Annotated in this window: 45 protein-coding genes, 1 tRNA gene and 1 pseudogene (2 of these 47 cut by a window edge); 23 read left to right on the top strand and 24 right to left on the bottom strand. The window is 43.7% G+C overall.

All coding sequences use genetic code 11. From position 1 onward, the window contains the following. The 4 genes from apaG to EXT47_RS02495 all read left to right on the top strand — a co-directional run. A protein-coding gene (gene apaG, locus EXT47_RS02515) for a Co2+/Mg2+ efflux protein ApaG (protein ID WP_010374721.1) crosses the window boundary here: on the top strand, positions 1 to 335 show its 3' portion. Its footprint begins 55 nt before the window's first position; the window shows 335 of its 390 coding nt (coding positions 56–390); its start codon lies beyond the left edge, outside the window; the stop codon is at positions 333 to 335. Between the two features lie 99 nt (positions 336 to 434). Beyond that, complete coding sequence (locus tag EXT47_RS02510) at positions 435 to 1,232, top strand: symmetrical bis(5'-nucleosyl)-tetraphosphatase (protein ID WP_039493898.1); 798 nt, start codon at positions 435 to 437, stop codon at positions 1,230 to 1,232. 173 nt (positions 1,233 to 1,405) lie between these two features. After that, positions 1,406 to 1,621 (top strand): hypothetical protein, encoded by a 216-nt coding sequence (locus tag EXT47_RS24035; protein ID WP_039493901.1) that lies wholly within the window; start codon positions 1,406 to 1,408, stop codon positions 1,619 to 1,621. A 110-nt stretch (positions 1,622 to 1,731) separates the two neighbouring features. After that, entirely contained in the window at positions 1,732 to 3,747 is a 2,016-nt protein-coding gene (locus tag EXT47_RS02495) for a methyl-accepting chemotaxis protein (RefSeq protein WP_039493904.1), read from the top strand. A 115-nt stretch (positions 3,748 to 3,862) separates the two neighbouring features. On the opposite strand, the gene tkt is transcribed toward EXT47_RS02495, so the two are convergent. After that, a complete protein-coding gene (tkt, locus tag EXT47_RS02490) occupies positions 3,863 to 5,857 on the bottom strand; it encodes a transketolase (RefSeq protein WP_039493906.1) in 1,995 nt (664 codons plus the stop codon). Between the two features lie 260 nt (positions 5,858 to 6,117). Here tkt and metK point away from each other — a divergent pair, with 260 nt between their 5' ends. After that, the gene (gene metK / locus EXT47_RS02485; RefSeq protein ID WP_039493909.1) at positions 6,118 to 7,269 is read left to right on the top strand and encodes a methionine adenosyltransferase; all 1,152 of its coding nucleotides are present in this window, start codon (positions 6,118 to 6,120) and stop codon (positions 7,267 to 7,269) included. Between the two features lie 61 nt (positions 7,270 to 7,330). Here metK and EXT47_RS02480 read toward each other — a convergent pair whose 3' ends face one another. Both EXT47_RS02480 and EXT47_RS02475 read right to left on the bottom strand, forming a co-directional pair. Further along, positions 7,331 to 8,176: an HDOD domain-containing protein gene (locus tag EXT47_RS02480; RefSeq protein WP_039493910.1), complete on the bottom strand. Its 846-nt coding sequence runs from the start codon at positions 8,174 to 8,176 to the stop codon at positions 7,331 to 7,333. 110 nt (positions 8,177 to 8,286) lie between these two features. Then, complete coding sequence (locus EXT47_RS02475; protein ID WP_010605999.1) at positions 8,287 to 9,807, bottom strand: CYTH domain-containing protein; 1,521 nt, start codon at positions 9,805 to 9,807, stop codon at positions 8,287 to 8,289. Between the two features lie 298 nt (positions 9,808 to 10,105). Here EXT47_RS02475 and EXT47_RS02470 point away from each other — a divergent pair, with 298 nt between their 5' ends. Then, on the top strand, positions 10,106 to 10,717 hold the full coding sequence (locus EXT47_RS02470) for a TIGR04211 family SH3 domain-containing protein (RefSeq protein WP_223193672.1): 612 nt from the start codon (positions 10,106 to 10,108) through the stop codon (positions 10,715 to 10,717). 122 nt (positions 10,718 to 10,839) lie between these two features. Here EXT47_RS02470 and EXT47_RS02465 read toward each other — a convergent pair whose 3' ends face one another. Beyond that, positions 10,840 to 12,270, bottom strand: a complete 1,431-nt coding sequence (locus EXT47_RS02465; protein ID WP_039493912.1) for a sodium:alanine symporter family protein — start codon at positions 12,268 to 12,270, stop codon at positions 10,840 to 10,842. Positions 12,271 to 12,352: 82 nt separating this feature from the next. Next, positions 12,353 to 13,264 carry a citrulline utilization hydrolase CtlX gene (ctlX, locus tag EXT47_RS02460; protein WP_130125819.1) on the bottom strand — a complete coding sequence of 304 codons (912 nt, stop codon included), beginning with the start codon at positions 13,262 to 13,264 and terminating at the stop codon, positions 12,353 to 12,355. A 164-nt stretch (positions 13,265 to 13,428) separates the two neighbouring features. On the opposite strand from ctlX, the gene EXT47_RS02455 reads away from it, so the two are divergent. After that, positions 13,429 to 13,860, top strand: a complete 432-nt coding sequence (locus tag EXT47_RS02455; RefSeq protein WP_039493915.1) for an Lrp/AsnC family transcriptional regulator — start codon at positions 13,429 to 13,431, stop codon at positions 13,858 to 13,860. 78 nt (positions 13,861 to 13,938) lie between these two features. Here the strand turns inward: EXT47_RS02455 and EXT47_RS02450 are convergent, their stop codons facing one another. After that, positions 13,939 to 15,054 carry a mechanosensitive ion channel family protein gene (locus EXT47_RS02450; protein WP_130125818.1) on the bottom strand — a complete coding sequence of 372 codons (1,116 nt, stop codon included), beginning with the start codon at positions 15,052 to 15,054 and terminating at the stop codon, positions 13,939 to 13,941. Between the two features lie 134 nt (positions 15,055 to 15,188). Here EXT47_RS02450 and EXT47_RS02445 point away from each other — a divergent pair, with 134 nt between their 5' ends. Next, on the top strand, positions 15,189 to 16,154 hold the full coding sequence (locus tag EXT47_RS02445) for a YihY/virulence factor BrkB family protein (RefSeq protein ID WP_039493919.1): 966 nt from the start codon (positions 15,189 to 15,191) through the stop codon (positions 16,152 to 16,154). Between the two features lie 68 nt (positions 16,155 to 16,222). Here EXT47_RS02445 and EXT47_RS02440 read toward each other — a convergent pair whose 3' ends face one another. From EXT47_RS02440 to dinB, 3 genes are all read right to left on the bottom strand, one after another. Then, complete coding sequence (locus EXT47_RS02440; RefSeq protein WP_039493921.1) at positions 16,223 to 17,755, bottom strand: leucyl aminopeptidase family protein; 1,533 nt, start codon at positions 17,753 to 17,755, stop codon at positions 16,223 to 16,225. 69 nt (positions 17,756 to 17,824) lie between these two features. Further along, on the bottom strand, positions 17,825 to 19,510 hold the full coding sequence (locus EXT47_RS02435; protein WP_010374688.1) for a carbon starvation protein A: 1,686 nt from the start codon (positions 19,508 to 19,510) through the stop codon (positions 17,825 to 17,827). Positions 19,511 to 19,635: 125 nt separating this feature from the next. Then, complete coding sequence (gene dinB / locus EXT47_RS02430; protein ID WP_130125817.1) at positions 19,636 to 20,760, bottom strand: DNA polymerase IV; 1,125 nt, start codon at positions 20,758 to 20,760, stop codon at positions 19,636 to 19,638. A 152-nt stretch (positions 20,761 to 20,912) separates the two neighbouring features. Here dinB and EXT47_RS02425 point away from each other — a divergent pair, with 152 nt between their 5' ends. The 4 genes from EXT47_RS02425 to EXT47_RS02410 all read left to right on the top strand — a co-directional run bounded on the left by EXT47_RS02425 (position 20,913) and on the right by EXT47_RS02410 (position 23,834). Then, entirely contained in the window at positions 20,913 to 21,965 is a 1,053-nt protein-coding gene (locus EXT47_RS02425) for an aldo/keto reductase (RefSeq protein ID WP_039493925.1), read from the top strand. Positions 21,966 to 22,050: 85 nt separating this feature from the next. Further along, positions 22,051 to 22,563: an NUDIX hydrolase gene (locus tag EXT47_RS02420; protein ID WP_039493927.1), complete on the top strand. Its 513-nt coding sequence runs from the start codon at positions 22,051 to 22,053 to the stop codon at positions 22,561 to 22,563. A gap of 73 nt (positions 22,564 to 22,636) precedes the next feature. Beyond that, positions 22,637 to 23,326 carry a hypothetical protein gene (locus tag EXT47_RS02415; RefSeq protein ID WP_039493929.1) on the top strand — a complete coding sequence of 230 codons (690 nt, stop codon included), beginning with the start codon at positions 22,637 to 22,639 and terminating at the stop codon, positions 23,324 to 23,326. A 40-nt stretch (positions 23,327 to 23,366) separates the two neighbouring features. Beyond that, positions 23,367 to 23,834 (top strand): NYN domain-containing protein, encoded by a 468-nt coding sequence (locus EXT47_RS02410; RefSeq protein WP_130125816.1) that lies wholly within the window; start codon positions 23,367 to 23,369, stop codon positions 23,832 to 23,834. A 98-nt stretch (positions 23,835 to 23,932) separates the two neighbouring features. On the opposite strand, the gene EXT47_RS02405 is transcribed toward EXT47_RS02410, so the two are convergent. Continuing rightward, positions 23,933 to 24,643 carry an SIMPL domain-containing protein gene (locus tag EXT47_RS02405; RefSeq protein WP_039493930.1) on the bottom strand — a complete coding sequence of 237 codons (711 nt, stop codon included), beginning with the start codon at positions 24,641 to 24,643 and terminating at the stop codon, positions 23,933 to 23,935. 145 nt (positions 24,644 to 24,788) lie between these two features. On the opposite strand from EXT47_RS02405, the gene EXT47_RS02400 reads away from it, so the two are divergent. Together EXT47_RS02400 and EXT47_RS02395 are read left to right on the top strand one after the other, a co-directional pair. Further along, entirely contained in the window at positions 24,789 to 27,458 is a 2,670-nt protein-coding gene (locus EXT47_RS02400; protein ID WP_130125815.1) for a bifunctional acetate--CoA ligase family protein/GNAT family N-acetyltransferase, read from the top strand. Between the two features lie 32 nt (positions 27,459 to 27,490). After that, entirely contained in the window at positions 27,491 to 28,438 is a 948-nt protein-coding gene (locus EXT47_RS02395; protein WP_039493932.1) for an ion transporter, read from the top strand. 9 nt (positions 28,439 to 28,447) lie between these two features. Here the strand turns inward: EXT47_RS02395 and EXT47_RS02390 are convergent, their stop codons facing one another. From EXT47_RS02390 to EXT47_RS02380, 3 genes are read right to left on the bottom strand one after another with little or no spacing between them, the layout of a single operon-like run. Further along, positions 28,448 to 32,914 carry an EAL domain-containing protein gene (locus EXT47_RS02390; RefSeq protein ID WP_226899224.1) on the bottom strand — a complete coding sequence of 1,489 codons (4,467 nt, stop codon included), beginning with the start codon at positions 32,912 to 32,914 and terminating at the stop codon, positions 28,448 to 28,450. Positions 32,915 to 32,933: 19 nt separating this feature from the next. Then, the gene (locus tag EXT47_RS02385) at positions 32,934 to 33,359 is read right to left on the bottom strand and encodes a GNAT family N-acetyltransferase (RefSeq protein ID WP_039493935.1); all 426 of its coding nucleotides are present in this window, start codon (positions 33,357 to 33,359) and stop codon (positions 32,934 to 32,936) included. Further along, a complete protein-coding gene (locus tag EXT47_RS02380; protein WP_010374667.1) occupies positions 33,359 to 33,562 on the bottom strand; it encodes a DUF3283 family protein in 204 nt (67 codons plus the stop codon). The genes EXT47_RS02385 and EXT47_RS02380 overlap by 1 nt, the downstream gene beginning before the upstream one ends. Positions 33,563 to 33,732: 170 nt before the next feature. Here EXT47_RS02380 and EXT47_RS02375 point away from each other — a divergent pair, with 170 nt between their 5' ends. Then, positions 33,733 to 34,422, top strand: coding sequence for a hypothetical protein (locus EXT47_RS02375; RefSeq protein WP_226899230.1), 690 nt, complete (start codon positions 33,733 to 33,735; stop codon positions 34,420 to 34,422). Here the strand turns inward: EXT47_RS02375 and EXT47_RS02370 are convergent. Together EXT47_RS02370 and tyrS are read right to left on the bottom strand one after the other, a co-directional pair. Further along, a complete protein-coding gene (locus EXT47_RS02370; protein WP_017216497.1) occupies positions 34,406 to 34,657 on the bottom strand; it encodes a DUF1289 domain-containing protein in 252 nt (83 codons plus the stop codon). The two genes, EXT47_RS02375 and EXT47_RS02370, sit on opposite strands and share 17 nt — an antisense overlap. 308 nt (positions 34,658 to 34,965) lie before the next feature. Continuing rightward, positions 34,966 to 36,165, bottom strand: a complete 1,200-nt coding sequence (gene tyrS / locus EXT47_RS02365) for a tyrosine--tRNA ligase (RefSeq protein WP_017216498.1) — start codon at positions 36,163 to 36,165, stop codon at positions 34,966 to 34,968. A 151-nt stretch (positions 36,166 to 36,316) separates the two neighbouring features. Here tyrS and EXT47_RS02360 point away from each other — a divergent pair, with 151 nt between their 5' ends. Beyond that, a complete protein-coding gene (locus EXT47_RS02360; protein ID WP_010374659.1) occupies positions 36,317 to 37,657 on the top strand; it encodes a peptidoglycan DD-metalloendopeptidase family protein in 1,341 nt (446 codons plus the stop codon). A 61-nt stretch (positions 37,658 to 37,718) separates the two neighbouring features. On the opposite strand, the gene EXT47_RS02355 is transcribed toward EXT47_RS02360, so the two are convergent. Further along, positions 37,719 to 39,032: a M20 family metallopeptidase gene (locus EXT47_RS02355; protein ID WP_130125814.1), complete on the bottom strand. Its 1,314-nt coding sequence runs from the start codon at positions 39,030 to 39,032 to the stop codon at positions 37,719 to 37,721. Positions 39,033 to 39,160: 128 nt separating this feature from the next. On the opposite strand from EXT47_RS02355, the gene EXT47_RS02350 reads away from it, so the two are divergent. After that, positions 39,161 to 40,372, top strand: a complete 1,212-nt coding sequence (locus EXT47_RS02350; protein ID WP_130125813.1) for an HD-GYP domain-containing protein — start codon at positions 39,161 to 39,163, stop codon at positions 40,370 to 40,372. A 2-nt stretch (positions 40,373 to 40,374) separates the two neighbouring features. On the opposite strand, the gene EXT47_RS02345 is transcribed toward EXT47_RS02350, so the two are convergent. Together EXT47_RS02345 and EXT47_RS02340 are read right to left on the bottom strand one after the other, a co-directional pair. After that, positions 40,375 to 41,358 carry a general secretion pathway protein GspB gene (locus tag EXT47_RS02345; protein ID WP_130125812.1) on the bottom strand — a complete coding sequence of 328 codons (984 nt, stop codon included), beginning with the start codon at positions 41,356 to 41,358 and terminating at the stop codon, positions 40,375 to 40,377. Positions 41,359 to 41,366: 8 nt separating this feature from the next. Beyond that, positions 41,367 to 42,281: an ExeA family protein gene (locus EXT47_RS02340; RefSeq protein ID WP_130125811.1), complete on the bottom strand. Its 915-nt coding sequence runs from the start codon at positions 42,279 to 42,281 to the stop codon at positions 41,367 to 41,369. 90 nt (positions 42,282 to 42,371) lie between these two features. Between EXT47_RS02340 and EXT47_RS02335 the strand changes: the two genes are divergently transcribed. The 3 genes from EXT47_RS02335 (at position 42,372) to EXT47_RS02325 (ending at position 49,727) form a co-directional block, all read left to right on the top strand. Further along, the gene (locus tag EXT47_RS02335; RefSeq protein ID WP_130125810.1) at positions 42,372 to 43,472 is read left to right on the top strand and encodes a tRNA nucleotidyltransferase; all 1,101 of its coding nucleotides are present in this window, start codon (positions 42,372 to 42,374) and stop codon (positions 43,470 to 43,472) included. A gap of 464 nt (positions 43,473 to 43,936) precedes the next feature. Beyond that, positions 43,937 to 46,861, top strand: a complete 2,925-nt coding sequence (locus EXT47_RS02330) for a TonB-dependent receptor (protein ID WP_039493947.1) — start codon at positions 43,937 to 43,939, stop codon at positions 46,859 to 46,861. A gap of 184 nt (positions 46,862 to 47,045) precedes the next feature. Next, on the top strand, positions 47,046 to 49,727 hold the full coding sequence (locus EXT47_RS02325; protein WP_130125809.1) for an ATP-binding protein: 2,682 nt from the start codon (positions 47,046 to 47,048) through the stop codon (positions 49,725 to 49,727). Here the strand turns inward: EXT47_RS02325 and rimI are convergent. The 3 genes from rimI to EXT47_RS02310 form a co-directional block, all read right to left on the bottom strand. Continuing rightward, positions 49,719 to 50,165, bottom strand: a complete 447-nt coding sequence (rimI, locus tag EXT47_RS02320) for a ribosomal protein S18-alanine N-acetyltransferase (protein ID WP_130125808.1) — start codon at positions 50,163 to 50,165, stop codon at positions 49,719 to 49,721. The genes EXT47_RS02325 and rimI overlap by 9 nt on opposite strands. After that, positions 50,155 to 50,451: a hypothetical protein gene (locus tag EXT47_RS02315; RefSeq protein WP_130125807.1), complete on the bottom strand. Its 297-nt coding sequence runs from the start codon at positions 50,449 to 50,451 to the stop codon at positions 50,155 to 50,157. Before EXT47_RS02315 ends, rimI begins: the two co-directional genes overlap by 11 nt. A 64-nt stretch (positions 50,452 to 50,515) precedes the next feature. Then, positions 50,516 to 50,592, bottom strand: a tRNA-Trp gene (locus EXT47_RS02310). Between the two features lie 1,047 nt (positions 50,593 to 51,639). Here EXT47_RS02310 and EXT47_RS02305 point away from each other — a divergent pair. Next, entirely contained in the window at positions 51,640 to 52,227 is a 588-nt protein-coding gene (locus EXT47_RS02305) for a hypothetical protein (RefSeq protein ID WP_130125806.1), read from the top strand. Between the two features lie 478 nt (positions 52,228 to 52,705). After that, positions 52,706 to 53,086, top strand: coding sequence for a hypothetical protein (locus tag EXT47_RS02300; protein WP_201435436.1), 381 nt, complete (start codon positions 52,706 to 52,708; stop codon positions 53,084 to 53,086). Positions 53,087 to 53,181: 95 nt separating this feature from the next. On the opposite strand, the pseudogene EXT47_RS02295 reads toward EXT47_RS02300, so the two are convergent. The 3 genes and pseudogenes from EXT47_RS02295 to guaB all read right to left on the bottom strand — a co-directional run. Next, positions 53,182 to 53,478: pseudogene (locus tag EXT47_RS02295) on the bottom strand (group II intron maturase-specific domain-containing protein); the annotation flags it as partial. Positions 53,479 to 53,635: 157 nt separating this feature from the next. Next, complete coding sequence (guaA, locus tag EXT47_RS02290) at positions 53,636 to 55,210, bottom strand: glutamine-hydrolyzing GMP synthase (RefSeq protein WP_045987776.1); 1,575 nt, start codon at positions 55,208 to 55,210, stop codon at positions 53,636 to 53,638. 105 nt (positions 55,211 to 55,315) lie between these two features. Further along, complete coding sequence (gene guaB / locus EXT47_RS02285) at positions 55,316 to 56,785, bottom strand: IMP dehydrogenase (RefSeq protein ID WP_130125805.1); 1,470 nt, start codon at positions 56,783 to 56,785, stop codon at positions 55,316 to 55,318. Positions 56,786 to 56,916: 131 nt separating this feature from the next. Between guaB and xseA the strand changes: the two genes are divergently transcribed. After that, on the top strand, positions 56,917 to 57,671 hold the 5' portion of the coding sequence (xseA, locus tag EXT47_RS02280) for an exodeoxyribonuclease VII large subunit (RefSeq protein WP_130125804.1). 583 nt of this gene lie beyond the right edge of the window; only the first 755 of its 1,338 coding nucleotides appear in the window; the start codon lies at positions 56,917 to 56,919; its stop codon lies off the right edge, out of view.

The raw sequence follows: 57,671 nt of genomic DNA, 5'->3' as shown, positions 1-57,671 counted from the left end.
ACGTTGAAGCGCAATCACAGCCTGAAAAGGACAAATATGTGTTTGCCTACACCATTACCATCAAAAACCATAGCTTATGTAACGCTAAGCTACATAGTCGTTATTGGCTCATTACCGATGCTAATGGCAAAGAGACCGAAGTAGAAGGTGATGGTGTTGTCGGTGAGCAGCCCACCATTCGTCCTGGCGAAAGCTATCAGTACACCAGCGGCGCGGTGCTCGATACCCCAGTTGGTACGATGGAAGGGTATTATTTAATGCGTAATGAGTTTGGCACCGAGTTTAAAGCGCCAATCAATGTATTTAGACTCTCCTGTCCAAATATTTTGCATTGATACCGTTTTTATTTTGCGGAAGCGGGTTTACCCCGCGTTCCTCATACGTGCTAGACATCAGAATAAAAACATTGAGTTATAAAAAACCACAGGTAATAAATGGCAAAATACGCAATTGGAGACTTGCAAGGTTGCTTCACTCCACTCATCGGGCTACTCGATCAAGTCGACTTTAACCCAAGCCAAGACCATCTATACTTTGTCGGTGACATCATCGCCAGAGGACCTGATTCACTTGCTTGCCTAGAGTTCCTCTATCAACACGCTGGCTCTATTAGCATTACACTCGGCAATCACGATCTCCACTTTTTAGCCTGTCTTGCTTTGGGTGTCGCTCCGAACCCAAAAGATAAATTAGACGCGGTTTTTGCCAGCCCTAAATGCCAAAAATATGCTGACTTATTACGTTCACAGCCGCTGGCTATTTGGCTTGAAACACAGCAAACTTTTATTTTTCATGCAGGTATTCATCCAAGCTGGAATATTACGCAAGCGCTAGAATATGCACGCTTTGCCGAAACCATTTATCAATCAACAAAAGCCCCTGAGTTTTACGCCAATATGTACGGTGCTCACCCAGGACTTGAGCTCAACAAGCTCAGTGAACAAGATAAGTTTAAAGCCATTGTTAACGTCTTCACTCGAATGCGCTTTCTAAAACAAAATGGCGAACTGGATCTTAAGAACAAGTCTGGCCTAAAAGATGCGGCAGGTCTCACTCCGTGGTTTGAGCTCAGCCAAACATCAGCCGACACTACCCTACTTTTCGGCCACTGGGCTGCTTTGGAAGGCGAAACCAACAAGAAAAATATTATTGCCTTAGACACTGGCTGCGTGTGGGGAGGCCCTATGACAATGATAAATATCGACAGTGGCGAAAAGTACCAGCATAGCTAACCTCTATAACAGCCCTAAATCAACGTTAGGGTAAGCACTTACTTTAACTTTTATTAAACTAGGGCCTGTTGATCTTTCAAGTTTGTTTTTGCAGCAGTTTGATTGGTATTTATACAAGGCAGAGCCTGCGTAGCATAGTTATTCTATGTGAGTCAGGCGATAACACAGTAGAAATGCCAATCAAGCGCTGCCCTTTGGGTTCACCTGAGTGCGCTTTGTTCATTGTTGCTCAACTTTTGCTTAGATTACTAGGCGGCAAGTCGAGCGCCGCGACCAAAACACACCCAGGAGAACAAAAGTCAAACAGCAAAGGTCAACAGGCCCTAAGCTACACTCGAAGAAAACGTGAAGCTTATACTTTTTATCCGTTGAGCTGCTATTTTTTGTAATCCGACCTTTTTTACTGAAATTTTTTGTCACATCTGCTATAAAATACTTAACTTATCCGCAATAAATCCGATAAGTATCCGTATTGCTTTGTAAATTTTGTAGGACAGCTATGAATTTGACTGTTAGCCAACGTATTTGGGGTGGTTTTATTACCATCACCTTGTTGCTTCTTCTTATCGGGGGCAATTCTTTATTTAGAATTGCGAACATTGACAACTCAACTCAACAGGTTAATAACCTGTCTTTACCAGCTCTCTCTAAAAGCTCTGCTCTACAAGTAGAGTTCACTTTAATGAGCAAAATGGCTCAGGGAAGTTTTTATGCACGTTCAGAGACTGAGCTGACGACGCTAAAACAGCAATTTGCAGAGCGCCAGAAGATCTTTGACAAAACCTATTCAGAGCTGCAGCAGGTCGTTGCTGCTAATAATAAATTGGCCTCAAGCAGTCGTGATGTTGGCAAAAGTTATGATGCGTTCGTAAAAGCCATGAACAGCTTGGTAAACGAAAAAACAACTGAGCTTTCGTTACGGGACAAATTAAAAGAGCAGTTATCAACTATCGATGTTGCCGCAGAAGATGCGACTATGGTGACGGTTGATATCATTGATTTGGATGGCTTAGAAGATGCTGACAAACGTGCTTTTCAAGCTGCAAATAACTTAGAAAATAACTTTTCTTCTGTTGTGACCAGCGCCAATGATATTGTTACGGTTGAAGACATCAATACACTGGAAATAGTAAGTCGAGATCAAAGCTATCTCGTTGAAGAGCTAGGTCGTAATATTGATTTAATGCGTGGCCCCGTTAGCGCGCTTGATAGCAGTTTGTTTGCTGATCTCGAAGGCTATTACACTAATTTAAAAGGTGCAGTTACCGGCAGCAACAGCATCGCGGAAAATCAAAAACGCTTGATCAACGCATTAGCCGAAACACGTAAGGAATTATCCGACGCTGAGAAAACCACAAAAGCCGCTCTGTCTCAGCTAGATGATTTACTCTCCGAAGCGAGCCAAGTCGCCTTTAACTTACAACAAGGCGTACGTGCCGATGTAGGCACAGCAAACCTATGGACTTGGATTGGGATGATAGTAGCAACGCTAATGGCAGTCGGCGTGGCTTACATTACCGTTAGCCGAATCACAAAACCACTATCGGAAGTAAACCGAGTTTTAAACATTGTCGCCAGTGGCGATATGACACAGCGCTTAGATGACACGGCAAAAGATGAGTTTGGTGAATTATCTAGAAGCTGTAACACCCTAATCTCTAGCTTACGTGAACTTATCACTGGTATTATTTCTCGTTCGACACAGCTTGCTGCAGCGTCCGAAGAAACATCGACTATCACTACAGAATCCAGCCAAGCAATTAAGAATCAGCAGGCACAAGTAGAGCAAGCAGCTACCGCTACCACTGAGATGAGTAGCACCTCTCACGGTGTTAGCAACAGCGCGCATCAAGCATTACAAGAAATTAAAAATGCTGATAAAGAAGCGGAGCGTGTTAAAGGTATTTCACATGAGAACAAACACACTATTGAGCAACTCGCAAGGGAAGTGGATGAAGCCTCTCGCGTGATTAACAAACTACACCAAGACAGCGCTTCGATAGGCAGTATTTTGGATGTTATCCGTGGTATTGCCGAGCAAACTAACCTCCTTGCACTAAACGCTGCAATCGAAGCTGCGCGTGCTGGTGAACAGGGTCGTGGCTTCGCAGTAGTGGCAGACGAAGTGCGCTCGCTCGCAAGTAAGACTCAAGAGTCAACTCAAGAAATTCAAGCAATGATTGAATCCTTACAAGCAGGAGCCGAAGAAGCGGTAGGCGCGATGTCGAAAGGCAAACAGCAGGCGGAGTCGTGCGTAACTCAGAGCGACCTTGCTAATGAAGCACTAAACTCCATCACTGCTGCCGTTTCTCAGGCCCATGATGTGAGTGAAGAGATTGCAAACGCGGCGAATGAGCAACAACAAGTAGCACAGGAAATTAGTGAACGCTTGGAATCGATTGTAACAATCGCAGAGCAAACAGCTGAAGGCGCAAGCCAAACCTCGATCTCTAGTTCTGAGGTTGCTAAACTCGCCGAAGAGTTACGCTTATCGGTAGAACAGTTTAAGGTTTAACTATCTAACCTGAGCTTTGAGCAGAAAACAGTCTCAAAGCTTTAGGTGGTTTAGCAAAACAGCTAAGCATAAAAAAACCCATGCATGGCATGGGTTTTTTGTTTCTTTTCTTTGATTATGCAAACAATGCGTTTGCCTTCTCAACGATATTTTCTACCGTAAAGCCGAATAGCTTGAATAGCTCATCAGCAGGTGCTGACTCACCAAACGTTGTCATACCAACGATAGCACCATTTAGGCCTACATATTTGTACCAGAAGTCCTCAATACCCGCTTCGATAGCGACGCGACGCGTTACTGAGCTTGGTAGTACGCTTTCTTTGTATGCTGCAGATTGCGCATCAAAAATGTCCGTTGAAGGCATAGACACAACACGCACCTTTTTACCTTCTGCACGAAGCTTATCCGCAGACTCAACCGCAAGTTGCACTTCAGAACCGGTTGCAATAAGGATGATTTCAGGTTCACCATCACAAGATAGTACATAACCACCTTGCTTAATCGCTGCAACTTGCTCAGCTGTACGTGGCTGCTGTGCAAGACCTTGACGGGTAAATACAAGTGCAGATGGACCATCAGCGCGTTCAACCGCTTGCTGCCAAGCAACTGCTGACTCAACTTGGTCACATGGACGCCAGCTCGCAAGGTTTGGCGTAGTGCGTAAGTTCGCCATTTGTTCTACAGGTTGGTGTGTTGGACCATCTTCACCAAGACCGATTGAATCATGAGTATACACAAAGATACTTCTTTGCTTCATCAATGCAGCCATACGTACGGCATTACGCGCGTATTCCATAAACATCAGGAATGTCGCACCGTAAGGGATAAAGCCTCTGTGCAGTGCAATACCATTCATGATGGCAGACATACCAAATTCACGCACACCGTAGAAAATGTAGTTACCCGCAGCATCTTCTGCCGTTAAGCCTTTAGATTGATCCCAAAGTGTTAAGTTAGAACCCGCAAGGTCAGCAGAGCCACCCATAAACTCAGGTAGAATTGGGCCATAGGCATTCAATGCATTTTGTGATGCTTTACGAGTTGCTGGGTTTGCAGGATTCGCTTGAAGCTCTGCGATATAGGTTTCTGTTTTCTCAGACCAGTCTGCTGGAAGCTCGCCTTTCATGCGACGCTCAAATTCAGCAGCAAGCTCAGGATAATGCATTTGGTATTCAGTAAACTTAATCAACCAGTCACTTTGTTGATTTTGACCACGTGCTGTTGCGTCCCATTTCGCGTACACATCTTCTGGTATTTCAAATGCACCGTGCTCCCAACCAAGGAATTCACGTGCCGCTTTGATTTCATCATCACCTAGCGGTGCACCGTGACAATCATGGCTACCAGATTTATTTGGTGAACCATAACCGATAACCGTTTTACAACAAATAAGGGTTGGCTTGTCAGACTCTGCTTGCGCCGCTTCGATTGCCGCTTTAATCGCATCGCTATCGTGGCCATCAACACCGGCAATAACATGCCAGCCATAAGACTCAAAGCGTTTTGGTGTATCGTCGCTAAACCAACCTTCAACTTCACCGTCGATTGAAATACCGTTGTCATCCCAAAATGCAATCAGTTTGCCAAGACCAAGGGTACCCGCAAGTGAACAAGCTTCGTGTGAGATACCTTCCATCAAACAGCCATCACCTAAAAATGCATAGGTATAGTGATTAACGATGTCGTAATCTTCACGGTTAAACTGTGCAGCCAATGCTTTTTCAGCAATCGCCATACCTACCGCATTAGTAATACCCTGACCTAATGGGCCTGTAGTCGTTTCAATACCTGGCGCATAACCATATTCTGGGTGACCTGGTGTTTTTGAGTGTAGCTGACGGAAGTTTTTGATGTCATCAATTGATAAGTCATAACCCGACAAATGCAACAATGAATAAATTAACATCGAGCCGTGACCGTTTGATAATACGAAGCGATCTCTGTCGAACCACTCAGGATTACTTGGGTTGTGCTTTAAAAAATCGCGCCAAAGTACTTCTGCGATGTCCGCCATGCCCATAGGGGCTCCTGGGTGGCCAGACTTGGCCTTTTGTACAGCGTCCATGGAAAGAACGCGAATTGCATTAGCAAGTTCTTTGCGAGATGGCATGAATTCTCCTACCTTTAAATGTGTTTCGCGGGGGTTTGAGCCCATTCTTACTTATTTATATGGCTAACTGCAACGGCAAAGGCCATAAAAAAACGGGTACAGACGGACTTTTTCCGACCATTAAAAAAGTTTGCACAATTTTGGACGTCTAGGCGTAAAATAACTAGTCAATGCCTAGGTTTTTTGGTTAGAATACGCCCCTTAATTTTTCGCGCTGTCCCTGATGTTTGTGAAGCGCAATATTTGTGAGCATAAATACAATGGCTAAACATTTATTTACTTCTGAATCTGTTTCTGAAGGCCATCCAGATAAAATTGCCGATCAGATCTCTGATGCGGTTCTAGATGCCATCCTTGAGCAAGATCCAAAAGCACGTGTTGCGTGTGAAACTTACGTTAAAACCGGTATGGTTATGGTTGGTGGTGAAATCACAACTAGCGCTTGGGTTGATATCGAGGAATTAACTCGTAAGACCGTGCGTGAAATTGGTTACACACACTCTGACATGGGCTTTGACGCTGATTCATGTGCAATCCTTAACACCATTGGTAAGCAATCACCTGATATTAACCAAGGTGTTGACCGTACTCGTCCAGAAGAGCAAGGTGCTGGTGACCAAGGCCTAATGTTTGGTTACGCGTGTAACGAAACTGACGTACTTATGCCTGCGCCTATCACATACTCACACCGTTTAGTTCAGCGCCAAGCGCAAGTTCGTAAAGACGGCACGCTACCTTGGTTACGTCCAGACGCTAAGTCTCAGGTAACATTCGCGTACGAAAACGGTAAAGCAGTAGGTATCGACGCAGTCGTATTATCTACACAGCACTGTGATTCTGTATCACAAGCTGACCTTGTAGAAGCTGTGATGGAAACTATCATCAAGCCTACATTACCTGCAGAGCTTATCACTGAAGCAACTAAGTTCTTCATCAACCCAACTGGCCGTTTCGTTATCGGTGGTCCTATGGGTGACTGTGGTCTAACTGGTCGTAAAATCATCGTAGATACATACGGCGGTATGGCTCGTCACGGTGGTGGTGCATTCTCTGGTAAAGATCCATCAAAAGTTGACCGTTCTGCAGCTTACGCAGCGCGTTACGTTGCAAAGAACATTGTTGCCGCTGGCCTTGCTGACAAGTGTGAGATCCAAGTGTCTTACGCAATCGGTGTTGCTGAACCTACTTCTATCAGTGTAGAAACTTTCGGTACAGCCAAGCTTGATGAGTCGCGTTTAATCGAACTTATCCGCGCGCACTTCGACTTACGTCCTTACGGTCTAATCACTATGCTAGACCTTGAGCGTCCAATTTATCAGCCTACTGCTGCTTACGGCCACTTTGGTCGTGAAGAGTTCCCTTGGGAAGCAACAGATAAAGCTGACGCACTACGTGAAGCTGCAGGCCTATAACCCCTGCTGAAAAAGTAAAAAAGGCGCCAAGTGCGCCTTTTTTAATGCCCATAGATAACCCCTACCCGATAAATACCTCGTCGACATCATCTTTTAAGTTTTGATACTCATCATCATGAAGATTAAGCTCAATCATCACCTTGTCTTTAAATAGATACCAATCCGCTGCGCTTCTAAAATGTTTTGCTTCGAAACAGAGGTTTTCAGCCAGTTTAAGTGCCGCAAAGGTTTGCACATGTTGTGCATTTTTTTGCTCTTCAAGATAGCTAACGTCATGGTGGCGCAAAATCATCTGGCATATTTCTTTGGGTAAGTGCCAAGACGTCGCAAGAAAGTAGCCTATCACAGTGTGGGGCACTGGATACTTTTGCTGCTCGTAGTAAATCAATGTTTGCTCAGGCCGCTCTATAGACTGTTTTATTACCTCAGCGTAGTCAGGATATTTTACGGCCATTGCTGGGATCCCGGCATCGTGAAAGAGTCCGAGCAGCTGCAAATTCTCTAGGGGTAATGATGCTTTTAAATGATGTCCAACCACCATTGCTGCTTTTGAGATATCCGCAGCATTATCCCAAAACTGCTGCAGTGAAATACAGCACTTTGACTGCTCAAACGCATTTTTAAGCAAATACCCAGTCACTAGCTGCGTAATACAGGTAACGCCCAAAAACATCACAGCTTGTTTTATATCAGTGATTGTACGGGCAAGACCATAAGCCGGTGAATTAATTACCTTTAATACCGCAGCAGACGCACCAACATCTGCCGCAATAATATCCGCCACGGTAAATAACTCAGGCTCCGGTTGTGATAGTTCATTTTGTAAGGCTTGTAATATTTCAGGCTTAGCAGGTAAGTTAAATCCGCCGCGCAAATCATTCAGCACTTTATCGTCTATATCGATCATTGGGCTACCTCAGAATTGATACACCCAAGTTTAGTTCATCGCCTGATATTTGCAGTATTGATTGTAATGAAGTGGTACAAAAAAGCGGGATAAAACCCCGCTTAATCTGGTTAGAACCAATATGGTTCGCTATGCATGGAAGATTGTCGACTTTGCTCCATAGCACTTATTAAAAAGTCTGATTTTTGCTTAAGCCATGCCTGCACTTCTTGCAGCTCGTCTGCATTTTGGCTTTGGCAAAGCTGATATAAATACGCCAGTGTTTCTAGCTCATAAATACCATAAACGATATCAATCCAAGGCGTTCTAAACGCTTTGCGCGCTTCTTTATCGTAAAGCTTACCCAGACAGTTACCGCTTAGCAGCGTATTTTCTAGCTTTATTCTGACATGTAAATAATCTTTTTCAGAAAGCGATTTATCCTGTGGAAGCAAGTTTTTCAACTCTTGCCAGTCTTTATCAAATAATTGGCTTGCGATTTCTGTGACCGGTAGCTCTGCTGCACTCAGTGCTTTTTGATCCCAGTTTTTACGCCACGCTCTATCAACAAGCCAGCGAGTAAGTGAAAGGATCAAACGGTTATAGCGGGTGCAATGAAATAAATCTTCAATGTCCGTCGGTGTTGGCTGAACATCTTGCAGATCAGTAATGACCTGCGCCAATTCAGGAAACTGATTAAGTTTCTTATGATAAGCATGGCGCTTTGAGGTATAGGTTTTCAAATGAATTGCATTTTCGACCCAAGCAAGTTCTGACAACAACCATTTTAACTCATTGCGAATACTCTCAGTCGAGCTTTTATCAACGATGTCATCGAACAACCAAAACGCGTGACGGATAAGCGAAACTCCGTCAATAACTCGTTTTAATGTCTTGAGACTTGGTTTATTAAAATAGCACTGCTCATGTTTTTGGACGAACTGAATACCATAACTGACTGTCGCAATTAGCGCTTGTTCTTGCGTTACCTGAGATTTGAGCGGTACAAATCCTATAAACTTATTTGGTTTTAGAGGTTTATCATCGGCAATTCGATATCCTCTGGCGGCCTTTGAGTATAGTCCCAAGCGCATACCAGCTTGTTTAATTAGGTGATCGGCTAATAAGAAAAGATCTTCTTTATTTCCCTCAATCAGCTCTATTTCAAGCTCATTGATTGGCTCCATCTTCCCTTGGGCTGCTATTTCCCCTTTATCCAACACGACTTCGATTTTGGTTCCCGAATCCGTTTCGATTAACCAAGTACGACGAATGAAATTCGTACTGAAGATCGGGAATATGTTTTCTGCGATAGACTCAAGTTGCATGCCGTGAGGCCAAATATTCGCGTCAAACGCTAACAAGTCAGGACGTCCTGACTGAATAGGTAAATTGTACTCAGGTCGTTGATGTAACCCTCCGACAACTTCTCCCGCAAGCTTAATCGTTTGCTCGCATTCATCATTGCAACAACGCGTTCTTAGGCCGATATCTAGCGCACGCAATTCACGATTTGGCGTGTCAAAGTAGGCGTTAGTTAAGTTTTTAGCAGGCTTGTTAGTGACCGTTTTTGCAAACTGTGTGATGAGTGCAGGGATCAGCGGAACTTCATTATCTGAAACCAAAAATTTCAGTTCTATTTCAGTGTCCATTAGGGCAGTGTTTTACCTATTTGTCTAAGGGAGGATCAAAATATACAAAGGAGGCTAAGTTTGCAATCTTTTTATCCGATGAGAAGTGCACCAAATATGCGCTAAATCAATAGATAGTCAGGCTAAATTCGCTGAACATCAACGGATCAATAACACTGAATCATTGCGCTAAATGCTGCAATTTTCATTATGTAATCAATTATTTCGCGCCATTCAAAATAAACAAAGCCTTGCTATTAGGCCGCGAAATCCCTACTATTTTGTAAACTTTACGACCCAAAGAATAAAAGGCCCACGCATGTTCAACTTTAAGCAATTTATCATTGCGAGCCTGCTCTTCACTAGCTTTGTAAGCTTTGCCGAAGAGCCAGACGAAAATAGCACAGTAAACGCGGCAACACCAAACGGCTATATTAGTGACAATCTTTTTATTTTCATGCACACAGGTCCAAGTAAAAATTATCGAATTTTAGGTTCTGTTGATGCTGGTACGCCAATCACTATTTTGAGTGGCGCTAATGACGAGTTTGTCCAAATTAAAGACGACAAAGCAAGAGAAGGTTGGGTAGAAAGTAAATTTGTCACCACGGAACCGGGTTTAAAGCAACAATTAGAAACGGTTAACCAAACCTTGGTGGAAACCCAAGAGGCGCTGAACGATGCTCAGCAGCAACTTCCCATGCTGCAGCAAAACAATACCAATTTACTAGCTGAAAATGCTTCACTTCAAGACACTATTTCAGGGCTTGAAAAGCAGCTACAAGATGAGCGTTTAGCACAGCAGCAAAAAGTCCAAAAAGAACAACACCAGTTGCTCACTTACGGTGGCATCATCGGGATCAGTGGCATTATTATCGGTGTGATCCTGACGCTATTTTTATCTCGCAGAAAGCGTTACGACGGCTGGTAATTGGTTATATACATACCTATTGAGGTTAGATAACTTCGTCACTAACGGTGCATCTAAACTCTATTGTCAAAATAAATAAAGGCCGGAAAAATTCGGCCTCTATTTATTCCACCTAAAACGTATTAGGCTGAATTCTTCGCATTAATGTTACCCCAAATGCCAGACTCAGTAACTCCTTGCACTTTGACCTTATCGACCTCGAATACAGGTTCTTTCCCTTTTGCTCTTTGCTGATGATAATCAGCCGTAACCGCCAGGATAGTGGGAGTAAGACGCACGATAGCAATAACATTCACCACCGTCATTAAACCCAATGCGATGTCTGCAAGATCCCATACCTGTTTTAGCGTTGCCGAAGCGCCCCACAACATCATAGACAAGTAGCATGCAGTATAAATTGAACGGCCAACTTTATTATCCAGATGAAATAAGTGTAAGTTACTTTCAGCATAGGCGTAATTAGCCACTACAGAGGTGAAAGCAAATAAAGTAATCGCCGCCGCGACAAAGTATACGCCCCCAGTTGCTAAATGCGCAGTCATCGCAGATTGTGTTAGCCGTATGCCTTCCATCTCTCTGCCAATATCTATATCTGCCAATAAAATGATCACGGCCGTACAACTACACAACACTATGGTATCAAAGAATACGCCTAGCATTTGGATATAACCTTGGGTTACGGGGTGATTAGGAATTGGCGACGCACTGGCCGATGCGTGCGGCACACTACCCGCTCCGGCCTCGTTAGAATAGAGCCCGCGCTGAATACCATTTTTGATAGCTGCGCCAAGTGCGCCAGCGCCCGCTTCTTGCAAGCCAAAAGCTGAAAGCAAAATATCTTTGATCATGGCAGGGACTTGCGAGTAATTCATCACGGTAATAGTAATGGCCGCAAGGACAAAGGCTAATCCCATTACTGGCACTACCTTTTCAGCAAATCGCGCAATCGCTTTGAAGCCACCAAGAATAATAGAGCCTGCAAGGACTGTGATCACAATACCTGAATATAAGGTTGGAATATCAAACGCATTATTGAGCGCATCGGTGATGGTATTAGTTTGCATCGCGCTAAAGGTAAATCCATATCCCAAAAACAAGCAAAAGGCGAAGCATACTGCAAACGCCCGACTTCCCAATCCCATGTGAATATAATAAGCAGGGCCACCTCTAAACTCACCTTGGCTATCTCGCACTTTATAGACCTGCCCAAGCACACTTTCGGCAAAGCCTGTTGCCATCCCCAAAATGGCTATCATCCACATCCAAAATATCGCACCACTGCCACCAAGAGAAATTGCAACCGCAACACCTGCTAGGTTACCGGTTCCAACTCGAGCTGATAACCCCGTGCATAACGCTTGAAATGAACTGATTGTATTGTCATCACCCTGACTGCTACCTCGTAACAGACTAAACATGTGGCGAAACTTTACAACTTGTATCCCTCGCAAAAGAATAGTGAACCAAAACCCTGCAAATAGCAGGATATAAATAAGTATCTGACCTTCTCCCCATAAGAGCCCATTGATACTCTTAACTGCACTTTCAAACATAGGCGGTTCCTGTTTTATTATTATTTGCCGTTTATCTAGGGCCTGTTGACCTTCTTGAAGGATAAACAGGCCCTAGTATTATTTAACGGTTATTTAAATGGACTCCAGCAATCATACAACGCACCGAGCCACCTGCGGCTTCAATTGTCGGTATATCGATAGCAACTAGCTTAGCTGACTTTTCAATGACAGCAATTTGCTCAGGCAACAACGCCTGATAAGCCGTTGTGGAAAGCGCAAGTATGCGTCCCATACTGCCTTGTAGCTCAATCGCGTTGCCGCAAAAGTGTTGGATCTGCTGATAAGATAGCGCAATCAAGGTATGGCCGCTTTGCGTAAAACGATTAATAAGCTGTGCCCGCTGATATTCTGGCACCATATCTAGGCATATCATGGCGAAATCAGTGGCGACACACATTAAGACATTGGTGTGATAAACAGGCACTTCATTCTTATCATAGGCATTAAATATCTCCGCCTGTAGTCCCAACTGCTCGCAAACTTGATTAACTAACACGGCGTTAGTGCGCTTGGATTCTACCGCATAGGCCACTTTTTCTTGATGATCGATAACCATAGAGCCGGTGCCTTCAAGGAATATTTCTTCTGCGGTTAGATGACTATAATCATTGATGTTTGTCACTTTATAGTGAGCACTCAGAAAATCGATAATATCGCGACGGATCTCCAATCGTCGATTCAAGGCGTACATAGGATAAATCGTTAACTGACCATCGCTATGCGTCGAGAACCAGTTATTTGGAAAGACCGAGTCTGGCGTGTCTGTGGAGGTATCTTCAAATAAGTGCACTTTCACGCCCGCCAACTCTAACGCTTGCACGGCGTTGCTGACCTCAACATAGGCTCTGTTGTTAGGATTGTTTTCACTGCAAGCTTGCTGAAACGCGTTATCTTGCATGGTTTGCGGATTCGAAGTGAAATGGTGTGGGCGGATCATCACCACAGCTCTTGGTGCTTGGAATATCGTTGTCATACTGCACTCATCATTTGGGCGTTGTCATACTCAATATCAGTGTAACCACACCATAAGACAATTTAAATGCCAAAATCTTATACAATTCGTGCAATTTTCTATCACTTTGCTAAGTTAAATTATACAAATAGACTAATACAACAAAAAAACCACAAAGCTGTACTATGACTCCTTATCTATATGATGCGCTTGATAAAGCCTTGATTGCTGAATTGCGCAAAGATGGCCGAGCAGCCATTTCAACCTTAGCCACGACGCTCGATGTGTCTCGCGGTACCGTACAAAACCGCTTAGATAGACTTATTTCCAGTGGTGCAATTCAAGGCTTTACTGTGCGGGTTCATGAACATATCGAGTCCGAGCTTGTGCGCGCTATCATGATGATAGAAGTGATTGGTAAGTCCACTACGCAAGTGATTAATGCACTGCGAGGGATCCCCGAACTAAGTAAAATTCATACCACGAACGGGGCATGGGATTTAATCGCTGAAGTACAAGCCGCTAACCTCAGTGAATTCGATGGTGTACTGAGGCAAGTTCGAGAGATTGATGGCATTTTAAATAGTGAAACCAGTATTTTGCTATCGAGTACGTAAAGCTCGATAGCGCTTAGATTAGGATAAGTGAATCGACTGTCCAAAATAAACTAAAGCTCAACAGGCCCTAACTTACTGCTAAATAATATTGTCCCCTTCCTCTGGACTTCGAGCGCGCTCTGCTTGCTCTCTGATCTCATCCGCATCGCTACTCACATCGTCAATATCCGCATCTACTGCACTTGCTGTGGTTTTGTTTTTTTGTTTCACGAATGCTCCACTGCTACTACTCAAATTACTAGTCGCTTCTTCGATTGTTTCTTGAGTTTCACTATTTGCAGCTATAATTATCCGCTCTCTGGCATCGTCAGGCATACTAATACCGTGTTCAGTAAAGCAATTAACGGTTTCTCGCATGAGCTGAGACGCCACTTTTATCGGGCTATGTTGTTCGCTATTGACCCAAAAATAAATGGTAAGATTGATAGTCGCAGAGCCTAATGCTTCAAGTAGAACCTGAGGTGGCGGGTCGTTTAAAACCGCGCTTTGTTCTTTAAGTAAGTCAATTGCAATTTGCTGCGTTAGGCGAATATCGTTGTCATAGCCAATACCAATTTTAAAGTGTCCACGCGTTTTGGGATTGGCAGTAAAGTTTTTAATTACATTCTTGTAGACGGTAGCATTGGGTATTTGAATGTGATTGCCATCATAATCAACTAAGGTCGTTGCGCGGGCGGTGACCTTTTTAACGATCCCCAAACGGTTATCGACTTCAATAACGTCATCAATTCTAAACGGGCGTTGGACACTAAGTAACATACTCGAAATAAAGTTCTCGGCGATATCACGAAACGCAAACCCAAGAATAAGACCGACAAGTCCAGTGCCACTCATTACTGCGACGGCAAACTCACTTAACCCTGCCAAGCGCAAAAAGATATAAATGCCAAAAAATATGACTAACACACTGATAAAACGGCGAGTGACTAGATGCAATAATCGACTTTTACTGACATAACCTATAGGTTTAATCAAAAGATAAGAGATTGGCCGTGCTAAATAATAACAAAGCACAATAACCATAATCCCCAACGCCAGAGCAGGTAATAATTGCCATGCGGTTTGTAAAAAGTGCACAACCTGTGCGCTTAAACTTAGTGTATCTGATGTGCTCACGGCTTCAGTCGCTTCGCGAGAAGCTGCCGTCTGAATCATATTAGTCATTTGATTTTTAATAAGATTATTGATTTCCATATTGCACTCTTTGGGTTTTTATTGACAAGGTCACGAGTTAACTAGTAGCAAATATAACGCCAAACGAGATTGGCAGACCTTTTGCTGTATATCACTTTAGATCAACAGGCCCAGAATTGATTTAGGAAAGACCAATGGCAGCTCATAAACATGGCTTTAATGCAGACAGGCCAAGCGATATTCCAGCACTCGGTTGGTGGGATGTTAGTAAACGGCTATACCACAGCTTATCCCAAGATAATTTATCCCTGGTTGCCGCTGGAGTGGCATTTTATGCTCTGCTAGCAATATTTCCCGCATTAGCTGCCGTCGTTTCTATCTACGCCTATTTTTCTTCTCCTACTGAAATGGTTGATCAGCTACTGCCGCTAATTGAGCTCTTACCACCATCCAGCCAAGAAATTATGCTGCAACAACTCAAAGCGCTCACTCAAAAATCGCAGACAAGCCTAAGTCTAGGTGCGATTTTTACCCTCTTTTTAACAATCTGGAGTAGCAGTAAAGGCTGCCAAGCACTTATTACAGCATGTAACATTACGTATCATGAGCACAATAAAAGACAGTTTTTGCAAGCGCTAGTGGTGCGCTTTTTGTTTTCTGTGGGGGCGATTTTCGTCGCGATTGTGGCGTTGTCTATTATCGGAATTTTACCGATTGTGCTTAACCTCGTAGGATTTACCACAGCACTCGATTCGATTATCCAACTAATCACTTGGTCTATTTTAGCAGCACTATTTCACTTTTCTTTGGCGTTTGTTTATCGTTATGCACCACATCGCAGAGCCGCAAAATGGCGCTGGATAACACTCGGATCCTTTACCGCAACCGGTTTATGGATCTTGGCGTCATTGGGATTTTCATATTATGTCGCGCAGTTCGCTTCTTACAATGAAACTTATGGCTCATTAGGTGGCGTTGTCATTATGATGATGTGGTTATACTTAAGCGCATACATCATTATTTTTGGTGCCGCACTAAATGCCAGTACTGAGCTACAAACTTTAAAAGATAGTACCGTAGGTCCTGAGAAAGAGAGAGGACAACGAGGCGCATTTGTGGCTGATAATTTAACGACAAGACAACGTCAAGAAAAGCAATAACGATACGTGGAATGGATTATAGGCATAAAAAAGGAAGCAAATTCGCTTCCTTTTAAACGATTATCTGCTTAGATGCAGTACCGAGCAAACAAGCTTGCAACGGTTGCAGCGGTTGGTTTGCCATGCTGCCAGTCGCCACCTTCAACACCGCTACCTGCAATATCCATATGTACATACGGAATTGGCAATTCTGCATTACAACCATGCTTGTCTAAGCCACCAACAATTGCCAAAAATGCCATTGGGAATTGGTGACCACGAGCGGTAACCGCCGATGGTGCGTTGTTGCTCGATAGCACATCATCCGCAAGGGTGCGTGGTTTTACAAAGTCATAGTCTTCACGTCGGCTACGCGATACTTCTGCGCAATCAGCCCATAGGTCGCCCATATCTGCAATCTTGCGAGATACTTGTGCTGCTCGTGCAGGACCATTCTCAACATAGGCACTGTAAGGACCCATGGCGCGCGCCGCATGACCTGTCAGTGTTGCAACCGTAAAGATCTCAGGGTTTTTCTCACCCAGTGCTAAGTCTTTCGCTTCACTGAGTAAATCCCCCATCGCCAAGCGACCTTCCGCATCGGTGTTACCAATACGAACGCGAACGCCTTCTCTGCTCTCAATGATTTCATCCGGCACGAAACAGTCAGAACCAATCGAGTTACGAACCACGGCAAGGTAAGCAATAACCTTAACGCCTTTTGGCTGATACTTAGCAACCGCTTCCATAAAACCAACCACTGACGCCGCACCGCCTTTGTCACGGCTCATGCCCGCCATAAAACCGCCTACTTTCAAGTCTGCACCGCCGGTATCGTACACAAGACCTTTGCCAACAAAGATAAGAGTACGTTCAACGTCACCTTCTGGCTCGTATGCCATTTTTACAACACGAGGATGATGGCGTTCAACGGCGTAAGAGGCACGCGCTACCGTGCTTAAGAGCGGATATTGCTCATCCATAACTTTGCGATCAGCGATAACCTCAACGTTTACCGCTGAACCTTGAAATAGCTCAACACAATAGTCAGCAAAACGAGGTGGTGCCATGCGCTCAGGTTCTGTACCACACAGATCGCGAGCAGCATATTGGCCTGCTGCGATTGCACTCAATTGATCGCAGCATTGTGCTGACGCTTCAAAAACATAAATCGCTTCGATTGGTTCAATCGCTTCGCCACGGTACTCACGTGCTTCTAATGGCTGCCATAAGCCTTGGCAAGCACCTAAAAAGCTGACTGCACGCGCATTTTCGTAACGAGCATCGGCAGGCACATTTACAACAGCAAGCACAGGTTTTACCGCACCAGCCGCTTTCGCTTCTAAAATACCAGCTTTTGCCGCTTCAAAGTAACGGCGAACGTCATCGTAATCTCTATCGAGTGGTCCGGTTGGCGCAATCACCAAACGCTTGCCAGGTACTTTGTCTGAAACAAGCAGACTTGCCTTTTGCGCAATGCGCGCATCCACAGCTATAAATGGTGCAGCAACTTGGTCAAGCTCTGCACTGCCAAGGTTTTGAATATCATGAGTAACAACAACGATAGCATCTGCATCGCTTTCAAATAGGGTGTTACAAGGTAATGCGATTGGAAAAGACATAAAAACGGCCCTTTTCTATATTAGAATTAGGGCCGACTATAGGTGATTTGTGGTCAAGTTCCAAGGGAACTACGACATATCACGGGCTTCATCTGGTTTCGCTTTGGTTTTGCTGATCACAGACCAAGCTTCTAACATCACCAAAATACTGACCACCAGCACGATAACGTCAAGCACAACCAACAGCCAATTGCCTTTTTGATAGTATTCACCTAGCTTGATCACTCCGGCAAAAAACGCCATCACCAGCACAAATACCATAGGGATCAAGGTGTACTTAGCGGGGCGCCCTAGTTTGATAAGATATACTGAGATAACCAACAAGGTTAAGCTTGCCAAGATTTGGTTGGTTGAACCAAACAGCGGCCAAATCACCATACCACCACTACCCGATGCGCCACCAGCGCCAAAGGCGAGTAGCAAACAACATGCAACGGCCAACAAAGTCGCGATGATACCGTTGTTCAGGAACTTGATGTTATAGATCTCGCCCCACTCTTGAATAATATAACGCTGAAGTCTAACGCCAGAATCCATGGTAGTGCCTGCAAAAAGTACAACCATAACGGCAAGTAGGGTTGATGCGATCTCGACTGGTAGTCCCCAACCTGTACTGATAAGATTTGAACCACCGTTAATAAAGGCTGATACACTGCCGGCACCAAGATGACTATAAATTTCGTGCCACTCTTCAGGTGATACTGCGAGCATCACACCACTCACGGCGACCAACGTAATAAGTGCAAGTGAGCCTTCACCAACTGCTCCTAAGTAGCCGACAAAACGACCGTCTTTTTCCTTGTCTAGTTGTTTAGAACTCGTTCCCGACGAAACAATACCGTGGAAACCAGATACCGCACCACAAGCAATAGTCACGAATAGCAGGGGTATGATACTTGGGGTATTTTCTACCGTTTGGGTATTAAACGCAGGCGCGGTGATATCTGGCATCACCACAAATACTGCACCATAAAGCAGGATCAATCCCACTAACAGCTGCATGCCATTAATAAAGTCACGAGGTTGTAATAGCATCCAAACCGGTAACAATGACGCCACGGCAGCATATATAAACAGAATGATTATCCAATTGGCTTTGTCGCTTAGACCAAACATTTCGGTTGGTAAGGTAATCGGCATACTACTGCCCATATAAATGGTCGCGTAGAGCACAATAACCCCGATAATACAAAGTGGTACTAGCGGCACTTTGCGTTTCAGTAATTGGCCGATGATAAGCGCCACGACGATAGCTGACCAGGCGGGAAATACCGCATTTGGGTTACCTACGAAGGAGTTTGCGATCACCACGCCGAACACAGCATTTACCATGAGCAGTACAAGAAAGACCACTATCATAAACAATGAACGCGTGCGCTTGCCAATCACGCTTTCAGACAACGCGCCCATCGACTTGCCTTTATGGCGAGCACTTGCCCACAGCGCGCCCATATCGTGGACACCCGCAAAGAATATGGTACCGAATACAACCCAAAGCACAGCTGGCACCCAACCCCAATAAACAGCGATAGCTGGACCTACAATTGGTGCTGCGCCTGCGACTGAAGTAAAGTGATGTCCCCACAATACCACTTTGTTAGTGGGAACATAGTCCACGCCGTCCTCAAGCTCATGAGCCGGCGTGACAAAGTTGTCATCCATTTTAAATATTTTTTCAGCAATAAATTTGGAATAGACAAACCATCCAAATAACATCCCTATGATGCCGAAGAGTACGATCATTATGGATTGCATAATGCTTACCTCTTGTTGTTGTTTTAATTGCACGCAGTTCGCGTGATTAGTTTGTTGCACGACAACTTCGAAGCTAGCACAAATTAAACTAATTGCAGTTATCTTTTAGTCTAGGTAGGTCAGAATTAGCCATCAAAAAGCCCCAGTTGAGCTTGTGTATTAGATTTTTCATTTAGCCCTAAGTGCAAGCCCACGAGGCGCACGGGTTTAAACTTTTGCCGTGACATTGCTTCAATCAATAGCTCTTCGAAAACGGGCAAATCAATATGCTGGTATTGGCATTCTTTGGTGGTTTGGGTGAAATCGTAAAACTTCACTTTAACGCCAAGCTTATTAAAGCCACGCTGTAAATAAGGCTGTGCTCGGCGAGTCAATTCAGGTAACAACTTTTCTTTTATGACTTGTTTTAAGGTATCAAGGTCGAGCGTGTCTTCTGCAAATGTGGTTTCAACGCCTATCGATTTACGCACTCTATCGGTCTCAACTCGGCGCTCATCAATACCTTGACAACGCCGCCATAATACAGCGCCAAACTTGCCAAATGACTGGCGTAACTGAGTTTCAGACAGTGCCTTAATATCTCGGCCATACTCAAGTCCCATGGCTAGCAAACGCTGTTGAGTCACTTTACCTACACCTGGAATTTTTTTAAGAGGTAACACATCAATAAAAGCGCTCACTTGGTGAGGCGGGATCACACACTGACCATTGGGCTTGTTTTCATCGCTGGCAATTTTGGCTAAAAACTTGATTGGCGCAATTCCCGCCGAAGCTGTAAGGCCCGTTTCTGCAACTATATCCGCTCGTATCTGCTCGGCGATAAGCGTTGCACTGCCATTACATTGCTGACACTCAGTGACGTCTAGATAGGCTTCATCCAAAGACAGTGGCTCAATTAGCTCAGTATAGCGGGTAAAAATAGCGCGAATTTGTTGCGATATTGCCTTATAGACCTCCATTCTCCCCGGTACAATCACCAGCTGAGGGCAGAGTTTTTTCGCTTGATAATTCGACATGGCCGATCGCACGCCATATTGCCGAGCAATATAGTTAGCCGTGGATAGCACCCCACGATGACTCTGCCCACCAATCGCCATCGGCACCTTTGCAAGCTCGGGGTTATCGCGCATTTCTACCGATGCATAGAACGCGTCCATATCAATATGAATAAATTTACGCACGTTAAAACACTGTCTAAATAAACAGTGTTTATTATGTGCTAATTTTCCAACTGTTGCAATCTTGAACATAGGCCTTAGTGTTCTGGGCTATACTTGTGTGGATGTCTGTTGCAAGTTGCACTGCAAAACAGAGATAATGCTAACAATATCAATACAGTTCAAAGTACTAAATCCGTTACTTTGGCTATATTTAATCATTCAGCAATCAATCAGGAGCCTGCATGAAGTACTCACGACTTGGTAGTAGCCCACTTGAAGTTTCACGTATTTGTTTAGGAAGCATGACTTGGGGCGTACAAAACAACCAGCATGATGCCGACGAGCAAATCAATTATGCACTAAGCCGTGGTATTAACTTCATTGATACCGCTGAAATGTATGCGGTCCCTCCCTCACCTGAAACCTATGGTAAAACCGAAGCTATCATTGGCAATTGGCTAAAGCGCCACCAAGAAAAGCGCGAAAAGCTCGTGCTTGCAACCAAGATTGCGGGAAGCGGTTTGCCTTGGATCCGTGAAGGCGGCCCTATTACGGGACAATCAGTGATCCAAGCAGTAGATGATTCTTTAGCGCGCCTGAATACCGACTATATCGACCTCTACCAACTACATTGGCCAAACCGTACTTCACCGCACTTTGGTAAACAATGGCCAGGCATGGTGCCTTTGAGCGCGCTTGACCGCGACGAAGAACGCGCTGGCATGCTAGATATTTTAGAAGGCTTAGCGAGCTGTATTAAAGCAGGTAAAATTCGCCATTGGGGTCTTTCTGACGATACGCCTTGGGGTATTCACACTTACCTTAATTTGGCGATGCAGCACGACCTACCTAAGCCGGTTTCAATTCAAAACGAGTTTAGCTTGCTACATGCCAAAGATTGGCCTTACTTGATTGAGAGCTGCGTAAACGAAGATATTGCCTATTTACCTTGGTCGCCACTGGCTGGTGGGATGCTGAGCGGTAAATATTTAGGGGGCGCGAGACCTGAAGGCAGCCGCTTTACCTTAGTGCAAAGACAAGGCCTATTTAGGGACACACAACTAGCACAAGAAGCCGTTGCAAAATATTTAGAAATCGCCAAAGAATTTAATATGACTGCAGCGCAACTGGCGCTAGCTTGGTGCAATCAAGTCGATGGCGTGACTTCAACTATTATCGGCGCGACAACCATGGCACAGCTTAAAGAAAATATTCAAGCGTTTGAACAACCGCTATGTGCAGAATCTTTAGCCGAGATTGATACTGTATTTAAAGCGTACCCTGCTCCGTTTTAATATCTTCATTCGCGATACGCCGCTTTTACGCTGGCGTATCGCCCCATAAATCCACCTTTGTTACCTAGATTGAAGTTAAAACCCCATGCAAAGCTTAAATAACACCCCAGTCATTCCACTTCAAGGCAGCTGCTTTACCAGAAAAACCACTCGCGCCATTGTCCTTAGAGGCAGCGACATCCTTATGCTTTACACCAAACGTTATGACGATTACACCTTGCCAGGTGGCGGCGTCGATGAGGGTGAAAGCTTAGAAGCAGCATTGGAGCGCGAGCTAAAAGAAGAAACGGGTGCAGTATCCATCACAGGATTGACGCCGTTTGGCCGCTATGAAGAGTACCGCCCTTGGTATAAACCCGATCATGACAATGTGCATATTATTTCTTATTGCTACGTTTGTGAGATTTGTGGCGAATTTAATGCGCCAGCTATGGAGGATTATGAACGCGCCAATGGTATGAAGCCGGTGTGGATCAATATAAACCAAGCCATCGCGCATAACGAAGCAAAACTCAATGATGCGAATAACAAAGGGATGTCCGTTTTACGTGAACTCACTTTGCTAAAACACATTTCCGCGCAATTAGTCACAGATTAATTTGCCTATTGAGGGAACAATTAAGTCTTTATTAAGCTCTAACTCCGCATGACTCAAGGATTTAATAAGAATAATGCGGCTGCTCCAACACAACCTGATTAGTTTCACCATTATCGCCTCTATTGTGCTGCATCTACTGCTCGGCTGGTATCTGCAGCAAAGTATTTATATCCCCTCAAAGCCTGAAGAAATTAAGGCAATGAAAACCTATTTGGTTATTGAGCCTGCCAAGCCCAAGATGGAGCGTATTGCAACACCGAAGATAACTGAAGATAAGCCAGTAGAGGAGTTAAAACCGACGCTGCCGGACGATACGGTTGAAGTACCAAAAACTGCACAAGCAGAACCAAAAAAGCCTACGGTTGAAAGTACAACTAAGCACATAACCAAAGCAGCGGTCGTCACGCAACCTAAAAAATTAGACCATCGCAAAGCAATCTCTCAATTTCGTCAGCAACTTTTAGAGCGCGCTCCGAGTGACGCTGTACTCAGCCAAAGCCAAGAAAAGCCACAGCGGCTCACCGTACCTAAAACGCATCAAACCACTGTTGCGAGCATACAAAGAGAGCAACTCGAGTCTACGCCCCAATACACAGTCTACCGTGAAAATGGCCTGTGTTACGCTGAAGTTAGGCCCGATCCGAGTATTCCTACACCGGAAGGATTAAATAAGAATTGGCGTACTGCGCCTCGCCCTTGCGATGGCGGTGCCATCAAAAAAGCCTATGATGCCGCGATGAGTAAATGGCTAAACAAACGCTAATCTTGCTATCATAAAGCAAATCTATTGCGAAGAGTCCATTATGGAAAAAGTCACCATTTTAGTTGACGCCCAAAATGTTTATTACACCACCAAGCAAGCCTACCAAACAGGCTTTGACTATAATGCGTTTTGGCGCAAAGCAACGGCTAATCGCGAGGTATATCAAGCTATTGCCTATTCCAGCGAACGGGGTGACGACAAACAAAGACAGTTCCAAAATATCTTGCGAGCGATTGGCTTTGAAGTGAAGTTAAAGCCTTATATTCAACGTGCCGATGGCTCCGCGAAATGTGATTGGGATGTTGGCATTACCATTGATGCCATGGAATGCGCGTCAGGATCCGATGTGATAATTCTAGTTACTGGCGATGGTGATTTTGATTTACTCGCGAATAAGCTCAGAGATAAATACCATACCCGAGTCGAAGTTTACGGCGTGCCGCAGCTTACCGCAGCTTCACTGATCCGTGCAGCCAGTGAGTTTATACCAATTGAAAACGAATGTTGATTGGCAAGAAATAAACAAGCAAAGCACCTTGATAAAAACGGCTTTGCTTGTTGACGAATTCGTCACTTTCGATTGCTTGGTCGCGCAATACACGCGTTTTAATCCGATAAGTAATATTCCACGCTCGTCACGACACGCACGATTTTTATCTGCGGCGTATTACTGTCTCTGTCGCGAATACTAAATTGTCCTTGCCTTGCCGATTTTATTTTGCCAAGCATAGAGTCGGAATCTTTAGCAAATTTGACCGCCACTTCTCGTGCTTTTTGTGTGGCTTCTTGCACCATTTCAGGCTTAATATCGTTAAGACCAGTAAACAAATATTCAACCCGATTTTGATAGTCGTCTTTAGTGATAGCAATACCTTGCTTGGCCAGCTCACTTAACTGCCCTAGTGCTTGCGAGACTTTATCTGGATTATTGGAGTACACAGTCACACCGGCTTTTGCCACATAGCGAAATCCTTGATTGTTTTGACCGTACTCTTGGGCGTATTTATCCGTAATGGAAGGCGCTGATATCGAAAGCTCTGAAGCATCAAAGCCATGCAAGGTTAAGAACGCGCGGATCGCCGCATTTTTCTTTTCCGTGCGCTCCACCAAGGCTTCCAGATCGTTATCTGCATCACGATAAAATACGGGCCAAATCACAGTGTCTGCTGTTACTTCCTTTTCCGATAACCCTTTTACACTTACCGTTCGCTCCATTCCTTTCACTTCTAGAATGGTCGATTTTACCATCCAACCGCTCACTACCACCGCTAGTGATAGCAAAGCTGCAGGAGCCAAATATTTACTCATAGTAGACATATCTCTGTCCTCAACGTTACGCCTCTGTCATGGTTTTCAAACAATTATTATGGAGATAGATCAAAGTCTACCTTAATTGCACTCGAAAACCGCGAGCAAAATGGTAGAGTGGTGCTTATGAGCTGCGGCTGAACTAGGAAACAGTATGAGCGTAAAGCGTATTAGCCAATTTTTTAACCCCCAATCCATCGCGGTGATTGGCGCTTCTAACAATCCTGATCGCGCCGGCTTTATCGTAATGCGTAACTTGCTACAAGGCGGTTTTAAAGGGCCCATTATGCCCGTCAGCCCAAAGCATACCGCCGTGCATGGAGTGCTCGCCTACAGCGCCATCAAACAGCTCCCCAAAGTCCCTGATCTCGCTGTTATTTGTACCAACAAACAAACCCTAGTGCAAATCATCAATGAGCTTGGTGATATTGGCTGTCAACATGCAATCATCATCGCGGCAGGTCTTGATAATCAGCACAAACAACAATTAAAAGAAGCTGCCAAAATAGCGAAGGTCACTTTACTTGGTCCTAATTGTCTCGGTTTACTCATTCCTCACTTGGGTATTAATGCCAGTTTTTCTCATACGGTTGCAGCACCCGGTAAGCTTGCTTTTATTTCACAATCGGCGGCGGTATGTTCAACCATACTGGACTGGGCACAACATAAAAAAATCGGCTTTTCTTACTTTGTTTCCGTTGGGGATTGCCTTGATATCGATTTCGACGAACTACTTGATTTCCTTGGACGGGATCCAAAAACCCAAGCTATTTTGCTTTACATCGATAATATCGACGATGTTAGACGCTTTATTTCCGCAGCTCGAGCCGCTGCATTTAGTAAGCCCGTCATTGCAATAAAAACCGGAAAAACCAAGGCTGGCGCAATCGCTGCGCTGAATCACACCGGCGGCAATACCTCCGATGACGCAGTTTATGATGCCATGTTCCAACGTGCAGGTATGCTGAGGGTAAACGATCTTAGGGAGCTATTTGCTGCCACCCAAACGCTTGCTTTACACCCCAAATTGCTGCAAGTAGAACAGCTGACCATTTTAACCAATGGCGGCGGCCCTGGCATTATGGCGGTCGATACCTTACTGCAGAACTCAGGCAAACTGGCGGTGCTAAGCGAGCAGACCAAGCAAGCGCTCAGCGCCCTGATCCCACAAACGGATCATGCTTGTAACCCGATAGATATTTTTGGTGATTCCTCGCCAAAACGTTACCAACAAGCACTAGAGATTTTATTAAAGGCTGACGAAGTCAAAAACTTATTGATAATTCATACTCCTTCAGCGCTTGCGCCAAGTACCGCTTATGCCGAGATCATTGCACAGACCCTAGCCAAAATTCCAAAAATGGCACGCCCTTATGTGATGACAAACTTTATGGGTGAAGAAGCGGCCTACGCTGCAAGGCTTGTATGTGCAAATGCTAAGATCCCAACTTATCGTACACCCGAAGGCGCAGTTGGCGCCTTTATGCACTTGGTGAGCTACCGCCGAAATCAAAAACACCTCACGCAAACACCTGAGTCCTACAGTGATGAAGGCCAGCTGCAACACCTGCAAAGCAAACGTCTAATCAATGACTTTTTAAATTCAGGTGCCAATAAACTCGCGACCCATTTGGCTTCTCAAGTGCTGGCTAATTACGATATAGAATGTATAGAGACACAAATCGCACTCACCCCCTCAGAAGCGAAAGAGCAGGCTCAGCAGCTTGGTTTCCCCGTTGCACTTAAACTGATAAGCCATGATATTCCCTCTAAATCGGAAGTGGGTGGGGTTGTACTCAACCTCAATGATGCCGAAGAAGTAGAACAAACCGCATTTTCGATGTTACTACGGATCCGTGAGGCTGCCCCCGAAGCTGAAATAGAAGGCTTCTCTTTGCAACGCATGGCAAAACGCGCTGGTGGACAAGAATTACGGATAGCAGTAAAAACCGAACCCGGTGTTGGCCCTGTTATTTTGCTGGGTGAAGCGGGCACCGGGCTTAACTTTTCGCAAGCTGCGGTGGCATTACCACCACTGAATATGAACCTTGCAAAGTACCTGATTGCAGCCGCCCATGATAAAGGCTTTATCAAAGAGCGAGCACTACCTGAAAAGGTCGATAAATACCGTCTGTGTGCCCTACTCACTCGAGTGTCTCAAATGGTAGTCGACCAACCCGATATCATTGATATGGAGCTCAATCCTATTTTGGCCTGCTCGGGTCAGTTCCAAGTGCTCGACGCCAGTATTACGCTCAGACGATACGAACCGATATCTGGCCGTAAACGCTTGGCCATCCGACCTTACCCTCGAGAACTGGTAAAAACCGTGACGTTAAAAGATGGCCGCCCAGCAACCTTGAGACCTATTCGTCCTGAGGATGAAAGAGCGCACCAAGAGTTTGATCAGTCTTTAAGTAAAGAAGATAGATACCGCCGCTTCTTTGGTGAACTGCCGCAATTTAATCATGAACAGCTCGCCAAAATGACGCAAATTGACTACGACCGAGAAATGGCGTTTATCGTCACTGTGCCTAATAAATCTAGCTACCAAACGCTTGGAGTATCACGCGTGCTGATGGACCCTGATAACCAAGTGGCTGAATTTGCCGTAGTGGTACGCTCAGATTGCCAAGGCCTTGGGCTTGGACGCATACTCATGGAAGCTGCTATAAAACACTGCCGTAAACAGGGCGTACAAAGCATTGAAGGGATCACCCTGCCAGAAAACAGCGGTATGATAGGCCTTGCCAAAAAGCTTGGATTTACCGTGTCTCGAGATTTTGAGGAAGGCACCATTCAGATGGTGTTACACTTAAACTAAACACAAAAAAGATAAGGGATGCTGGCAACTTGATGCAACTTCACATCAGAGAAAAAACGGCTGCGGTGCTCGAGGCTACAGGGCAATATCGCCGACTCGGGCGGGCAGTTGATATCTTCCTCATCACCCTGATTTTAACCAATGTCGTTGCTATCGTGTTGGAATCTGAGCGCGACTTAGCAAGTGTGTACCATCACTACTTTCTAACCCTAGAGTTAGTCAGTGTGACCATCTTCGCCATAGAATACTTGCTGAGATTTTGGTGCTGTGTCGATAAACTTGATTACCGCCATTTGGATATACCTAATTGGAAAAAGCGCCTAAAGTATCTGATCTCACCGCTGGCGGTGATTGATCTCATCGCTATTTTACCAACCATATTAATGGCCTTTATCACCTTTGATCTGCGCTTTTTACGTGTTATTCGATTACTCAGGATCTTTAAGCTGACGCGCTACTCTCGGGCTATGCAGTTGCTACTCGCAGCATTTAAAGAAGAGTCGAGCTCATTACTTGCTGCCTTTTTTATTATGAGTGTGGTGCTTATCATGGCATCTTGCGGGATTTATCTAATTGAGCACGATGTGCAACCGGATAAGTTTGGCTCCATTCCTAAAGCCATGTGGTGGGCGATGGCTACTCTAACCACCGTGGGTTACGGCGATGTAGTGCCTATCACCCCGCTCGGGCAATTTTTTGGGGGTCTTATCACTTTACTCAGTATGGGCATGGTCGCTATCCCTACCGGTCTCTTAGCTTCAAGCTTTGCGGACCAAATGCGCAAACGTCGAGATGCGTTCAATGAGGCTGTGCTGCATGCATTAGTCGATGGCGATGTCGACAAAAGTGAAAGGGCCCATTTAGAAGCCCTTCGTATTGAACTTGGCTTAAGTCAATTAGAAGCAAACCAAGCGATTAAACTAATGAGTAGTCAACGCGTCCATCATATGTACTGTCGCCACTGCGGTAAAAAGCTGTAGCCAAAGAGGCTACAGCGAGGTTTCAGAGAGTAATTGCGCTACCTGCTCACCACTAATCGCCAAGCTGAAGCGATAGCCTTGATAATAATCAACTTGCTCAGCTTTAATTCGCTGATACTGTAGGTCGTTTTCCACCCCTTCAGCGACACATTTTAATCCCAGTCCATGCGCTAAATTTACACATGAGCGAATGATCAAATAGCTTTCAGGATCCTCAGCAATTTGTTGTACAAAGCTTTTATCTATCTTGATGACATCAATAGGCAATTGTTGCAGATAGGTCAAAGAGGCGTACCCCGTCCCAAAGTCATCCATATAGATACGACAGCCCAGTGCTTTAATTTCTTTCATCACTTTCACGGCGCTATCAACGTTAGAAAGCAAGGCAGTTTCCGTTATCTCAAAAGCCACTGAGTGACCTGACACTTTACTGCGACTTAGAGCTTGTTGAATATTATCGACCAAGCTCGAGGATTCAAAATCAATGGCAGATAGATTAATAGATATATACAAATCGCGCTCAATGGTTTGCCAGTGTCTCAATTCAACCAATGCCCGAGATAACGTTTGCAGGGTAAGCTCGGTAACTACGCCAGCATGTTCAGCTGCGAGCGCATACTCTTGAGCGCAAAACTCACTATTTTCAGGCCAACGTAATAGCGCTTCAAAGCCAAGCAAGGTATCGCTTTGTACATCGACAATTGGCTGATAATGATTACTAAATTCACCATTTTTTAATGCTCGCATAAGCGCTTGTTCAACTTCACGAGAACGCCTAACCTTGCCATTCATCTCTTCGCGGAAAAACTGATAACTAGAAATTTGTTGTACATTGACATGTTCAAGGGCCGCCTTAGCCGCTTGATTGAGCTCAAAAGCGTCGGACGCATCATCCGGGTACATTGCAATTCCTATCGTAGGTTGCATCTGCACAGTATGTCCAGCAGCCTCCAAAGGTGTGCTAAATGAGTGAACTAAACACTCTACATATTGATGCACCTTTTCGGGGTTATCGAGATGCTCCATCAACACATAAAACGACTTATCATGCCCGGTTGCTAAACTGTCTAATTCTCGGAAGCAACAGCGTAGCTTTGTTGCAAGCAGTGGAAGCAGCTCAGCCACAAAGTCTGCACCATAAATATCGTATAGATTTTGTAAGCGATTGAATTTGATTACCAACAACGCAAAATGTGTCTCTTGAGCCTGCGACTGCTTGATTGCATGCTGCACTCTATCCATCAATAACGCTTTATTCGGCAACTTCGTCTGTAAATCGTAGTTAGCGAGCTGATATAGCTCTTTTTCAGTACGCTTTTGTTGGCTAATATCGGTTAGCACCACAACATAACTGTATAGTTCGCCATCACCATTTGCCACGGCACTAATTTTAATCAATACGTCTCTTTCATCACCATTAGGCAGACTTACGACTTCCTCTGAACTCAAGTGTTGATGTACTGCCAACGCCAAGGTTTGGCGTAGATACATCATCCGCTTTTGTCTCGACATCCCAAGTTTCACCGCAGTGCTTGATGACGGGATAGAGTCAAGGTTAAAGGCATTTTGCATCGCCCGATTACAAGCCTGGATACGTAGTCTTTTGTCTAAGATCATAACCCAGTCACGGGTCTGCTCAAACGCAGCCCCAAATAATGCGGCACGCTCTTCAAATAAACGTTCACGCGTTAAGTTGGTATAGGTGCCTGCCACTTGTGTTGGATTGCCTTCATCCCACTCGAGTACCTTGCCAAAATCCTTATACCAGCGCCACTGACCTTTGCTATCTCTTAATCGATAAGTACAGTCGATAAACCCTTTGTTCGTTGTGACGAACTCAAGCCACTGTAAGCGGAACATGGCTCTATCCGAGGGGTGTATCTTTTGCAGATAATCATCTAAACCAACACTCTCAAGTTCGTAGTCGAGTTCAGTAACTAATCTAGGCTGATAGATTAAGGTACTACCCGCATGCCACTCCCATACACCGGAGTTACTTCCTTCTAGCGCCATTTTCAACCTAGCTTCGCGGTCTTGTGTTTCCTTATGAGCGGCAAGAATAAGTTGCTCAACACGATACTTTCGATAGCTCCAAAGAGACAGTAGTAAGAGCGTGAGAAACACATATCCAGCAATCGCAACGGGTGAACGCCACGCGGGATAGTTCACATTAATGGTTAATTTTGCAGGCGGTGTATAATCTCCCGTTAATGGGTCTTTAGCCCACACTTTTAATGCATATTCACCGGGATTAAGTTTAGGAAATACCACACGATTTTGATTGCGGCTCAAGATCTTCTGACCACCGGATATTTGATACTCATAAATGATCCGATCCTGATAGCTAAATGCCATCGCAGAGAATGACACTTCGAGTCCAATATCGTCATGTTCAAGTTCAATGTGATCAAATTGCTTTAATCCGGCTTTTTGATTTGGGCGAGAAATTAAATCCACGCTGGTGATATTTACATGATCAAGTAAAGGCTTTTTAGGCCGATTGTCATCAGGAGAAAACACCACAAACCCTTTTAACATACCATACGCAATGCGACCGTCTTCCAACATCACGGACGCGCCACCGTTAAATTCATTAGAAAGTATGCCATCCTCGGTGGTGAATTGTTGTAAGTGCAAATTATCCGGATCTAGACGCCAAATTCCCTTGTGAGATGACATCCAAATCATTCCTTCTTTGTCTTGGCGCATTTCATACATCAAAGTATCTATTTTATGGGCTTTTAAATCGATGTTATAAATCGGCTCATAACCGTCTAGCGTCAGACCAATCAAACCAAATGATGATAACGACAACCACAAGATATTATTTTTATCTATGGTATAGGTGGTGATATCAACCGCTAAATGCTTATTTGCCTTTGGCGCTTTATAGATCTCAGTTAGCGTTTCCAACTGCGGATCATATTGCAGCAATACGCCAGCATAGTAATAAAGGGGTTTAAGCGGTTCGTTTGGAAGTGGTGGGTAGAAGCCATAAGTAAGAAACGGATCGACATTTTCAAATGACTTCGTCAGGTGTGTCAGCTCTGCTGTATTAATATCATAAACGAACATCCCCACGTCACTATTGACGAAATAAAACTTACCGTCAGCTAACAGCTCCCCTCCTTTCACAAAGGATGTCAGTATCTCTTTATCTTCTGGGTTATTAGCCTTGGGTCTTCTCACTTCATGAGTAATAGGATCAAAGACAAACAATCCTTTCACAGTTGTTAGCCAAAGCTTATTGTTATACTCCGCAATCTTCCAGATAATAAACTCTGAGAGAATTTCGTCACCCAAGTAACCCTTTAGAAACTGTTTGGTCTCTCTGGTTTTTGGATTATATCGTGTTAGGCCATCATTCGTTGCTAGCCACAAGAACTGATTAGATTCATGCATTGCCCAGACATTACTGTGAGAAAAACCCTCACCTTCAACGGTAAGATCGCTAACGTTATCAAACGCCAGTGTGCTGTCTGGTAAGTAAAATGCGCCATCTTCTTTAGTCGCAACCCAAAGTCCACCATAGTTGTCTTTGACAATATCGATAACACTGGTATTTGATGGTAAAAATACGCTTGTAGACAAGCGTTTATCACGAACCGCATTACCATCTTCAATCGTGTAATAAACAAGACCTTTATCGGTACCAAGTAGCAAGGTGTGTTCATCATGTCTGAGCATTTTCCATATGTTTAGCTCAGGAAGCAGCGTTTTAAACGGTACCTCTGCGTCAAAATCTTTTAGGAGTTGAGAAATATCTAGCTCGTACATCCCCTGAACCGCTCCCACGAGCAAGGTATCTTGGTCTAAAATAAATAGTGATTTAGTATTTGTTTGATAGGGATGTGCAATGGGAGCAAGGTGGTCAAGGGGTCTTAGTTTTTTCGTTGTTAAATGATATGCAAACAAGCGCTCTGAAGTGGCGATAAACAAAATGTCTTGATGTTGATAAACGGCGCGTATAAAACCGCTTTCTTCATCTAGCGGTAAAGTCACTTCACTCTCAAGTTTGCCTGTATGGATATTGAGGATAGCGACATCATTGGTGCGCACAACCCACATATGGTCATCATCTTTGGTCAAAACGATATTGACCAAATTGGAATAAAACTCGTCCTCTGTGGAGGGGGGCTCTATGTACTTTCTATACTCGTCTTTCATGGGGTCGTATCGCAATAATCCCGCGATCCCCGTGGTGATCCAAATGCCACCAAGGTTGTCCTGGTAAATATAATTCACTTGCACTTTATCAAGCACACCATCTGGTCCATTCACGTCCAGCACTTGATAACCGTCGTAACGGTTAAGTCCTCCTTCGGTAGAAAGCCACAAATAGCCCTGCTCATCTATGAGCAACGTATTTACGTAACTTTGTGATAATCCTTCCGCGGGAGAAAGTCGAGAAATTTGTGCAGCATTTACCAATGCAGTAAATAGGCAAATGCAAAATATAAAACACAGGCGAAACATAAAAAGCCGAGGTTGTTAACTAGACGTAATACATTGCCACGAGTTGACGATTTTGTCCAAGATAACTAGATAAGCGAGAAGCAAGTTCAGGTGGTAGCTCTCGTGAATTGCTTTGAAACCCAAGTGCGCTGTAAAAGTCATGAAGATGACAGTAAGCAAAAGTATAAATTATCTGCTGTGGCTGCTGACTACGAAACTGTGCAATCACAGTTTCAATTAGTTTCTTCGCAATGCCTTGTTTTCTATGTTGTGATGCAACATAAACGCCCACCAGCAACCAATATCCGTCTACCGGTTGCAAACGACAAGCCGCGATAATTTCATTGCTATTTTTTGCAACCCACACTTTGTCGTGTTTTGCTGCTCGCCCCCGCGCTTTGTTTGCTGCATAAAACTTATTCACAAGCGGCGTCATTACGGCTGGGAGCAATTCAATTGTCAGCATCAAGCAAGCATTAGACTCAGGTAATACTCAAACTTTTGCTTTAGCGTGTCCTGTTCAGACAACGGCCTTTGATTGATGGTGTCATAAATCGCTTCTCTACTTTTTTTGCCTCGTTTTATTTGGTAGGCCCAAAACGACGCCTCATACTCAAGTTGAATTTGGTATTTTTCTTGTCTAGGTAGTAAACACAGGTTATAGCTCATTACGCATCATTCAATTTTAAGCAAAGGAAAGCTCAATTGTATCACAAGGCTGTCTGTCTATTGCAGCAAAATCTAGTTTTGATTAAAGCGCGATAGCGTGCCCTTTATTGTAAAAATTATGTATACTTAAATGCATAAAAATCGCTGAGTGACCCGCCGAAGGAGTTGGATTGAAAGCCGTATTACTGTGTTTACTAATGATTATTTCAACTGTTGCACACGCTACTAATGAACTGCCAAAAGTTATGCGCTTCAATAAACCACCGCAAACTCCACAAGCGCTCTATGTGATAGAGCTGATGGAAATGGTTTATCAATCTCTCGGAATAGAGTTACGCCTTGAGGAGTTTAATCATAAAGGCTCTTTAATTGCAGCCAACGCAGGAAACTTAGACGGACAGCTAGCTCGAGTTGCCAGTGTGGAGAATGAGTATCCAAACCTGCGCCGTATTGACTATCCCTTATTTCAGTTTAATTTACAGTTATTCACCCTATGTGCTCACTGCGAGCTTAACGAAATCAAATCATTAACGGTCCGCAGCGGCTATCCCGTCGCAACAACTTATTTGGCTGAACACCATACCACAGCCTATGTTATTGGCGTTAAAAGCGCGGTGGCACAGCTTAACTTAGTCATGCAGAAACAGGTTGAAGGCGCATTGATACTCGACTTTCACTTAAAGCCACATCTAAAGAACATAAATGAAGAAACATTGCAGATAAAAAATTTAGCCGTCGTTGAAAGTTTCCACTTTGTACATAAGCGTAACGAACAACTAGTCCCACTTATCAAAGCAAAATTAGAGGAGTTTGAGCGACAAGGAATAATAAAAATGCTTAAAGCTAAATATCAAATTTGAAGTTTTCCCCTTTTTGATCATCATCCATATGCTCTGATTTTGACTTTCGTTGCAGGTACCTTTTATAACGTTGCTGACACAACGAGATAACTTTACGCTTTTGCTCGTTATTCAAATTATTCCACTCAAAGCGCTCCTCGCGACTGCGATAGCAACCTTTACAATAACCGCGATTATTTACCTGACAGATCCCCTTACACGGACTTGGGATCTCGAATATCTCAATTTGTTCCATGTATGCGCTACACCATTAACCCTAACCTAAGCATACTGGCTAGGGTAAACTCTGCCAAGGTGTAATTCTGATAAGCTTGCTTGCATTCAACAACACTCAAATAACGTTCATGATCAAAATCAACCAACATCTGAAGGCGATTTTTGCAGCTTAATTAAGAAGAAAGTTTGCGTGGGAATAGGCGAAATTGAAGCGGGAATTCACTTGTCTTGAAAAAGAGCGATAACCGCGCTTTTTATATCTCAAATTAAAAAGGCTAGTCACTCGGTAGCCTAGCCTTTTTTAAAATGAAGTGTAGGCAAACTAATTTAGTTTACCGTTACTTTCGCAAACTTGCGCTTACCTACTTGGTAGATTTCGCAAGAACCTTTAGTAACTTCTAATTTAGTATCTGTTACTTTGTCTTCGCCGTTAAGTTTTACTGCGCCTTGCTTGATCATGCGCATCGCCTCTGAAGTACTTGCCACTAAACCCGCTTCTTTTAGCAAGTTAGTGATAAACGTGCTTTCGCCCTCAATAGTTACGGTGACTTCAGGGATCTCATCAGGTAAGGCATTTTTTTGGAAACGCTTGATAAAGTCTTGATGTGCCGCTTCAGCGTCAGCTTCACTGTGGAATCGAGCAATCATTTCTTTTGCAAATTCAATCTTAATGTCACGAGGGTTACGGCCGCCTGCAACTTCTTCTTTAAGTGCAGCGATATCATCCAATGTTTTCGCACTTAGCAACTCGTAGTAACGCCACATTAAATCGTCAGAAATCGACATCACTTTACCGAACATGTCGTTTGGTGCATCAGTAATACCGATGTAGTTACCTAGTGACTTAGACATTTTCTGTACGCCGTCGGTGCCTTCAAGTAACGGCATCATCAGTACAGTTTGCGGCTTTTGCCCTTCGTCTTTTTGTAGCTCACGACCCATTAATAGGTTAAAGCGCTGATCGGTGCCACCCAGCTCAACATCCGCCTCTAGTGCAACCGAGTCCCAACCTTGAACTAGCGGATATAAAAATTCGTGGATTGCGATTGCTTGGCCATTTGCATAACGCTTTTTAAAGTCGTCACGCTCAAGCATACGCGCCACAGTTTGACGTGCAGCAAGCTTGATCATACCGGCCGTGCCTAATTTTTCCATCCATTCTGAGTTGAATGCAACGGTGGTTTTGGCAGGATCAAGGATTTTGAAAACCTGTTCTTTGTATGTTTCTGCATTTGCCAGTACATCTTCACGAGTGAGTGGCTTACGAGTTACATTTTTGCCCGTTGGGTCGCCAATCATACCGGTGAAATCACCAATCAAGAAAATCACCTCATGGCCTAAGTCTTGAAAGGTTTTCATTTTATTGATTAGCACCGTGTGGCCTAAATGCAAATCAGGTGCTGTTGGATCGAAACCCGCTTTAATACGTAGTTTTTTACCTGACTTCAGCTTTTCTTTTAATTCATCTTGCAACAGAATTTCTTCTGCACCACGGCTAATCTCTGCAAATGCAGTTTCTAAATCCACTATTCTCACTCCAACAGCTATAACTTGTAATCGCTCGATTCTAGCCTATATTTATCCGAGTTTAAATGCACAAAACGCTGGTATTACGGGTTTATTACGTATATCCTGCAATATTATCTACAATAATTCTTGACAGCAGAAAAGGCGCATTATGGTTCATGTGGTTCATAAGCTCCCCAAAAAGCACAAAGTGCTCATCATCGGCTTCCTATCTGCGATGGTCGGAATTGCCCTGATCCCCTCTGAAAAAGCAACAGCTTCAAAAGACAATGACGGAAAAGCTTTAGAAGTTGGGAAACGTTACGAGTTGCCGGTAAAAATATCAGAAAAAACAGAGCAACTTACTGAATTAGATGCAGCGCCAGTCATCACGCCTGAGTCTGCCCCTAAGCAACCTGTATTTGAATTTAAAGACCACGAAGTTAAGTCTGGCGACAGCCTAGCCGTGATTTTTAAACGCGCAGGTTATTCTGCCAAAACGTTACACAATCTGGTCAATACCAACGCAGAAACCCGTAAGCTGACTAAAATCCACCCGGGAGAAGTGCTTAGCTTTGCTAGCAATGATGGTGGTGAATTAGCTCAATTAAAATACATCTTGTCAAAAACGGATACCTTATTGGTCACCCTAAACGACGAGGGTAGTTACGAAACCAAAATCGAAAGCAAAGAAATCGAAAGTCGCGAAAAATCAGCGGGTGGCGAGATCAGTTCCAGCTTCTGGAGCGCCGGTATTTCAGCGGGCCTTAGCGAACGTCAAATAATGAACTTCGCCGATATTTTTGGTTGGGATGTCGACTTTGCAAACGATATTCGTAAGGGCGACTCTTTCGCATTAGTATTTGAAAAGCACTATGTAGACGGTGAAGAAATCGGTAATGGTAAAATTATTGCTGCCGAATTTATCAACCAAGGCGAGCGTTACAGCGCGGTTCGTCATACTGATGACGAGTTCTATACTCCTGAAGGCCGTAGCATGAAAAAAGCCTTCTTAAGAGCACCGGTTAACTTCAAATATATCAGCTCCAGCTTCAACCCGCGTCGTCTTCACCCTGTGACTGGCCGAGTATCGTCTCACAATGGTATAGACTATGCGGCACGCGTAGGCACGCCGGTGGTTTCCTCTGGTAACGGTAAGGTCCTTAAGTCTGGTTACAATAAACTCAATGGTAACTATGTGTTTATTCAGCACGGTAGCAAGTATGTGACTAAGTACTTACACTTGAATAAACGTGCAGTGAAGACAGGTCAAAAAGTGAAGCAAGGACAGAAAATTGGTACTGTCGGCTCAACTGGCCGTGTGACAGGTCCTCACCTTCATTATGAGTTTTTGGTGAACGGCGTACACCGAAATCCTAAAACGGTAAAACTGCCGAAGTCTGAGCCATTACCTCAGTCTGAGCTCGCTAAATTCAAACCCATTGCAGATGCGATGCTGGTAAAACTAGAGCGCAATAGAGAGTTAATGCTTGCAGCAGCAAATAAAGACTAAAAACTAAAAAGGTAGCCGAGGCTACCTTTTTACTATGCGAGATAAAAATGCTAGATAAAGCTTATTTTTGATTAAACAAAGCAAGTGCACTATTGCTCATCGCTCTTACTCCAGTTGCGATGGCAATAGGATAATCTGGCGCAAATTTACTAGAATGCAATGAAGGTAAAGGCTCACCGCTTTTTTGTGCCGCATCGAATACCGCTTGATTAACACCACCTAGCCAAAAAATGGTAATTGGTACATTGTCATCAGTACGGCCATATAAGCCGAAGTCTTCACCAGCCATCACAGGCTGAGATTGCTCAACATTTTCTGCACCAATTTCCTGCTTAATAGCGCTAGCTACAAACTCAGCCAACTCCGGATTATTATACGTAGATGGAATGCTTTCGCTTTCATGAACGATAACCTCAGGCACAAGACTGTCCTCCAACCCAGCACTGTGTGCAATGCCTGCAGTCAGGCGTTTGATCGCCGCAATTTGTTGCTCACGTACATCCGGATTATAAGAACGTAGCGTCAATTGTAGTTTCACTTCGTTTGAAATAATGTTGTGCTTAGAGCCACCGTGAATAGAGCCTACTGTGATCACCGACGGCTCTAACGGAGAGATCTCTCGTGATGTAATGGTCTGTAGCCCCAAAACAATCCGCGAGGCCAGTACCACAGGGTCGATGGTAGTATGTGGATAGGCTCCATGCCCCCCTTTACCCTTGACAATGATGTCAACTGAGTCAACATTAGCCAATGCATAACCCGGTGCAATCGCCACTTTACCGGCAGGAACCGCAGCACTTACATGCAAACCAATAACATGATCGGGTTTAGCAAATTGAGTATATAGCCCTTCCTTTAACATGGCTTTTGCGCCGCCACCCACTTCTTCAGCGGGTTGAGCAACTAACATCAATGTACCTTGCCACTTTTCCTTATTAGCCATTAGCTGTTTTGCTGTACCGATTAAACTGGTCATATGGATGTCGTGACCACAACCGTGCATCACACCAACCAAATTCCCCGCATCATCTTTCACTTTAACTTTTGACGCGTACGACTTTCCTGTTTCTTCAATAATTGGCAAACCATCAGTATCGGCTCGGATCATCACCGTTGGACCATCACCGTTTTTCAGCATGCCAACAACACCAAAGCCACCCACATTTTCAGTCACGTCATAACCAAGTCTGCGCATTTCATCCGCCAAACGCCCTGCTGTTTTTTCTTCTTTATACGAAAGCTCAGGGTTTTGATGTAAATGTAGGTACAAAGATTCAAGTTCAGGCATAGACTCTGCAACTTGTTGTTTCAAATTGGCATTCGCATGCCAAGACAAAGTGGCAATGAGACCTAATGCCAAGGGAGATAAGCGCATAAGATAGACTCCTTTTTGTTTCTTTCAGGATGCGGGTTTATTGGGGGAAAATCAATCATATTTATATTTTAATCCTTTCTATTTTACCAAGCTTTGCTACGCTTAAAGACACAACTAAAGGAATCCTCATGCCAGAGATTAATATTAATATCAGTGATTTAGAGCCAGGTATGTTTGTTGTCGGTGTGACAAAGCAGACAGGCTCAGTTGCGATTAAAACCAAGGGCTGGGTGAGAACGAAAACAAGCATTACAAAGCTACAAAAGAGTGGTGTTTTAGAGGTAACGGTTGATCCCAGTAAGCGCCTTTCAGAACACGACCCTCACGATGAACCTCCTCATGATGAAAATATAGAAGAGCCGCATAAACCAGAGCATGATCCTTGGCAAACCAAGTGCAGTGTTGACGCAGAAATGCAACACGCAGTGACACTTTACGACGAAGCAAAGGCAATTCAAAGCAAAGCGTTTGCGGATATTAAAGCAGGTAAAACGATAGAAATAGAGGCTTTTAAAGCAACAGCGAGCGGCTTTATTGACTCCGTATTTCGCAATCAAGATGCGCTTTCCTGCATTGCTCGGATCAGAGAAAAAGACGCCTATTTATTGGAGCACTCTATTAATGTTTCTATCTTAATGGCTATTTTCTGTAAGCACCTTGGCTACTCTAGAGAATTAACCGAAGAGATGACCACAGGGGCGCTACTCCATGACATTGGTAAGATAGAAATTCCCGACGATATTTTACATAAGCCAGGAAAGTTGAGCTTAGATGAATACGGCATTATGAAATCACACGCAAAATATAGCTTTGATATTTTGCTCAATGCGGGTCTTGGACGAGTTGCATGCGAAATTGCGGGTTATCACCACGAGCGCCTAGATGGCACTGGGTATCCTTATGGCAAAACCGCTGACGAACTACCACAGCATGTGAGAATGGCCGCTATTGTAGATGTGTATGACGCATTGACCGCCGAGCGCGTCTACAAAGAAGGTATGACACCAATTAAAGCTTTTAAGTTAATGCGTGAAGGCTGCCCTCACCATTTTGACGAACAACTCCTAAGCCGGTTTATTGCTTGTATTGGCGTATACCCTGTGGGCACCCTAGTAAAACTCACTAGTGGTAAGGTCGGGGTTATTGCCCAAAGCAATCCCAAAACACCGCTAAAACCCATAGTTAAAGTGTTTTATCACGCTAAGCACATGCATTACATTGAAGTTCAGGATATCGATTTAAGCGCGAAAAAAGCAAACGATGAGCTAGAGTCAGCGATCAAGCCTGAAGAATTCAAACTTGATCTTATTCGGTTTTTTAAACACTCAATGCTGCCTTGATATTAAGGCAGCCAGTCCTCCATTGCCTCGAGACTGAATTCAATACCATCGAAATCAAAACGTGTTTGCTCTGGTGTAATTTCTACAACGGTCAAAGCACCTAGACTATCCCCCTCATATAAAGGTCTATTGTTTATTTTTATCCACCGCTCATGCGAGTCGGTAGCATAAATATGCGCTTGATAACGTAAGCTTGGAATACTATTTTGCAATTGGGCAGGCAGCAGCGCGATGGGCGTAGCTGAAGCAGAGTCCTTAGTCGTAGAAAGCACCTCAGGCTCTTCATGCGGTGCCGTTTCTTTTACCGCCTCAGCAAAGGCTTTTTTAAGTTCTTCTGATACACCAGCAAGTTCATCATCTTGCGGTTTTGGCTTAGCACCAAATACGCGATAACCCGCATATTCACCAGCCGTTTGGATTTCTCCGGGAGATGAGTCTTGAGTAACCCGGTTAGGTTGAATGGCATCCGATGTAGGGACAGGGGCTGGAACAACTGCTACAGCTTTAACAGAATCTACCGGTACCAATTGTTGTTGATATAAAGGCTTGCCTTGGTTATCAACACCAATTTGCACAGACACCCACTGGAAATGCTGCTCAGGCTCAGCAGTTTGCGCCGCTAGATTAGGATTAACAGTGTTGTTTGTCGCTGAAGTAGTGGTTGGTATACTCACTTCTTGACTAGCAACATTAGCCTTTTTCACCTGCTGATTATTCTCCACCGCAAGATCTGTAGAAAGCTCAGCTTGCTCTTCTTTTTTCGGCTCCACTTTAGACGTTGCTGCTGGTTGCACTTCCGCGGGGGTCGTTATCTTACCAATATAATAGCCCGCCCCAAGTGAAGACAGAGACAAGAGACCCGCACCGGCATAGGTAACGAGCTTTTTATAGAAAATGAGTTGGGCGTCTTGACGTTGACTCAAATAATCCTGCTCTGCATCTGCGCCTTGTTGCGACTGTTTCATTGCACTTGTTAAATACGACATGTTTCCCTCTACACCAACTTTGCCAAGCCAAAGCCTGCAACAAATAACACACCAAGCCAAGCCGTAAACAATAAAGGCACGCGATTTTTTTCTTGGCTTGCAACTGGCACTAAATTAGTGGGTAGCGCCTCTTTTGCAGCTTGAACAGCGATTGCTTTCGTTACCTGAGTTTGCGATGCCGAGTAAGCACCTAATAAACATCTGTCGGCCAACAAGTTTATCAATCTTGGGATCCCAGCTGTCACTTGATGTACATAAGCTACCGCATCGTGGTGGAACAACGCTTGCTGACAACCTGCTTTTTGCAGTCGGTGCTGTATATAAGCAAACACTTGCGATTCGCTAAGTGGTAGCAAGTGATAACGCGCAGTGATCCTCTGTGCTAATTGACGTAGCTCGTTGCGCTGTAACAAATGCTGTAGCTCTGGCTGACCTACCAATACAATTTGTAGCAATTTTTTATGATCTGTTTCCAGATTAGTCAACAGCCTAAGCTGTTCAAGTACCTCTGGTGCTAGATGCTGAGCTTCATCAATGATCAACATAGTATGACCACCACTATGATGGTTCTCTAACAATCTATGCTTAATCACATCGGTAAGCGATTTTAACGTGGCGTTGTTGCTGTCATAGTCAATTTCCAACTCATCACAAATCGTCGCAAGCAGTTCAAGCTCTGATAGTGATGGATTAAGTATAAAAGCAACCTTCGTTGATTCAGGTAATTGAGCCAACATGCTGCGTGTTACTGTGGTTTTGCCCGTTCCCACTTCACCTGTCAGTAGCACAAAACCGCCCGCGTCACCCAACCCATAGGTTAAATGTGCAAGTGCTTCCTTGTGACGTTCGCTAAGGAATAAAAATTCAGGATTTGGAGCAATCGAAAAGGGTTTTTCAGTTAACCCAAAATAGCGTAAATACACGACTTGTCTCTTTATTGTTATGATGCGCTCTATAATGGCAAAATCCGGTTCAAGATAAAACCTCGAATCGCAGAAAATGGAACATAGAAAATGAAAATCTACCTCGTCGGCGGTGCAGTTAGAGACGAACTGCTAGGACGCCCAATAAAAGAAAGAGATTATGTCGTCGTTGGCAGCACTCTTGAGCAAATGAGCAAACTGGGTTATCAGCAGGTTGGTAATGATTTTCCTGTGTTTTTACATCCAACGACCAAAGATGAGCACGCACTTGCGCGCACTGAGCGTAAGAGTGGTCAAGGATATACCGGATTTATTTGCGACTTCGGCCCAGAAATCACACTGGAAGAAGATTTACTTCGCCGAGATCTTACCGTTAATGCAATTGCTAAAGATGATGATGGTTCACTTATCGACCCCTATGGTGGTCAAAAAGATTTAGAAAGCAGAATATTACGCCATGTGAGCAGTGCTTTTAGTGAAGATCCACTTAGAGTGCTGCGAGTAGCGCGCTTTGCAGCTCGCTATAAAGAATACAACTTCACCATTGCCGCTGAAACTTGGCACCTTATGCAAACCATGGTTGCTAACGGTGAATTAAAAACCTTAACCAAAGAGCGTATTTGGCTAGAAATAGAAAAGACAATCCAAGATAAAGGTTTGGGGCACTTTCTACATACCATTTGGAGGCTCAGTGCGCTTGATGATGTCACTCCATATATCCCAACATGGGATGAAGCAGCCTATGACAAATTCCAAAGCGCACTCTCTAGACTTGAAAAGAATGATGAGCTGGATGGGTTAGCACAATTCAGCCTTGCCTGTTACTTTTCGGGTACTAGCTTGGTTCAGTTAGCGCAAGCAAAACGATTCAAAGTACCTAATAGTTACATAGAAAGCAGCAAAGAGCTCATCACAAATCTCGATTTATTGAGCAAGGAAAATAAAACACCGGAGGATTGGCTTATTATATTACAAAATATTGACGCATGGCGCAGACCTGAGAAATTAGCGCGTTTTTGTTATATTTGTAGCAAGGTAAGTGATAATTTCCGCGTGCTTTGTGACAAACTTACACAGAACTTTTTAGCAACTCGCAACATAGACGTACAAGAGATCATTGCAAAAGGCTATCAGGGAAAGGTTATTCAAGAACAGCTCAAACTCAGACGCCTAAAAGCTATACAAAACTAGCCATCTACCGTGAAAAGATAGGTTGATTTTCAGCCTATCTTTAAAAGTTCCCACAAAAATGATCTCCAAAATATCAAACGCTCATTTTTAACACAGCAAATACTACATAAAAATTACAAATACAGCTACAAATACGCTCAAAATTACCGCTAAAACTTATACCATTCCTATCAAATATAAAATTATTGTTTTCAAAACAATAACAGCATTTGTAAACACTCACTAACCGTAAATAAAAGATGACACAAAGACTCAGCGCAACCACATGATTAATAAGAATAAAATCAAAACAGGAACAGCAAAATCACATATTACACCTTTTATAAACATCATACACATTTAGACAAAAGCCATATTTAACAATTGTTTATGGTAAAAACGCTGCACCTATATTGCGATATCTCCTCTTTCAAATGTATGGAAAGAGTTGACCGTCGTTATAAACAAAGTAAATAAGGGTCAAAATGTTGAAGAAGTTAAATCTAGTTACCGCAGGTATCCAAGTTGCTTTAGTGGCTGGTGCCGTAAGTAGTTCAGTAGCTGTTGCAAACGAACAGACAGAAGCAAAATCAGTAGAGCGTATTCAAGTTACAGGTTCTCGAATTAAACGTGTAAACCTAACTTCGCCGACTCCAGTTACCGTTATCGGTGGTGTGGAGCTTGAAAACCAAGGCATCACAAACGTAAATGACCTTTTAGCTGAAATGCCTCAAGCAACAGTTGGCCTATCTCCAGAGAATACTACTAGCTATATCTATGCATCAGGCTTAAATACAACTGACCTACGTGGTTTAGGTTCAGAGCGTACATTGGTACTAGTTAATGGTCGTCGTTTTGTACCAGGCTCTGTTGGTGATACTGCTGTAGATTTAAACAACATCCCTACCTCTATCATTGAGCGCGTAGAAATCGCAACAGGTGGTGCAGCAGCAGTATACGGTGCTGACGCTGTAGCTGGTGTTGTAAACATCATCACGAAAAAGTCATTCGATGGTGTAGAAGTTGATGTGTCTACAGTAAAGCCTGAGCAAAGCGGTGGTGAGGAATATTTCTTCTCTATTACAGGTGGCCAAGAACTAGAAAAGCTATCTTTCATTACCTCTTTAAACTACACCAAAAATGAAAGCTACGCGAAACTAGACCGTGACTTCTTCAAGCGCGGCATGAGATCTATCTCTAACCCTGCAAATACAGGTGGTAGTGACGGTATTCCTGCTGATATCGAGTTTAATCACCCAACAGCACTTGGCTATTACTCAGAGCGTGGTGACTTCTTTGCTTGGACTGGTACAAAGACACGTGAAGCGTTTGAGAACCACCACTTCACTTTCGATGAAGACGGTACAATGCGTCCATTCGATTACGGTCTTGGTCTAATTGATGATCCTAACCCAGCTATTTCAAAGCGTGCTGCTGGCCGTTACACGTACGACGAAGCAAACCCTGGTGATGCTATCTTCAGACACGGTTATAAAGATTATTTCCGCACACCTCTTGAACGAATGATCGGTACTCTTTACGGTACTTATGAGCTGAATGATGAACATGCACTAACATTTGATGCGACTTATTCTAAGACAGAAGCAACGACTGAAAGTAGCCCTGCATTCTTCTCACACACAATCCGTCGCGATAGCGCATTTGTAAACGATGCCATGGGTAAAGTGATGGATGACGCAGGTCTAGACTCTGTAACACTTTATCAAGCAAACGAAAACTTATGGGGTGACCGTAAGTACAACCAAGAGCGTGAAGTATTCCGTTCATCAATTGGTGCGGAAGGCATCATTAACGATGACTGGAGCTACAGCACATACTTCCAATTCGGTCGTATCGAACAAGACACGCTGTGGACTGGTGAAGTTTATAAAAACAACCTAGCTAATGCGATTGACTCTGTATTAATCGATGGTCAAGTTGTGTGTGCTACCCGTGATGCTGACGGTAACGTGACTGGTGCACGTGAAGGTTGTGTACCATTCAACCCAATGGGTGCAACAAGCGCAACTCAGGAACAACTAGGTTACATTTCAACGACTGCAACTCGTTTTGCAAGACACGACCAAGCAGTATTTGGTGCAACGGTTGATGGTGTATTATTTGAATTACCTGCAGGTTACGTAAGTGCAGCGTTTACAGCTGAGCACCGCCGTGAAGTTGCTAAGATCCGTCCATCTGAAAACATGGAACAGGGCCTTATTAAAGGTAACTCAAGCCTACCTATGGATGGCGAAATCGAAGTTAAAGAATTCTCAGCAGAGGTTTCTGTACCGCTACTGATGGATGAGTTCCTAGCTACTGACCTTACTTTTGAAGGCGCATACCGTTACATGGATTACTCTGTAACAGGTGGTGACGATGCTTGGAAACTTGCACTAAACTGGGGTGTGACTGACGAACTACGTGTACGTGTAAACCGTTCTAAATCGGTACGTGCGCCAAACCTAGGTGACCTGTTTACTCCAAACTCTAAAACTTACAGCTCAGGCCGTGCAGACATTTGTCGCGCAGATTCAATTGCAGAGTTAAGCAGTGACTACAAGTACAGAGATAACATCATCAACAACTGTCAAGCTGCTGGTCTAGCTGCTGGTTGGATGCCTTCTGATGAATGGTTATCTGGTGGTAGTTTACCTGGTTACATTCAAGGTAATACTGAGCTGAAAAACGAAGTATCTAATGACTACACTATCGGTGTAATTTACACGCCAGAGTTTGTTGAAGGCTTGGATCTTACTGTTGATTACTGGTCATTTGAAATTGATGGTGCAATTGAATACTTTGGTCGTGACAGTATTAAGCTTTGTTACGAAGCGTCTTCTTTAGACAACCCTTTCTGTGGTAACTTTGTTCGTAACAAAGATACTGGTGAAATTGAAAACTACTACTCGCGTCCAATTAACGCTGCACAAATCACCAAAAAAGGCATGGACTTTGAATCTGCATACAAATTTGACGCATTAAACGGTGAGTTTGCACTTAAACTAACTGCGACTTATTTGATTGAAGATAACCAAAACTCAACAGGCCGTGCGGAAGACTTCCGTAACTACATGGGTGAAACGGATGACGCACCACGCTGGAAAGGCCGTTTCAGCGCGCTATACACGCATGATGATTCTGCATACGTAGTAACAGTAAACTATCGCCACAGCACTGTTGAAGATAACGAGTGGACACCTGAAGATAACAACTTCAATGAGGTTTCTTCTTACACTACTGTAGATTTCATGTATAAAACTAACTTGGTTGAAGATCTACAACTACGTGTTGGTGTAAATAACGTATTTGATAAAGAGCCACCTCGTACACCGTATACATACGATGATGGTGAATTCTTCGATGTTAAAGGTCGTCGTCTATCACTAGGTATGAAGTATAACTTCTAATCTGCTGTAAAATTTCGATCCGAAAGCCTCCTTTTTGGAGGCTTTTTTATTTAGCCCCCACCTTTTATCGTATTTTCAACGCAATTGGACAAACTTGAGTATTCACCTCTCCCCGCTTATGATTTAATACTCATGTTAATTTTATTGTCATTAAGATTTCGTGTAGCAAGGCAGCTAGTTATCCATGAAAACAAGCAAGTTAAGTATTCGACTCCTTTGGTATATCACCCCGCTTGTGATATTACCCTTGCTGTTTCTTGGCGGATTTACGCTCACGAATGTAACTAGCTCAACGCAAAAACAAGCCAAGCTCATTGTTAGTCGTTTCGTTGAACAACAACAGCAGAAGATGTTCAATTATATTGAGATCTACCAGTCAACAACAAAACTGCTCTCAACCTCTCCAGTACTTAGTGACTTTCTTAATTCGGCCAACCTTGAAAGGATGGAAAAAACCAAACGTTTAGGTGCACTGATGGATGTATTTGCCAGTTATAGTGAAGCCTACCCAGATATTATCAGCATCAATCTTTTATCTCCCAATGGCAGAAGCTCCGCATTTTATTCCAGTAACTTGGGCGAAGCGCCAAACCTCTACCCTTTCGCCAAACAGATCATGCAAAGTAACTTGCGCCAACATCAATTTATGGTTGCCTCCAGCGCAGGTACACAGCTGTATTTTGTCCAGCAAATATACAGCGTAGATTACGAACTCAAGCAACCTAGACAACAAGGTTATATCGTCGTACAAGTCTCCCCTTCTCTTTTAAGTACCAGTATTCTCGAAGCACCGTACGACAATACGCTAAACCTATTAGTGAGCATTGATGGTGAAGTGTTATTCAGCTCAGATACGAACCTCATTGGCCACTACTTAAGTGCCAGTGAAATAGAAGAAATTGGCTATATTGCTGACCTTGGCCAACTAGACTCTACCGTTATTCATAGTATTGATAATGTGGAAAGGATGACCTACAGCGCGCAACTAAGCGGAGGCTACTTTTATATTTCAACGATCCCTAAGTCGCTACTTTACCGCTCTGGTAAAACTATTAGTCTGATCACAGCATTGATCGTTATTCTATCTGTCGTTACATTGCCAATTTTGATTTTTATCGTGGTCCGCAACCTGTTGCTCAACCCCATAGAATTACTGGGAGAAGCGAGCCATAGAGTCGGAGATGGTGACCTAATGGTGGCGCTACCGGAGCATAACAGTGACGAAGTTGGCATCCTTTTCCGAGATTTCAACCATATGATCGGCCAAATTCGTACCTTTCAGCGAGAGCTTGAGGATTACAAAGAGCACTTGGAAGAAAAAGTTGAAGACAGAACCAAAGAATTAGAAGAAACCAATAGCAAGCTAGAAGTTGCTATTGTAGAAGCCGAGCAGGCAAACCAGCTTAAAAGCCGCTTTTTAGCTAACATGAGTCATGAGATACGTACCCCGCTGACCGCTATTATGGGGTTTACCGAGCAGCTTATACAGCATCCTAATTCTCCGACCTCAAAACAGCACCTAGACACAATTTTAAGAAACTCTAAACACCTTTTAGAACTTATCAATAATATCTTAGACCTTTCGAAAATTGAGGCTGAAAAGCTGGATGTGGAAGAATCAGAGGTCTTGGTAATGCCACTCATCAATGATATTGAATCCATCATTGAGCCGATGACGAATGAAAAACTACTGAACTTTTCCACAGAATTTATTCTACCCTTGCCTGACAAGCTTTACACCGACATTACTCGCTTAAAACAAATCTTGCTTAACATCGCAACAAACGCGGTGAAATTTACTGAGTACGGTGGCGTTCATTTAAAGGTGGAGTTTAGACCAGAATCTGAAAAGTTTATCTTTAGCATCAAAGACACCGGAATTGGCATGTCACAAAATGAGCTAGAGCGCGCATTTAAGCCTTTTGAGCAAGCCGACACAACAACAACTCGACGCTTCGGTGGCACAGGGCTTGGCCTTTGTATTTCAAAGAATTTAGCACAACTGCTTGGTGGTGACGTGCATGTTCAAAGCCAACAAGGCACAGGAAGCTTATTTTCTGTTGAGGTCTCTGGTAATTTCAAAGAGCGCTCTTACTCTTGGCTAAACGCACTTGAGCGACCAAAACAACCGGATAACAGTAAAACCCATATTGCGGCGGTAAAAGAGCTTGATGCCAAAGTGCTTGTTGCGGAAGACAACCCCGATAACCAAGAGCTTATTACGCTGCTACTGTCTAACTGGGGCATAGTTCCTGATATTGCTAATAACGGTGCTGAAGCGGTTGAGATGGCGCTGGTTGAAGACTATCAACTGATCTTAATGGATATGCAAATGCCTGTCATGGGTGGTGAAGAAGCAACGCAAATGCTCAGACATGCCGCCTATGATGGACCAATCATCGCGCTTACCGCCAACGTAATGAAACACGACATAGACAACCATATTAAAGCAGGGTGTGATGCCACTCTTGGCAAGCCGATAGATAAAGAATTGCTAGGTAAATTGCTACTAGAGTACCTTGAACTTCAAAATGACAAGTCCTCTTCATGGGATGCCTTATTAAAAACCGAAAAGTTCTTACAAATAAGTCGTAATTATGTCGAAAAGCTACCGTCACAGCTAGCTGAGCTGCAAAAGCTTTACGATAAACAAGAATGGGAATCTTTAAGGGCACTGGCACATAGTATCAAAGGCAGCGCGGGTTGCTTTGGCTTTATGAATATTCATGAAGCCGCAGGGGAACTAGAAACCAGTTTGCAAAAAACACAAAACAGTAATCGCCATTACTATTTGCTTAAGCTCACTGAGGCTATGCGCTATACCCTATCAATAGACCAGCCAACGGATAATAGTCACTTAGGCTAATGGTAAAGCCATGAGCATTGCATCTTCATGGCCATGAGTGCTTGGGTAGTAGTTTTTTCTCAAGCCCATTTCGACAAAACCATAGCGATGATATAACGCGATTGCTGCAGTGTTTGACGCTCTAACTTCAAGAAAGATATTTTCTGCCTGCAAAGCCTCTGCTTGCGCTAATAAATCTTCCATTAATGGCTTCGCGTAGCCCTTACCTTGATAATTAGGACGAATACAAATATCCATCAAGGTTAAGTCTGGGCCCGCACGCTCTGCAACGTAGAAGCCCACCAGCGTATTACCATCGATAATAGCCGTATTAAAGTAACGACCGTGAAGGCAAGACTGCATGGTTTTCTCACTCCAAGGAAAAGCATGACAGGCTTGTTCTACTTGCATAATCTCATTAAGTGGAAATTGTAGTAAACCACCTAGCTTAACTTGCATCTTGTTGACTCCAGATTAATTGCCACAACTCACGCTTTTGAGCCGTACTTAGTTGTGCACTTGGCAAACTCAATTGGTTATCCTCAAGTGCAATCGTGTTGCCCATGACAACCTCAATTTTTTTACCCATGACCAATTCAAAGTCCTGCAACAAAACAGTCGGTAAATCTACTTGCTGAAGCTCATTCGCAGCAGTAGCAACAACAGCGTTAGGGTCAAGGTGTGCAAATGTAGAATTTAGCTTTAGCGGTACAATATCAAGAATATCTGCGTAAATCGGATTCATGGCTAAGCAGTTTAATTTTTTAAGGAAGTTTACTTTGAAAAAATGCGAAGTGCAAAATAAGAAGTGGCAGGGGCGGCAGGACTCGAACCCGCAACCATCGGTTTTGGAGACCGCTGTTCTACCAATTGGAACTACGCCCCTGCAATGTCGACGCATTATAAAGCGCTTTTTTGAAAGGTAAAGTGAAAAAATCACTTTTTTGATTCAACTGCTTCTAAAACAAGCAAAATGGCGAATATTTATCATATTCGCCCTTTTCTTAAGCCGAGTGCTAACTCATTTTAGAGCCATTATATTCCCACTCGAAGATCAACAAGAAGAAAATATATCTCTACATAGCAGCTAGTTAGAAAGCTAGCTGTTCTCGATACCATCACCTATACCATGCGCAGAACTTTTTTTGATTTTTTACTGATCGTCGAGGCTTTAGTTCAGCTTTGACCCAAGCTGAGGACTCTGCCATATCACGACGAAGCTCTTGTATCTCTTCGGTAGTAAACATTCTCGGACCCGAGGTAATTCTATCCATCTTGTGCCTCCAACTGGTCACCATACATTTTAAGTGGCTTGTCAAACCGAGAATTATCAGCAGAGAACTTAGAGGATATTTTTTTGATTGTTTTTCATACACACCTTGAAAACCATCAATACTGCTCAAAGCTCACACAACGAGGAATAACCTCGTTAAATAAAAGGATCAAATCATGGGTTTGAAACCAGGACCAAAACCAAAAGCCAAATCGACTGGCAAGCCAGATCAACGTCGACGTGACAACAAAAAAACTCCAGGAAACACTCCAAGCCTAAAGCCGAGTAAATCCTCGAGCAAGTGACGCCACCTCAATATCGGGTCAGTGTAAGCGGTACTGACTCCTGTTGCTAAAACCCAAAACACGCTTCTGCCCCAAAATGAGTTAGAGTTAAGGTCTCAATCGAGCGAAAAGCAGATCTTCTCCTTATCTATTTTCGGCTGTCCATTTACAAGTTTCTCGTATAGTCAGGAAAACGAGCGATTGGGTTCTTTTCGTCCTCAAGTAACTTTAGCTGCAAAGGCAGAAAGCTATTTGTAGCAATAAGTTATCCATTATGATAAAAATTTCTTAGGTAGAAACTCGAGACGGTTCACGGCAGAAAAACGACCCAATCGCTCGTAGATTAAGATTGTTATGTTCAAAGTCGAGGTTTATAGTGCAGTTTGTAAAAAGATATGAAAAAGATACTGGTTTAGATTTAGGTGGGGCTATCACTTTATTTATCGTGTTTCTTGTATCGTTATTATTACTCGCCTACGTAACTAGCTTTTATGACTTAAAAGAAACGATATTTGGTGCAAGCATAACTAAACATGTTAGTGACATAATGACAGAACATGAAGCTGGTAAGAGTATTTTTTTATTATCATTTGTAGTGCTAGTTTTAGGGTTAATTAAATCAACACAAATAAAAGAAGGGGTAAATCAGTTTTTTGAAAATCGTATCGTGATCCCAACTACGAATTTCTTGATAGGATTGATTTCTGTCATGTTGGCTGTTTCAACCTCTGTATCTGTTAGTTTAGTTGCTAATTATGGGGTTACTGACCAAGTTATAATGATTTTATTCTATGCTTATTTGAAAAATATTTTATTAAGCTTATTTCTTTTGTATCCATTAATTATTTTAAACTTCAATTCCTCAGGAATAATGACTAATTCTAAAAAATACATTTTAGCTTTAGTCTCTGTTGTTATGTATATAGTTACCCTTTCTTTCTATCACGAAATAGACATATTTTAATAAATTGAACATAACACATATGAACCTTATCCGGTCAAGTAAGCATAACGATTCTTTTTAGCTGCTTTTAAGCAGCTAATTTGTATTGGCAACGCTTAAACCTGTTCAACTTCGTTATGTCGGTTAGCCGTTAAATCGTTTACGGCAAACACATATTGAGGATCTCTTATTGCGACTCATAAAGAAAAATAAGTGACATATATGGACGCTTTGCTAGCGCGCGTAAAAAATATAATTGCTTATTAAGGCAGATTTAGGTGTAATGAAGACATAATAAGCGCTGAGCGATGCAGGGAAAGCTTACATAACACTAGCTAAGCTGATTACACTAGCTAGGAAAATGAGAGCCTCCAAAAAGCAAATTCCCTTAGCATAAATAACACCAACTCTGACAACATCGAGCGGGTAGCGGCTCAGTCCAACAAGCGATTATGCAACACAAACTGCGTGTCGCATAAATACTAAATTGTTAGGGAATATGGAAGTTAGACCTGTGGTAAAAATCATCCTTGGTATTTGGTGCGCGTGTTTAATTGTTGGTGGTGCTACACACGTTTTCGATAATGTTTATTTTGGTTTACTACCATACAAATTTGCGCCGTTATGGCTAAATATCTACTGGTCCGCGTTAGGCGTTTTGGATTTACTAGCTGTTTTTTTACTACTCAAGTATCGGTTGCAAGGGATTTTGCTTACGCTAGCAATTATGTTTAGCAATGTCGTGGTTAATTCTATCGCCTATTACTCGCTAGGCGTTATTTTGGATGCTTGGTCATTGCAGCTTCAGACATTGTTTTTCGGTTTTTGTTTAGGCTCAGCATTTTTGCTGTGGCGTACGGGTATTCTTAAGCATGCGTAGTAACATATTCCCTAATCGGGTAGCCGAGGGTATCTAGCCCTCAGCACCCACAACACCCTGCATGCGGGTCCGCAAAGGGCGTTTCATCTAACAGATTACCCGTTTGGGTAATGCATTTTTATCCATCCGTCTTTGAGTGAATATAGTCCCTCGTTTTTCAGATAATTTAAGCTTAAAGCCTGTTGAATACCGGGTGTTTTGGAACTGCGCCAAGGCCCTTTACTTGTGATGCCACAGGCAACGGCTGCTTGCACATGAACTCCACGCTTCATCAGGTTTCTCACTTTAGTTCTCGGTTTTCGCCATTGTCGCCAGTAACACATCCTGATCCTGCGTCTTATCCATTGGTCTAGGTCAACACATTGCTGGTATGCGTTTGCAATACCAAAAAATAGCAGGCCAGCATCACGATGAACATCACTGCGAAGAAACCAAATACCTCCGCAAGGCTTTTTAAGAAAGTAAAAATTCATAAAAAAGGCCAGTCAGAAATACTGACTGGCCTTTTCTTAATCTAACGAAAGCTAAGTTAGGTTTTTACAACCAAGCTTATTCCCACTCGATTGTCGCTGGCGGCTTACCTGATACATCGTAAACCACGCGAGAAATACCATCGATTTCATTGATGATACGATTTGAAACGTGGCCTAGTAGCTCGTATGGTAAATGCGACCAACGTGCCGTCATAAAGTCGATAGTTTCAACACAACGTAGTGAGATCACCCAATCGTATTTACGTGCATCGCCCATCACGCCAACAGAGCGTACCGGTAGGAACACGGCAAATGCCTGAGACACTTTGTGGTATAGATCCGCTTTATGTAGCTCTTCAATGAAGATAGCATCAGCACGGCGCAGTAGGTCACAGTATTCTTTCTTGATTTCGCCAAGTACACGAACACCAAGACCTGGACCTGGGAACGGGTGACGATAAAGCATGTCATACGGCAGACCAAGCTCTAGGCCAATCTTGCGAACTTCGTCTTTAAATAGTTCACGTAGTGGCTCAACCAGACCAAGCTCCATATCTTCAGGTAATCCACCCACATTGTGGTGAGATTTGATCACATGCGCTTTACCGGTTTTTGATGCAGCCGATTCGATAACATCAGGGTAAATCGTACCTTGTGCTAGCCATTTCGCGTTTACGCGCTGGCTGGCTTGCTCATCGAACACTTCAATAAATGTGTGACCGATTGCTTTACGTTTGTCTTCTGGGTCGTTTAAACCGTTAAGCGCGTTAAGGAAACGCTCTTCAGCTTCTACTTTGATGATGTTCAGACCAAACTTATCACCGAACATATCCATTACTTGCTGGCCTTCGTTCAAGCGCAGCAGGCCATTATCAACAAATACACAGGTTAGCTTATCGCCAATCGCACGGTGAATAAGCATTGCAACCACTGATGAATCAACACCACCAGATAAGCCAAGGATAACTTCGTCATCCCCTACTTTCTCTTTGATACGCTCAATTGCATCTTCAATGATTTGCTCAGGCGTCCATAGTTTTTCACAACCACAGATATCAATTGCAAAGCGCTCTAGTAAACGCAAACCTTGCTGAGTGTGCGTTACTTCTGGATGGAACTGTACACCGTAGAAACGCTTTTCTTCCCAAGACATTGCCGCATGAGGACAAGTATCCGTTTTCGCTGAAGTTTTGAATGTATCTGGAATTTTAGCAACTTTATCGCCGTGGCTCATCCACACGTCTAGGAAACCTGCACCATCTTCGATGTGATCTTCAATCGCTTCGAATAGCTTACAGTCACCTACTTTCTCTACTTTTGCGTAGCCGAATTCTTTTTTATCTGAGCTATGTACCTGACCACCAAGCTGCATTGCCATCGTCTGCATACCGTAACAGATACCCAGTACAGGCACACCGGCTTCGAATACGTAATCTGGTGCTTTTGGGCTACCTTCAAGCGTCGTTGACTCTGGGCCACCTGATAGAATGATACCTTGAGGATTGAACTCACGGATTTGCTCTTCTGTCACATCCCAAGCCCAAAGTTCACAGTAAACACCAATTTCACGTACACGACGTGCAATTAGCTGAGTGTATTGCGAACCAAAGTCTAAGATCAAAATTCGGGAATCGTGGATATCTTTGCTCATTGATAATCTCGTTAGTTAGGAACTAAACAGGATAAAGCCGCCTTGCGTCTCTATCAAAAGTAATAAGGGCTAGCAACTTGCTAGCCCAGAAACACGCCTTGAGGCTTAACCCATACGGTAGTTAGGTGCCTCTTTGGTGATCTGCACGTCATGTACGTGAGACTCACCCATACCCGCAGAAGTCACACGTACAAACTGCGGCTTAGTATTTAATTCAGTGATGGTTGCACAACCTGTTAGACCCATTGCACTGCGAATACCACCGATTTGCTGATGGATAATCGTTGCGATTGGTCCTTTGTATGCTACGCGACCTTCGATACCTTCAGGTACTAGTTTGTCAGCAGCATCACTCTTCTGGAAGTAACGGTCAGACGAACCTTCTTTTTGATTCATCGCACCAAGTGAACCCATACCACGGTAAGACTTGTAGTAACGGCCTTGGTATAGTTCAACTTCACCAGGAGACTCTTCAGTACCCGCTAGCATTGAACCCACCATTACACATGAAGCACCAGCAACTAGCGCTTTTACGATATCACCAGAGAAACGGATACCACCGTCAGCAATCACTGGAATATCACGACCTTTAAGGCCTTCTACTGCATCAGAGATAGCAGTAATTTGTGGTACACCACAACCCGTAACGATACGAGTAGTACAGATAGAGCCAGGGCCGATCCCCACTTTAACAGCGTCTGCACCAGCATCAGCCAATGCAATTGCACCTTCAGCTGTTGCTACGTTACCTGCAACGATTTGTAGTTCTGGATAAGTTTCGCGTGTTGCTTTAACACGGTCAATAACACCTTGAGAATGGCCGTGAGAAGTATCGATTAGTAGTACATCAACACCCGCTTCAACCAAAGCTGCAATACGCTCATCAGTACCAGCACCAACACCAACAGCAGCACCAACACGAAGACGGCCTTGCTCATCTTTACATGCGTTTGGTTTATCTTGCGCTTTTTGGTAATCCTTAACAGTGATCATGCCTTTTAGTGCAAATGCATCATCAACCACTAAGATTTTTTCGATACGGTGTTCGTGCATTAGGCCAAGGATCTCTTCACGAGATGCGCCTTCTTTTACTGTCACTAAGTCATCTTTCTTAGTCATGACCGTTGAAACTGCTTTTTCTAGCTTAGTTTCGAAACGCATATCACGGCTAGTCACGATCCCTTCAAGTTGGTTGTTTGCACCAACAACCGGGAAACCTGAGAACCCTTTGTCCTGTGCAAGCTCCATTGCTTCTGCAATCGTAAGATCAGAAGTAACCGTCACAGGGAAAGAGATAATACCCGCTTCATACGTCTTAACTTTACGTACGTTGCGAGCTTGTTCTTCGATAGTCATGTTTTTGTGGATAAAACCAATACCACCTTCTTGTGCCAGAGCGATCGCTAAGCGCGCTTCTGTCACTGTATCCATTGAAGCGGAAACAAGCGGTAAGTTTAATTCAATCCCACGAGTCAAACGCGTTTTCAGGTTTGCTGTGTGAGGAAGAACAGTTGAATGAGCTGGTACTAAAAGTACGTCGTCAAAGGTAAGGGCTTCTTTTGCAATTCTTAGCATGTTCGCGGCTTCTCTCAAGTGAACTGAGTATAAGGAATTGCGTGCGAATTTTATCAGCGTTCCTTATGGGAGTAAATAAAATTTAGCAAAAAATGTGATAAAGTGACTGTGAATTTTTTATGGAGGCCAACATGGGATACCCCAATAATAATAAAACCTATTCTGTATCAAGACTTAACAGAGAAATACGCTCGCTCTTAGAACAAGGTTTTGCCTCTGTACAACTCACCGGAGAAATTTCAAACTTTGTTGCTCCGGCCTCAGGGCATTGGTATTTTTCTCTAAAAGATGACAAAGCACAGATAAAAGCGGCCATGTGGCGAGGTAATAATCGTTACTGTAACCATCGCCCAGCCAATGGTCAGCAGGTAATGGTACAAGCTAGAGTGTCAGTGTATGAGCCACGAGGCGACTATCAATTGATAGTCGAGCAAATGGCCCCCGCCGGTGAAGGCTTGCTCAAGCAACAGTTTGACGCCCTTAAAATGCAGCTGGCCGCAGAAGGCCTGTTTTCGGCTAGTCACAAAAAACCTTTGCCAAGTGTCATTAATCGCGTGGGGGTCGTCACTTCAGCGACAGGGGCTGCCATCAAGGATATTTTGACTGTACTAAAACGTCGTGCCCCACAGTTACAAGTTGTAATTTACCCAGCTCTAGTGCAAGGCGATGAAGCCAAGCAGCAGATTTGCAAACAAATCGCTCAGGCGAATGCTAGACGCGAGGTAGACGTATTGATCGTTGGCAGAGGTGGCGGCTCATTAGAAGACTTATGGAGCTTTAACGAGGAATCAGTCGCGAGGGCCATTTTTGCCAGCTCAATTCCGGTGATAAGCGCAGTAGGCCACGAAATAGATACTACCATTTCCGACTATGTTGCCGATGTCAG

Origin of the sequence: Pseudoalteromonas sp. CO342X (assembly GCF_004208915.1) — a bacterium.
Classification (GTDB): Bacteria; Pseudomonadota; Gammaproteobacteria; order Enterobacterales; family Alteromonadaceae; genus Pseudoalteromonas; species Pseudoalteromonas maricaloris.
The sequence above is the reverse complement of the archived record's forward strand: the minus strand, read 5'-3'. Positions and strand labels throughout refer to the sequence as shown.

Bases quoted from the DNA above. Each gene is read 5' to 3' on its own strand.
- EXT47_RS02495 (WP_039493904.1), top strand. From the start codon at position 1,732: ATGAATTTGACTGTTAGCCAACGTATTTGGGGTGGTTTTATTACCATC.
- EXT47_RS02355 (WP_130125814.1), bottom strand. From the start codon at position 39,032: ATGCGCTTATCTCCCTTGGCATTAGGTCTCATTGCCACTTTGTCTTGG.
- ctlX (WP_130125819.1), bottom strand. From the start codon at position 13,264: ATGACAACGATATTCCAAGCACCAAGAGCTGTGGTGATGATCCGCCCA.
- EXT47_RS02325 (WP_130125809.1), top strand. From the start codon at position 47,046: ATGAAAACAAGCAAGTTAAGTATTCGACTCCTTTGGTATATCACCCCG.
- EXT47_RS02395 (WP_039493932.1), top strand. From the start codon at position 27,491: ATGCAACTTCACATCAGAGAAAAAACGGCTGCGGTGCTCGAGGCTACA.
- EXT47_RS02330 (WP_039493947.1), top strand. From the start codon at position 43,937: ATGTTGAAGAAGTTAAATCTAGTTACCGCAGGTATCCAAGTTGCTTTA.
- EXT47_RS02420 (WP_039493927.1), top strand. From the start codon at position 22,051: ATGCAAAGCTTAAATAACACCCCAGTCATTCCACTTCAAGGCAGCTGC.
- EXT47_RS02415 (WP_039493929.1), top strand. From the start codon at position 22,637: ATGCGGCTGCTCCAACACAACCTGATTAGTTTCACCATTATCGCCTCT.
- EXT47_RS02455 (WP_039493915.1), top strand. From the start codon at position 13,429: ATGACTCCTTATCTATATGATGCGCTTGATAAAGCCTTGATTGCTGAA.
- EXT47_RS02385 (WP_039493935.1), bottom strand. From the start codon at position 33,359: ATGCTGACAATTGAATTGCTCCCAGCCGTAATGACGCCGCTTGTGAAT.
- EXT47_RS02480 (WP_039493910.1), bottom strand. From the start codon at position 8,176: ATGATCGATATAGACGATAAAGTGCTGAATGATTTGCGCGGCGGATTT.
- tkt (WP_039493906.1), bottom strand. From the start codon at position 5,857: ATGCCATCTCGCAAAGAACTTGCTAATGCAATTCGCGTTCTTTCCATG.
- EXT47_RS02350 (WP_130125813.1), top strand. From the start codon at position 39,161: ATGCCAGAGATTAATATTAATATCAGTGATTTAGAGCCAGGTATGTTT.
- EXT47_RS02440 (WP_039493921.1), bottom strand. From the start codon at position 17,755: ATGTCTTTTCCAATCGCATTACCTTGTAACACCCTATTTGAAAGCGAT.
- EXT47_RS02300 (WP_201435436.1), top strand. From the start codon at position 52,706: ATGGAAGTTAGACCTGTGGTAAAAATCATCCTTGGTATTTGGTGCGCG.
- EXT47_RS02370 (WP_017216497.1), bottom strand. From the start codon at position 34,657: ATGGAACAAATTGAGATATTCGAGATCCCAAGTCCGTGTAAGGGGATC.
- guaA (WP_045987776.1), bottom strand. From the start codon at position 55,210: ATGAGCAAAGATATCCACGATTCCCGAATTTTGATCTTAGACTTTGGT.
- EXT47_RS02405 (WP_039493930.1), bottom strand. From the start codon at position 24,643: ATGTCTACTATGAGTAAATATTTGGCTCCTGCAGCTTTGCTATCACTA.
- EXT47_RS02315 (WP_130125807.1), bottom strand. From the start codon at position 50,451: ATGAATCCGATTTACGCAGATATTCTTGATATTGTACCGCTAAAGCTA.
- EXT47_RS02360 (WP_010374659.1), top strand. From the start codon at position 36,317: ATGGTTCATGTGGTTCATAAGCTCCCCAAAAAGCACAAAGTGCTCATC.
- EXT47_RS02445 (WP_039493919.1), top strand. From the start codon at position 15,189: ATGGCAGCTCATAAACATGGCTTTAATGCAGACAGGCCAAGCGATATT.
- EXT47_RS02335 (WP_130125810.1), top strand. From the start codon at position 42,372: ATGAAAATCTACCTCGTCGGCGGTGCAGTTAGAGACGAACTGCTAGGA.
- EXT47_RS02475 (WP_010605999.1), bottom strand. From the start codon at position 9,807: ATGGACACTGAAATAGAACTGAAATTTTTGGTTTCAGATAATGAAGTT.
- EXT47_RS02400 (WP_130125815.1), top strand. From the start codon at position 24,789: ATGAGCGTAAAGCGTATTAGCCAATTTTTTAACCCCCAATCCATCGCG.
- EXT47_RS02410 (WP_130125816.1), top strand. From the start codon at position 23,367: ATGGAAAAAGTCACCATTTTAGTTGACGCCCAAAATGTTTATTACACC.
- dinB (WP_130125817.1), bottom strand. From the start codon at position 20,760: ATGTTCAAGATTGCAACAGTTGGAAAATTAGCACATAATAAACACTGT.
- EXT47_RS02510 (WP_039493898.1), top strand. From the start codon at position 435: ATGGCAAAATACGCAATTGGAGACTTGCAAGGTTGCTTCACTCCACTC.
- metK (WP_039493909.1), top strand. From the start codon at position 6,118: ATGGCTAAACATTTATTTACTTCTGAATCTGTTTCTGAAGGCCATCCA.
- EXT47_RS24035 (WP_039493901.1), top strand. From the start codon at position 1,406: ATGCCAATCAAGCGCTGCCCTTTGGGTTCACCTGAGTGCGCTTTGTTC.
- rimI (WP_130125808.1), bottom strand. From the start codon at position 50,165: ATGCAAGTTAAGCTAGGTGGTTTACTACAATTTCCACTTAATGAGATT.
- EXT47_RS02450 (WP_130125818.1), bottom strand. From the start codon at position 15,054: ATGGAAATCAATAATCTTATTAAAAATCAAATGACTAATATGATTCAG.
- EXT47_RS02345 (WP_130125812.1), bottom strand. From the start codon at position 41,358: ATGTCGTATTTAACAAGTGCAATGAAACAGTCGCAACAAGGCGCAGAT.
- EXT47_RS02390 (WP_226899224.1), bottom strand. From the start codon at position 32,914: ATGTTTCGCCTGTGTTTTATATTTTGCATTTGCCTATTTACTGCATTG.
- EXT47_RS02435 (WP_010374688.1), bottom strand. From the start codon at position 19,510: ATGCAATCCATAATGATCGTACTCTTCGGCATCATAGGGATGTTATTT.
- guaB (WP_130125805.1), bottom strand. From the start codon at position 56,785: ATGCTAAGAATTGCAAAAGAAGCCCTTACCTTTGACGACGTACTTTTA.
- EXT47_RS02425 (WP_039493925.1), top strand. From the start codon at position 20,913: ATGAAGTACTCACGACTTGGTAGTAGCCCACTTGAAGTTTCACGTATT.
- EXT47_RS02380 (WP_010374667.1), bottom strand. From the start codon at position 33,562: ATGAGCTATAACCTGTGTTTACTACCTAGACAAGAAAAATACCAAATT.
- EXT47_RS02465 (WP_039493912.1), bottom strand. From the start codon at position 12,270: ATGTTTGAAAGTGCAGTTAAGAGTATCAATGGGCTCTTATGGGGAGAA.
- EXT47_RS02470 (WP_223193672.1), top strand. From the start codon at position 10,106: ATGTTCAACTTTAAGCAATTTATCATTGCGAGCCTGCTCTTCACTAGC.